The organism is Actinoplanes flavus, from assembly GCF_017592555.1.
Classification (GTDB): Bacteria; Actinomycetota; Actinomycetes; order Mycobacteriales; family Micromonosporaceae; genus Actinoplanes; species Actinoplanes flavus.
Window position 1 is genome coordinate 1 of sequence record NZ_JAGFNS010000046.1, and the last position, 57,671, is coordinate 57,671.

The 57,671-nt window shown below is 71.2% G+C and carries 48 protein-coding genes and 1 pseudogene (1 of these 49 running past the window's edge); 23 read left to right on the forward strand and 26 right to left on the reverse strand.

Annotated elements, in window-relative coordinates:
• A partial coding sequence (locus J5X75_RS40595; RefSeq protein WP_274383829.1) for a glycoside hydrolase family 26 protein occupies nt 1-775 on the forward strand: 775 nt, incomplete at its 5' end.
• Nucleotides 776-836: 61 nt separating this feature from the next.
• Here the strand turns inward: J5X75_RS40595 and J5X75_RS40600 are convergent.
• The 3 genes from J5X75_RS40600 to J5X75_RS40610 form a co-directional block, all read right to left on the reverse strand.
• Nucleotides 837-2,906, reverse strand: coding sequence for a methyl-accepting chemotaxis protein (locus J5X75_RS40600; protein ID WP_208473052.1), 2,070 nt, complete (start codon nt 2,904-2,906; stop codon nt 837-839).
• A gap of 73 nt (nt 2,907-2,979) precedes the next feature.
• Entirely contained in the window at nt 2,980-8,586 is a 5,607-nt protein-coding gene (locus J5X75_RS40605; protein ID WP_208473053.1) for a CLIPPER-2 domain-containing protein, read from the reverse strand.
• 184 nt (nt 8,587-8,770) lie between these two features.
• Nucleotides 8,771-9,136 (reverse strand): ArsR/SmtB family transcription factor, encoded by a 366-nt coding sequence (locus J5X75_RS40610; RefSeq protein WP_208473054.1) that lies wholly within the window; start codon nt 9,134-9,136, stop codon nt 8,771-8,773.
• Nucleotides 9,137-9,434: 298 nt separating this feature from the next.
• Here J5X75_RS40610 and J5X75_RS40615 point away from each other — a divergent pair, with 298 nt between their 5' ends.
• A complete protein-coding gene (locus J5X75_RS40615; protein ID WP_307798598.1) occupies nt 9,435-10,640 on the forward strand; it encodes an MFS transporter in 1,206 nt (401 codons plus the stop codon).
• 112 nt (nt 10,641-10,752) lie between these two features.
• Here the strand turns inward: J5X75_RS40615 and J5X75_RS40620 are convergent, their stop codons facing one another.
• Together J5X75_RS40620 and J5X75_RS40625 are read right to left on the reverse strand one after the other, a co-directional pair.
• Entirely contained in the window at nt 10,753-11,055 is a 303-nt protein-coding gene (locus tag J5X75_RS40620) for a hypothetical protein (RefSeq protein WP_208473056.1), read from the reverse strand.
• A 53-nt stretch (nt 11,056-11,108) separates the two neighbouring features.
• Entirely contained in the window at nt 11,109-12,008 is a 900-nt protein-coding gene (locus tag J5X75_RS40625; protein WP_504739694.1) for an ADP-ribosylglycohydrolase family protein, read from the reverse strand.
• A 59-nt stretch (nt 12,009-12,067) separates the two neighbouring features.
• On the opposite strand from J5X75_RS40625, the gene J5X75_RS40630 reads away from it, so the two are divergent.
• Both J5X75_RS40630 and J5X75_RS40635 read left to right on the forward strand, forming a co-directional pair.
• A complete protein-coding gene (locus J5X75_RS40630; RefSeq protein ID WP_307798600.1) occupies nt 12,068-12,466 on the forward strand; it encodes a VOC family protein in 399 nt (132 codons plus the stop codon).
• An 84-nt stretch (nt 12,467-12,550) separates the two neighbouring features.
• Nucleotides 12,551-12,955, forward strand: coding sequence for a PPOX class F420-dependent oxidoreductase (locus tag J5X75_RS40635; RefSeq protein WP_208473059.1), 405 nt, complete (start codon nt 12,551-12,553; stop codon nt 12,953-12,955).
• Here J5X75_RS40635 and J5X75_RS40640 read toward each other — a convergent pair.
• On the reverse strand, nt 12,920-15,397 hold the full coding sequence (locus J5X75_RS40640; RefSeq protein WP_208473060.1) for a DUF4132 domain-containing protein: 2,478 nt from the start codon (nt 15,395-15,397) through the stop codon (nt 12,920-12,922). The genes J5X75_RS40635 and J5X75_RS40640 overlap by 36 nt on opposite strands.
• 10 nt (nt 15,398-15,407) lie before the next feature.
• Nucleotides 15,408-16,082 carry a TetR/AcrR family transcriptional regulator gene (locus J5X75_RS40645; RefSeq protein WP_307798602.1) on the reverse strand — a complete coding sequence of 225 codons (675 nt, stop codon included), beginning with the start codon at nt 16,080-16,082 and terminating at the stop codon, nt 15,408-15,410.
• A 53-nt stretch (nt 16,083-16,135) separates the two neighbouring features.
• Here J5X75_RS40645 and J5X75_RS40650 point away from each other — a divergent pair, with 53 nt between their 5' ends.
• The 5 genes from J5X75_RS40650 (at nt 16,136) to J5X75_RS40670 (ending at nt 22,961) form a co-directional block, all read left to right on the forward strand.
• The gene (locus J5X75_RS40650; protein ID WP_208473062.1) at nt 16,136-17,554 is read left to right on the forward strand and encodes an MFS transporter; all 1,419 of its coding nucleotides are present in this window, start codon (nt 16,136-16,138) and stop codon (nt 17,552-17,554) included.
• A gap of 887 nt (nt 17,555-18,441) precedes the next feature.
• Nucleotides 18,442-19,512: an ABC transporter substrate-binding protein gene (locus tag J5X75_RS40655; RefSeq protein WP_238490856.1), complete on the forward strand. Its 1,071-nt coding sequence runs from the start codon at nt 18,442-18,444 to the stop codon at nt 19,510-19,512.
• 28 nt (nt 19,513-19,540) lie between these two features.
• Nucleotides 19,541-21,052: a sugar ABC transporter ATP-binding protein gene (locus tag J5X75_RS40660; RefSeq protein WP_208473064.1), complete on the forward strand. Its 1,512-nt coding sequence runs from the start codon at nt 19,541-19,543 to the stop codon at nt 21,050-21,052.
• On the forward strand, nt 21,049-21,999 hold the full coding sequence (locus J5X75_RS40665; protein ID WP_208473065.1) for an ABC transporter permease: 951 nt from the start codon (nt 21,049-21,051) through the stop codon (nt 21,997-21,999). Before J5X75_RS40660 ends, J5X75_RS40665 begins: the two co-directional genes overlap by 4 nt.
• Nucleotides 21,996-22,961 carry an ABC transporter permease gene (locus J5X75_RS40670; protein WP_208473066.1) on the forward strand — a complete coding sequence of 322 codons (966 nt, stop codon included), beginning with the start codon at nt 21,996-21,998 and terminating at the stop codon, nt 22,959-22,961. Before J5X75_RS40665 ends, J5X75_RS40670 begins: the two co-directional genes overlap by 4 nt.
• On the opposite strand, the gene J5X75_RS40675 is transcribed toward J5X75_RS40670, so the two are convergent.
• From J5X75_RS40675 to J5X75_RS40685, 3 genes are all read right to left on the reverse strand, one after another.
• Nucleotides 22,934-23,203, reverse strand: a complete 270-nt coding sequence (locus J5X75_RS40675) for a hypothetical protein (RefSeq protein WP_208473067.1) — start codon at nt 23,201-23,203, stop codon at nt 22,934-22,936. The genes J5X75_RS40670 and J5X75_RS40675 overlap by 28 nt on opposite strands.
• A gap of 196 nt (nt 23,204-23,399) precedes the next feature.
• Nucleotides 23,400-24,959 carry a PH domain-containing protein gene (locus J5X75_RS40680; RefSeq protein WP_208473068.1) on the reverse strand — a complete coding sequence of 520 codons (1,560 nt, stop codon included), beginning with the start codon at nt 24,957-24,959 and terminating at the stop codon, nt 23,400-23,402.
• Nucleotides 24,956-25,450 (reverse strand): PH domain-containing protein, encoded by a 495-nt coding sequence (locus J5X75_RS40685; RefSeq protein ID WP_208473069.1) that lies wholly within the window; start codon nt 25,448-25,450, stop codon nt 24,956-24,958. Before J5X75_RS40685 ends, J5X75_RS40680 begins: the two co-directional genes overlap by 4 nt.
• Nucleotides 25,451-25,890: 440 nt before the next feature.
• Here J5X75_RS40685 and J5X75_RS40690 point away from each other — a divergent pair, with 440 nt between their 5' ends.
• Nucleotides 25,891-27,153, forward strand: a complete 1,263-nt coding sequence (locus J5X75_RS40690) for a M20 metallopeptidase family protein (protein WP_307798604.1) — start codon at nt 25,891-25,893, stop codon at nt 27,151-27,153.
• Nucleotides 27,154-27,239: 86 nt separating this feature from the next.
• Here J5X75_RS40690 and J5X75_RS40695 read toward each other — a convergent pair whose 3' ends face one another.
• The 5 genes from J5X75_RS40695 to J5X75_RS40715 form a co-directional block, all read right to left on the reverse strand.
• The gene (locus tag J5X75_RS40695; RefSeq protein WP_208473070.1) at nt 27,240-27,992 is read right to left on the reverse strand and encodes a helix-turn-helix domain-containing protein; all 753 of its coding nucleotides are present in this window, start codon (nt 27,990-27,992) and stop codon (nt 27,240-27,242) included.
• Nucleotides 27,993-27,994: 2 nt separating this feature from the next.
• Nucleotides 27,995-28,297: a putative quinol monooxygenase gene (locus J5X75_RS40700; protein WP_208473071.1), complete on the reverse strand. Its 303-nt coding sequence runs from the start codon at nt 28,295-28,297 to the stop codon at nt 27,995-27,997.
• A gap of 71 nt (nt 28,298-28,368) precedes the next feature.
• Entirely contained in the window at nt 28,369-29,568 is a 1,200-nt protein-coding gene (locus tag J5X75_RS40705; protein WP_274383832.1) for an RNA polymerase sigma factor, read from the reverse strand.
• A 15-nt stretch (nt 29,569-29,583) separates the two neighbouring features.
• Entirely contained in the window at nt 29,584-29,919 is a 336-nt protein-coding gene (locus J5X75_RS40710) for a YciI family protein (protein WP_208473073.1), read from the reverse strand.
• A complete protein-coding gene (locus J5X75_RS40715; protein WP_208473074.1) occupies nt 29,916-30,380 on the reverse strand; it encodes an SRPBCC family protein in 465 nt (154 codons plus the stop codon). The genes J5X75_RS40710 and J5X75_RS40715 overlap by 4 nt, the downstream gene beginning before the upstream one ends.
• A gap of 116 nt (nt 30,381-30,496) precedes the next feature.
• Here J5X75_RS40715 and J5X75_RS40720 point away from each other — a divergent pair, with 116 nt between their 5' ends.
• The 4 genes and pseudogenes from J5X75_RS40720 (at nt 30,497) to J5X75_RS40730 (ending at nt 32,233) form a co-directional block, all read left to right on the forward strand.
• Nucleotides 30,497-31,132, forward strand: a complete 636-nt coding sequence (locus tag J5X75_RS40720) for a class I SAM-dependent methyltransferase (RefSeq protein ID WP_208473075.1) — start codon at nt 30,497-30,499, stop codon at nt 31,130-31,132.
• Between the two features lie 35 nt (nt 31,133-31,167).
• A pseudogene (locus tag J5X75_RS45125) lies at nt 31,168-31,371 on the forward strand (alpha/beta fold hydrolase); the annotation flags it as partial.
• Between the two features lie 122 nt (nt 31,372-31,493).
• Nucleotides 31,494-31,637: a hypothetical protein gene (locus tag J5X75_RS45130; protein ID WP_238490857.1), complete on the forward strand. Its 144-nt coding sequence runs from the start codon at nt 31,494-31,496 to the stop codon at nt 31,635-31,637.
• Nucleotides 31,634-32,233 (forward strand): DinB family protein, encoded by a 600-nt coding sequence (locus J5X75_RS40730; protein ID WP_208473076.1) that lies wholly within the window; start codon nt 31,634-31,636, stop codon nt 32,231-32,233. Before J5X75_RS45130 ends, J5X75_RS40730 begins: the two co-directional genes overlap by 4 nt.
• Before the next feature lie 79 nt (nt 32,234-32,312).
• Here the strand turns inward: J5X75_RS40730 and J5X75_RS40735 are convergent, their stop codons facing one another.
• Nucleotides 32,313-34,118, reverse strand: coding sequence for an NACHT domain-containing protein (locus J5X75_RS40735; protein ID WP_208473077.1), 1,806 nt, complete (start codon nt 34,116-34,118; stop codon nt 32,313-32,315).
• 599 nt (nt 34,119-34,717) lie between these two features.
• Between J5X75_RS40735 and J5X75_RS40740 the strand changes: the two genes are divergently transcribed.
• The 3 genes from J5X75_RS40740 to J5X75_RS40750 are packed head-to-tail and all read left to right on the forward strand — an operon-like array spanning nt 34,718 to nt 37,328.
• Nucleotides 34,718-35,554: a CPBP family intramembrane glutamic endopeptidase gene (locus tag J5X75_RS40740; RefSeq protein WP_208473078.1), complete on the forward strand. Its 837-nt coding sequence runs from the start codon at nt 34,718-34,720 to the stop codon at nt 35,552-35,554.
• Nucleotides 35,551-36,681: a sensor histidine kinase gene (locus J5X75_RS40745; protein ID WP_208473079.1), complete on the forward strand. Its 1,131-nt coding sequence runs from the start codon at nt 35,551-35,553 to the stop codon at nt 36,679-36,681. The genes J5X75_RS40740 and J5X75_RS40745 overlap by 4 nt, the downstream gene beginning before the upstream one ends.
• Nucleotides 36,678-37,328: a response regulator gene (locus tag J5X75_RS40750; RefSeq protein ID WP_208473080.1), complete on the forward strand. Its 651-nt coding sequence runs from the start codon at nt 36,678-36,680 to the stop codon at nt 37,326-37,328. The genes J5X75_RS40745 and J5X75_RS40750 overlap by 4 nt, the downstream gene beginning before the upstream one ends.
• Here the strand turns inward: J5X75_RS40750 and J5X75_RS40755 are convergent.
• Complete coding sequence (locus J5X75_RS40755; RefSeq protein WP_208473081.1) at nt 37,321-37,908, reverse strand: TetR/AcrR family transcriptional regulator; 588 nt, start codon at nt 37,906-37,908, stop codon at nt 37,321-37,323. The two genes, J5X75_RS40750 and J5X75_RS40755, sit on opposite strands and share 8 nt — an antisense overlap.
• A gap of 81 nt (nt 37,909-37,989) precedes the next feature.
• On the opposite strand from J5X75_RS40755, the gene J5X75_RS40760 reads away from it, so the two are divergent.
• Nucleotides 37,990-39,159: an FAD-dependent oxidoreductase gene (locus tag J5X75_RS40760; protein WP_208473082.1), complete on the forward strand. Its 1,170-nt coding sequence runs from the start codon at nt 37,990-37,992 to the stop codon at nt 39,157-39,159.
• On the opposite strand, the gene J5X75_RS40765 is transcribed toward J5X75_RS40760, so the two are convergent.
• The 7 genes from J5X75_RS40765 to J5X75_RS40795 form a co-directional block, all read right to left on the reverse strand.
• The gene (locus tag J5X75_RS40765; protein ID WP_208473083.1) at nt 39,152-39,904 is read right to left on the reverse strand and encodes a class I SAM-dependent methyltransferase; all 753 of its coding nucleotides are present in this window, start codon (nt 39,902-39,904) and stop codon (nt 39,152-39,154) included. The two genes, J5X75_RS40760 and J5X75_RS40765, sit on opposite strands and share 8 nt — an antisense overlap.
• Before the next feature lie 28 nt (nt 39,905-39,932).
• A complete protein-coding gene (locus J5X75_RS40770) occupies nt 39,933-40,421 on the reverse strand; it encodes a hypothetical protein (RefSeq protein WP_208473084.1) in 489 nt (162 codons plus the stop codon).
• Nucleotides 40,422-40,489: 68 nt separating this feature from the next.
• Nucleotides 40,490-42,175, reverse strand: coding sequence for a carbohydrate-binding protein (locus J5X75_RS40775; RefSeq protein WP_208473085.1), 1,686 nt, complete (start codon nt 42,173-42,175; stop codon nt 40,490-40,492).
• Between the two features lie 33 nt (nt 42,176-42,208).
• Nucleotides 42,209-44,128, reverse strand: coding sequence for a glycoside hydrolase family 127 protein (locus tag J5X75_RS40780; protein ID WP_208473086.1), 1,920 nt, complete (start codon nt 44,126-44,128; stop codon nt 42,209-42,211).
• A gap of 8 nt (nt 44,129-44,136) precedes the next feature.
• On the reverse strand, nt 44,137-44,949 hold the full coding sequence (locus J5X75_RS40785) for a carbohydrate ABC transporter permease (protein WP_208473087.1): 813 nt from the start codon (nt 44,947-44,949) through the stop codon (nt 44,137-44,139).
• The gene (locus tag J5X75_RS40790; RefSeq protein ID WP_208473088.1) at nt 44,946-45,896 is read right to left on the reverse strand and encodes a carbohydrate ABC transporter permease; all 951 of its coding nucleotides are present in this window, start codon (nt 45,894-45,896) and stop codon (nt 44,946-44,948) included. The genes J5X75_RS40785 and J5X75_RS40790 overlap by 4 nt, the downstream gene beginning before the upstream one ends.
• Nucleotides 45,897-45,898: 2 nt before the next feature.
• Complete coding sequence (locus tag J5X75_RS40795) at nt 45,899-47,143, reverse strand: sugar ABC transporter substrate-binding protein (RefSeq protein ID WP_208473089.1); 1,245 nt, start codon at nt 47,141-47,143, stop codon at nt 45,899-45,901.
• 153 nt (nt 47,144-47,296) lie between these two features.
• On the opposite strand from J5X75_RS40795, the gene J5X75_RS40800 reads away from it, so the two are divergent.
• Nucleotides 47,297-48,295: a LacI family DNA-binding transcriptional regulator gene (locus J5X75_RS40800; protein ID WP_208473090.1), complete on the forward strand. Its 999-nt coding sequence runs from the start codon at nt 47,297-47,299 to the stop codon at nt 48,293-48,295.
• Between the two features lie 165 nt (nt 48,296-48,460).
• Nucleotides 48,461-52,024, forward strand: coding sequence for a LamG-like jellyroll fold domain-containing protein (locus J5X75_RS40805; RefSeq protein ID WP_208473091.1), 3,564 nt, complete (start codon nt 48,461-48,463; stop codon nt 52,022-52,024).
• A gap of 1 nt (nt 52,025) precedes the next feature.
• Here J5X75_RS40805 and J5X75_RS40810 read toward each other — a convergent pair whose 3' ends face one another.
• Complete coding sequence (locus J5X75_RS40810; protein WP_208473092.1) at nt 52,026-52,943, reverse strand: LLM class flavin-dependent oxidoreductase; 918 nt, start codon at nt 52,941-52,943, stop codon at nt 52,026-52,028.
• An 85-nt stretch (nt 52,944-53,028) separates the two neighbouring features.
• Between J5X75_RS40810 and J5X75_RS40815 the strand changes: the two genes are divergently transcribed.
• The 3 genes from J5X75_RS40815 (at nt 53,029) to J5X75_RS40825 (ending at nt 56,406) form a co-directional block, all read left to right on the forward strand.
• Nucleotides 53,029-53,481, forward strand: a complete 453-nt coding sequence (locus J5X75_RS40815) for a MarR family winged helix-turn-helix transcriptional regulator (protein WP_208473093.1) — start codon at nt 53,029-53,031, stop codon at nt 53,479-53,481.
• Between the two features lie 152 nt (nt 53,482-53,633).
• Nucleotides 53,634-54,299: a nucleoside/nucleotide kinase family protein gene (locus tag J5X75_RS40820; RefSeq protein ID WP_238490858.1), complete on the forward strand. Its 666-nt coding sequence runs from the start codon at nt 53,634-53,636 to the stop codon at nt 54,297-54,299.
• A gap of 103 nt (nt 54,300-54,402) precedes the next feature.
• Entirely contained in the window at nt 54,403-56,406 is a 2,004-nt protein-coding gene (locus tag J5X75_RS40825) for a tetratricopeptide repeat protein (RefSeq protein WP_208473094.1), read from the forward strand.
• A gap of 415 nt (nt 56,407-56,821) precedes the next feature.
• Here J5X75_RS40825 and J5X75_RS40830 read toward each other — a convergent pair whose 3' ends face one another.
• Nucleotides 56,822-57,671 carry the 3' portion of a CHAT domain-containing protein gene (locus tag J5X75_RS40830; RefSeq protein ID WP_208473095.1) on the reverse strand. Its footprint extends 389 nt past the window's final position, so 850 of the gene's 1,239 nt are visible here — the last part of the coding sequence; its start codon lies beyond the right edge, outside the window — the gene reads right to left on this strand; the stop codon is at nt 56,822-56,824.

Consider the following 57,671-nt stretch of genomic DNA (forward strand, 5'->3'; position numbering starts at 1 on the left):
AGCGTTCCCCACCAAGGCCGAGATCGCCATGACCCAGGACCCGGCCAACCCGCGGGTGCTGCTGCTCAACTGGAAGATCGCCTACGGCTCCTCGTGGGCGAAGGTCGCCAAGGGTGAGCAGGACGCTCGGATCGACGCGTTCGCCAAGCGGATCAAGGCGTACGACAAGCAGGTGTTCCTGGTGCTCAACCACGAGCCGGAGAACGACGTCAAGCCCAAGCGCGGGTCGGGCTGGGAGGCCAAGGACTTCGCCGCCATGTACCGGCACACCATCCAGCGCCTCGAAGCGCAGGGCGTCGACAACGTCGTGAACGTGATGGCGTACATGGGTAACGAGAAGTGGATGGCCCAGTCCTGGTGGAAGGACCTGTACCCGGGCGACGACGTGGTGGACTGGATCGGCCTGGACTCCTACGTCAGTGTGGAGAAGGGCTACTACCACTACGGCACGTTCGCCGACCTGCTCGACCGTAAGCCCAAGAACGGCGGCCCCGGTTTCTACCAGTGGGCGACGACCAAGCACAAGAACAAGCCGCTGATGATCGCCGAGTGGGGCGGCTACCACCGGATCGGTAAGAAGACCGACAAGTCCGCGGTCTACAACAGTGTCCTGCCGGAGCTGAAGAAGCGGCCCGCGATCAAGGCCATCGTGCACTTCGACACCAAGGCCGACGACCAGGGCAACCGCGACATCAGCATCAACAGCACCCCGGCCAGCCTCGCCTCCTTCCGCAAGCTCGCCGCCAACCCCATCTTCAACGTCAAGCTCGCCTGAGCCGACACAGCGGGCCGCCACCCCACCCCGGGGGTGGCGGCTCACTGCCATGTCCAGGTCGTCAGACGGCGGCGGCGTCGATCAGGCGGTCGGCGAAGGTGGCCAGCGACCGGGCCTGAGCATCGTCGCTGACCAGGAACTGCAGGCCGAGTTCCTGCCCGTTCTGGTGCTCCGAGGTATTGACCACCCGAGCCTGCGCGGTCAGCTCGTGGTCGCCGCTGCGCAGGTCGACGTCGAGGCTCGTGCCCTCGGCGAGCCGCTGATCCTCCGGGGCGACGCATCGCAGGCCGCCCGCGCTGACGTTGATCAGCAGCGCCTCGATCGCCGGTCGGCCGGCGGGACGCAACGTCACCTGGCCGGCGGTGGCGATCCGGTCGTGCTCGCGGCGTTCCAGATGGCTGGCCAGGTTGGCCATCTCCTCCACCCGGCCCAGCGTGGCGGTCATCTGCGCGGTCAGGCCGGCCATCAGGGTGGCCTGCTCCGCCGCCACCTCCCGCAGCGAGGTGGCGGCCTCACCCACCCCGCTGATGCCCTCGATCATCGTGGTGATGGTCTGGGACATGGCGGTGGTGTCGCGTTCCAGGTCGTGGATGGTCTGGGTGATCTGGTCGGTCGACTCGGCGGTGTTGGTGGCGAGCTGTTTCACCTCGTCGGCGACGACGGTGAAGCCGTACCCGAGATCACCGGCCCGGGCCGCTTCGATGGTCGCGTTGAGCGCCAGCAGGCGGGTCTGACCGGCGATCCCGTTGACCAGGTTCACCATCGAGGCCGCCCGGCGCAGGCTCACCTCCAGTGAGGTGATCACGTGTTCCGCCTCGCGGGCCTGGTCGACGATCGCGTTCGCGGCATGGTTGGCCACCGTGATCCGGTCGTCGATCACCTCGGAGGAGCCTTTGACTTCGCCCACCTTCTCGGTGACCTGGCGCAATTCCTCGGCGATCACCCCGGTGGACTCGTCGATGATCTCCTGGGTGCGGCGGCGGAACTGCGTCTCGGCCTGCCGCTGATGCTGGAAGCCGGCCCGCAGCTGCTGTTCCCGGGCGGTCTCCGCAGTGACCAGGGCGGCTTCCTGGTCGGCGAGCCGGTTGCGCGCCACGACCAGCGCCCGCCCGATGTCGCCCATCTCGTCGCGTCCCTCCGGCAGCGGCCGCGGGGACAGGTCGGCTCCGGCGATCGCGGTCACCGCGTCCACCGTCTGCCGTACGTCATGGTTGGTCCGCCAGAGCACCGCGACGGCACACCAGAGAGCGAGCCCGAACCCGCCGATCGAGATGCCCAGCACCACCGCGCCCTGGATCTTGTAGGTGCTGATGCGCTGGTCGATGAGCCTGCTCAGCGCGTCGTTCAGCGGTAGCACCGCGGCGGACGCCGCCTCGGCCACCCGTCCCGTGTCGGCCGGCCCTGGCTCGGCGAGTGTCGCGGTGAGCTGCTTGGACAGCTCGTCGAGCCGGTCGGCGAGAACCTGGACCGGCTCGGTGATCAGGCCGGCCAACTCGGTGTCCTCGGTGTTCGCGGTGGCGGTCGCGACGTCATTGCGGAAGATGGTGGCGCTCGTCGCCAGACGTCCGGCCAGGACCGCCTGATTGGCCACCGCGGTCAGACGGGCGGCGCCGGCGGGGACCGGCGCCTCCGTCTGGAGCGTCGTCAGCATGGTCACCGGCAACTGCACCGCCTGGGCGTGCATCACGTAGAACGAGTCCAGGTCGGGGTCGAGGGCCAGGTTCGACTCGTTGCTGATCTCGGTGACCAGTTTTGCCAGGGCGGTCGCGGTGGCGATCCGCTCGGGGAGCGAGTTGCCGCCCACCTCGGGTACGGCCGCCGCGGTCTCGGAGACTTCCAGATCCGGATGGGCGTCCGCGGCGGCGCGGACGGCGGCCAGATCGGGCTCACGGCCGGCGGCCGTGTCGGTGAGCGCCACCAGCACCGGGCGCAGCACCTCGGAACCATCCCGTTCCCGGGTGCTGAACAGGATGCTGGACGAGTTCACCGCCGTGTACATGCCGGTGGCCAGGGCGCCGGGCACCAGCAGGGCGAGAACGACGACACCCAGCCGGGTCGCTGTCCGGATCCGGTCGGTGATCCGCAGCATCGGCCGCAGCATCACGGGTGGTTTTCCGGCGTCCCCCGCCATGCTGTGTCCACCTTTCCCGACATGTCCAGCTACCACCCGTTTATACGGCAGCTGCGATTACCTGTCCGGCGTTTCACCTGCTCCCGGGCCGTTGCCGCACGGCGTGCGGAGTGCACCGGCGCTGCCGGGCGGCGGCGGTGAGCGCCAGCCCGAGGGCGGTCAGCGTCAGCGCGGCAAGGGCCGTCGCGGTCGCGGGCGCGCCGGTGACGGGCAGGCCGGGCGTGGCCGCGGTCACGGCTCGTGATCGGTTGGTCTGTTGCTGGTCGCCGGAGGGCGAGGTGCCGGTGGCGGTGGCGACGTTGACGACCTTCCGTGCCGCCACGTCGCCGTCGGTCACCCGGTAGGTCGCGGCGCACACGGTGGAGCGGCCGGGCGCCAGCCGGCCGGCCGGGCAGGTGACGGACCGAACCCGGGAGTCCGTGACGGTCACGTCGGTCAGCGTGACGTTCCCGGTGTTCGTGACCCGGAACGTGTACCGGATTCGTTCACCGGTGTTGGCCAGCCGGTCGGTGTTGGCATCGACCAGGTGCGCCTCCTTGGCGATGGTCATGGCCGGCGCCCGCGTGGTGGGTAGGGTGGTCTGCGCGGGCTGGCTGCGCACCGTGCGGCCGGCCGCCGCGGTGCCCCGCGCGACGGCGGTGTTGTAGACGGCGCCGGCGTCGATATCGCGCTGGCCGACGCGGTGAGTGGCGTGGCAGACGACGACGGCGCGCGGCGCGAGCACGGTGGCCGGGCAGACCACCGTACCGATCGGGTCGTCGATGAGGGCGATGCCGGTCAGGGTGACGTTGCCGCTGTTCGTGACGGTGTAGGTGTACCGGACGGTCTCGCCGGGTTCCGCGACGCCGGTGCGGTTCGCGTCCCGCAGATCGCCGGTCTTGGCCAGGTCGATCGACGGTGTCGCCGCCACGGTCTCGATGTCGTGCCGCGCGAGTGGGCTGTGGATGTCCGGCCCGGCCATGGGCGTACCCCTGGCGAACGCCTCGTTGTGCACGGCTCCGGCGTCGACGTCGGCCTGGGTCACCGTGTAGCTCGCGGTGCAGGTCATCGTCGCGCCCGGGGCGAGCGAGCCGCCCGGGCAGTCGACCACGCTGATCCGGGAGTCGTCGACGGTGACGCCGGTGACCGTGACCTCACCGTTGTTGGTGACGACGAAGGTGTAGTCGACGGTGCGGCCCACGTCGGCGAGTTCGGCGACGGCATCGGGGCCGGGCGGGCCGAGCACGTGCTTCTTGCTCAGCACGAGCCCCTGCGGCGGGATGTCGGCGAGGATGTCGTGCACGGCACGGTGGCTGGCCGTCGTACCGGTGGGGGTGTTCGCCCGGGCGGTCGCCTCGTTGTGGACGACACCGGCGAGTACGTCGGCAGCGGTGACCGTGTACCTGGCGGTGCACCGGCGGGAGGTCGCCGGCGGGAGGGGGCCGGGCGGGCAGGTGATCGGGGCCGCCTGGGGATCGTCCACGGTGAGGCCGGTGAGCGTCGTGCCACCGCGGTTGGTCACGGTGTAGATGTAGTCCACGGTCTCGCCCTCGTCGGCCACCCCGTCGCCGTCCGCGTCGTCGAGCACGCCGGACTTGTCGAGGCCGAGGCCGGACGGGCGCGGCGCGGTGTCGACGTCCACGGTCGCGGTGTTGCTGGTGACCGTGCCGGGCAGTACGGACGTCGCCGTGGCGTGCGCCGTGTTGCGTACCACGCCGGCGTTCACATCGGCCTGGGTGACCGGGTAGGGGGCGGCGGTGCAGGTCATCGACCGGCCCGGCAGCAGCGCCGCCGGTGGTGGGCACGTCACCGGCCCGGCCACCGGATCGGACACCGTGATGCCGTTGGCGGTGACGGTGCCGGTGTTGGTCACGGTGAACCGGTACGTGATGGTGCCGGCCGGGCCACCGCCGCTGTCGAGCGATCCGTTCTTCCGCAGCGCGAGGCCGGCCACGGGGGTGTTGGTGGCCACGTTCGCATCGACCGCGGGGCTGACCACGTCGCTGCCGTCGAACGGGTCGGTGCCGTGCGCGGTGGCGCTGTTGTGGATCTCATGTGCGGCGATGTCGGCGGAGATGACCAGGTGGTCGCCGGTGCAGGTGGCGCTCGCCCCGGGAGCGAGGGAGGCGGCACAGGTGATCGTGCCGAGCCGCGAGTCGTCGACCGTGACGTTGCCGATGGTGACCGTGCCCCGGTTGGTGACGGTGAAGGTGTAGCGGATCGTCTCGCCGACGTCGGCCAGCGCGTTCGGGGTGGCGTTCTCCCGCAGGGTGGCCGTCTTGGTCAGCGCGAGGGCGCTGCTGTGGTTGGCCTGCAACTCGGCGGTGGCGGTGTGTGACACCGGTGCGTTGCCGGGGTCCAGCGCCTGGACCGTGGCGGTGTTCCGGGCCTTCGCGCCGACCCGGTCCACGTCGGCCTGGGTGACCACGTGGGGTGCGGCGGTGCAGGTCATGGTGTTGGGCGCGGCCGGGCTCAGCGTGGTCGACGGGCAGGTGACCGTTCCGAGCTTCGGGTCGGTGACCTTGATGGCGTGCAGGGTGGTGTTGCCGGCGTTGGTGACCTCGAAGGCGAAGGTGATCCGTTCGCCGACGTCGGCCAGGCCGTTGTCGTCGGTGTCGCCGAGCGTGGGCCGTTTGACGAGCACGATCGCGGCGGCGTTCTTCGGCGTCGGAACGTCCGTGCTCGCCGTGCTGGTCACGTCGGGTCCGGCCGGTGGGGTGCCGCGGGCCGTGGCCTCGTTGTGCGCGGCGTCGAGGTCGACATCCGCCTGGACCACGGTGTAGGTCCGGGAGCCGCAGATCATCTGCGCGTTCGGTGCCAGCGTGCTGGCCGGGCAGGTGACCGTCCCCACCTTGGTGTCGATGACCTGTACGCCGGTCAGCGGCGCGTTGCCGGTGTTGCGGACCCCGAACGCGTAGACGATCCGTTCGCCGAGGTCGGCGACGGCGTCGCCGTCGGTGTCGGTGAGGGTCGCCGTCTTCTTGATCAGGATCGAGGGTGCGTACACCGGGGTGGGCACGTTCGCCGTGGCCGGCTGGCTGCTGACCGCCGGTCCGGTGGGCGGCGAGGCGGTGGCCGTGGCCTGGTTGTGTACCGCGTCGGCGACCACGTCGGCGACGGTCACCGTGTAGGCGGCCGAGCAGACTGCTGTGGCGCCCGGCGGCAGTGCCGCGGTGGGGCAGGTCACCGGCCCCACCTTGGGGTCCGAGACGGCGACGGAGGTCAGCGTGACGTTGCCGGCGTTGTGGACCCGGAACTGGTAGGCGATCCGCTCGCCGGCGTCCGCGAGGCCGTCGCCGTCGGTGTCGGTGAGCGTCGCCGTCTTGGTCAGTGCCAGCGCCGGCCGGCGGGCCGGGGTCGGGGTGTCGGTCGTCGCCGGTGCGCTGACGGTGACCGGCCCGCTCGACGGCGTACCCCTGGCGGTCGCGCTGTTGTGGAGCACGCCCGCGTCGATGTCCGACTGGCGGACGGTGTACTGCCGGGTGCAGGTCACCGCGGCGCCCGGGGCGAGGGTGGTGGCCGGGCAGGTCACCGGGCCGACCTTGGGGTCGGTCACGCCGACCGCGGTGAGGCCGGTGTTCCCGGTGTTGGTCAGGGTGAAGGTGTACGTGACGGTCTCGCCGGTGTCGGCGAGACCGTTGCCGTTGGCATCGGTCAGGGTGGCGGTCTTCCCGAGACCGATGCCCGGTGCGTACACCGGGGTCGGGGTGCGGGTCTCGGCCGGCACGCTCGTGACGACCGTGCCGGAGGGCGCGGTGCCGGCGGCGGTGGCGACGTTGTGCACGTCATCGGCGGCGACATCGGCGTCCCGGACGGTGTAGCTGGCGGTGCACCGGACCTGGGCGGCCGGGGCGAGCGTGGTCACGGGGCAGGCGACGGTGCCGGTCTTCGGGTCGGTGACGGCGACCGCGGTCAGGGTGACGTTGCCGGTGTTGCGGACCGTGAAGGTGTAGTCGATCCGTTCGCCGAGGTCGGCGAGCGCGTTCGCGTTGCCGTCCACCAGCGCGGCCGTCTTGGCCAGGGTGAGCGAGACCGCCGGCGCCGGGGTGGGGGTGTCGGTGGTCGCCGGGGCGCTGACGACGGCGCCACCGGCGGGTGGGGTGCCGCGTGCGGTGGCCGAGTTGTGGACGACCCCGGTGTCCGCGTCGGCCTGGGTGACGGTGTACGCCACCGTGCAGGTGGTCGGCGCGCCCGGGGCCAGGGTCGTGGCCGCGCAGGTGACCGTGCCGGTCTTCGGGTCGGTGACCCCGACGCCGGTGAGCGGGACGTTGCCGGTGTTGGTCACCCGGAAGGTGTAGTCGATGCGCTCACCCGGCTGGGCCAGCCCGTCGCCACTGGTGTCCGCCAGCGCCGCGGTCTTGGTCAGGGTCAGCGACGGGGTGGCGGTGATCGGGACGGTCACGGTCGACGGGCCCGAGCTGACGCCGCCGTCGGCGGTGGCGGTCGCCGTGTTGCGGTAGGTGGGGCTCAGGGCCTCCGCCGCGGTGATGACGTGGCTGCCCGTGCAGACCATCTGGCTGTTCGGGTCGCCGGCCGCGGTCAGCGTGGTGCGCGGGCAGGTGATGCCGCTGACTCCCGGGTCGGTGACCTGGACGCCGGTCAGCTGCGCGACGCTGGTGTTGACCACCACGAACTCGTAGGGCACCCGGTCGCCGGGGCCGTAGGAGGCCGGTTGGGTGATGCTCCGGTCGACCTGCTTCGTCAGGCTCAGCGCGCCGAGCGGCACGACACTGTTGATCACCATGTCGCGGATCAGGTGCACGTCGGTCGCTCCGCCGGTGCTCGCGGCGAAACCGAACTTGTAGGTCGAGGGCGCGTCCCTGGTCGCCGTGCGGGACAGTACGGTACGGAAACCCGCGCCGTCGTTGAAATCGACTTCGACGGTCAGGGTGGGCCGCAGGCCGGGGCTGACCGTGATCCGTACCGGCCGGGCCGCCGCCGCGGGCCCGGACGCGCTGCGCAGGGACGCGGGCAGGGTCGAGGCGTTGCCCGCCGTGCTGCTCGTCACGTAGCAGTAACCGGTGGTTCCCTCGCCCGGCCCGCGGAGGGTCACCGTGTTGGGGATGCGGCCGAACGGGGACGGGCTGGCGCATCCGGCGCCCTTGCCGAAGTTGTCGGCGACGAAGTTGCCGTGGGCGTCGAACCCCACGCCGAAATAGGCTCCGTGCACGCCCGGGGCCCCGTGCTGCTGCGCGTATCCCAGCGACCCGCCGGGCGCGCCCACACTGGTCAGTTCGGTGGATCCGTCGGTGAGGAAGAACGCGATGCCGTCCGCCGCGCTGCCCGCGTACTGGTATTGGGTGAAGGTGACGACCAGGCCGCCGCTGGCGGGCAGCGGACGGTTGTAGACGATGCCGCCCGCGCGGTTGTTCGTGGTGTCGGTCAGTTGCAGGTAGCCGGGCAGCGTTCCGGTCTGCGGGGCGCGGTTGGTCAGGGCGCAGCGGGCCAGCCCGGATCGGCCCGCCGGTGCGCTCGGGGACGACGCGCCGGTCAGGCAGGCGTCGTTGAGCGGCAGAACGCCCGGATCGGCGACCGACGCGCCCCGGAAGCTCTCGTCGAACAGTCGCGAACCGGTCGCCGCCTGCGCCGGCGTGACCCGCACGACCAGACCGGCCGCCACCGTCACGGCCAGCAGCAGAGTCGCCCCCGACGCCGCCCCGAGCCGTCGGCACACCGGCACCGTGTGCTCACGCCATCCCACCAAGGCCCCCGCGGAATAGAACGCTTATTCTGCGTGAATACGACCGAAGCATATGTAACGGGGAATCTTCCGACTCGGGATATCGAAAACCGGCATCCGTACCCGACCGTGCCCGGTCTTACCGCCGTGGAGATCAGCTTCGGTCGACCAGCCCTCGGGCTGAACGGGAAATCGGCGCTTCCCGTCAGGTGGTGACGTCGTCGACGGCGAGCAGTGCCGACAGTTGCCGCATCAGTTCGGGCCGGGCGCGGTAGTAGACCCAGCTCGCACGTCGTTCGCCGTTGATCAGGCCGGCTTCGCGCAGCACTTTGAGGTGGTGCGAGATGGTCGTACCGGAAATGGTGAACGCCGGGGTGAGATCGCAGACGCAGATCTCGCCACCCGGGGCCGACGCGATCATCGACATCAGCTGGAGCCGGATCGGGTCGCCGAGTGCCTTGAACGCCACCGAGAGGGTGGCGGCCGCGGGGGCGGGGATGCGCTGTTGCGCCATCGGCGCGCAGCAGGGCGCCTGCGGGTCGGGGGATGACGCGACCGATGGGTTCGACATTCGTCGAGGTTGACAGATATCGAAGCCGCGTGCAAGCGTGGCTTCGACGGGCATCGGATTCGAAGACTATCGAATCAGGCTCGGCTCGATCTCGACCACGACGAGGAGTGCCCGCGATGAGCAGTGACCCTTCGACCGCTGTTCTGGCCGATGCCGGGCAGGATCCGGGCTGCGGCACCACCGAGCAGGCCGCCGCGGCCGGCGGCTGTCGCGCGTGACCCTACCCTCCCCGCCGCCGACGCCCGCCGGCCTCCGCGTCGATGGGCGCCGGACGGCACCGCCGAACACTCGTACGCTGGTGGCCGTCCTGGCGATCACCCAGACCGTCGGCTACGGGGTCCTCTACTACGCCTTCGCCGTCCTGCTCACCCCCACCGCCGCCGACCTGGACACCTCCGCCACCGCCGTCACCGGCGCGCACACCGCCTCGATCCTCGTGGCCGCGGCGCTGGCCGTACCGATCGGCCGCCGCCTCGACCGGTACGGTGGCCGCGCCCTCATGACGTGCGGCTCCCTGCTCGGGACCGTGCTGCTGCTGGCGTGGTCCCGCGTCGACCAGGTGTGGCAGCTGTACCTCGTGCAGATCGGCATCGGCATCGCCTCGGCGGCCAGCCTCTACGAGGCGGCATTCGCGGTGATCATCGCCTGCCACCGGCCGGAACGGCGGTCGGGGGCACTGTTGGCGCTCACCGTGGTGGCCGGATTCGCCGGAACCATCTTCCTGCCCCTCACCGGCTGGCTGGTCGACCGGCACGGCTGGCGCACCGCTCTACTGATCCTCGCCGCCGTCCACGCCGTCACCGCACCGCTGCACGCCGCCGTCGTCCGCCGGCCACCGAACACCAGCCACCACCCCGCCCACCAGCCCGACGACCCAGGCATTCCACCGGCCGCCGCCCGCTCACCGGTCCGCGCCGCCCTGGCCGACCGCGGGTTCTGGCTGCTCGCCGCGGGATTCACCGCTCACACCGCCGCGATCAGCGCCTACACCGTCCTGCTGATCGCCGCCCTCATCGCCTGGGGGCACCCGCCCGCCTTCGCCGCCGCCATCGCCGGACTGACCGGCGTGCTGTCCGTCACCGGACGGCTCATCACCACCGGCCTGCGACGGCGGTACCGCACCACCACGATCACCGCCGTCGTCTTCGCCGTCCAGGCGGTCGCGGCGCTGGCGCTTCCCCTCACCGCGACCGGCATCGGCGGTGCGATCGTGGCCGTCGTCGGGTTCGGCCTCGGCTTCGGCGTCGCCACCATCGCCAAACCCGTCATCCTCGCCGAACGCTACGACATCCGCCGCTACGCCACCCTTGCCGGTGTGCTCGTCGCCCCGACGACCCTCGCCAAAGCCTGCGCCCCACTGGCCGCCGCCACGCTGCACGCCGCCACCGGCTCGTACACGCCCGTACTCGTGGCCGTCGCCGTCTGCTGTGGCATCGCCGCGACAGCGATCGCGGCCTGCTCGGGAAAAGCGCCACCGGCACGCGCCCGGCGACTGTCCGAATAGCTGCCGATCTTGTCCCGCTGGCCGTCAGCGCTCCGCTGTCGGCCGTACCGGTGGCGGGCGATTTCGCCGTGCCGCCCGCCACCGGGCCGGCGTGCCCGGAACCGGTCGCCGCTCAGAACTGGTCGGTGGTGTCCAGCTTGCGGTAGAAGGAGATCTCCGGCGGGCCCTGGACGCCGGCCGCCTGCATGATCCGTGGGATGTCCGGCTGATTGTCGAAGAACTCCTGGAACGTGGCCTCGTCCGGCCACTCGTCGATCACCAGGACCTCACCGTCACGGCCGGCGAAGGTGTGCCGGACGGCGCCGGCCTCCCTACCCAGCCGGGCGATCTCGTTCAACGTGTCGGCGTGGGTCCTGGCGGTCTCCTCGACGGCGGCCGGGTCGGCCTTGAGACGAAGGATCATGATGACGGGCATGTACTGACCTCCGGATTCTTCGCGGTAGGTCAGATATATCGGATCGCGGCCGGTTACTGACCGGGGTTCATCACCAGGGGTGACGGGAGCGGCTCGCAGGCGGTCAGCCACGCTTCGGGCACCCCGGCCAGACCGGTACGGGCCGCCACGATCCCGCCGACGATGGCGCACGTGGTGTCGACGTCACCGCCGGCCAGCGCGGTCGCCCACAGCGCCTCGGTCAGGTCACCGGAGTGGGCGGCGGCGCACCAGATCGCGTACGGAACGGTGTCCGCGGCCGAGATCAGCGACCCGCACCCGACCGTCCCGGCCACATGGCGCGGATCGGCCGACAGCGCGAACCGGGACGCCCGCCGCAGCCGCGACGCCACCTCACCGTCCGGCACCCGGGCGGCGACCGCCTCGATCAGCTCCTCGCCCGGGACGCCGCGCACGGTCAGCGCCGCCGCGACCGCGACCGCCACGGCACCGGCCGTCGCCTCCGGATGCGCGTGGGTCACCTCCGCCGACCGGGCCGCCTCGGCCACCACCGTGTCCAGATCGTCGGCGAACCAGGCGCCGAGCGGCGCCACCCGCATCGCCGCGCCGTTGCCCCACGAGCCCATCCCGTCGAACTGGCGCCGCGTCACCACGGACCACGGCTCACCGTCGCCGATCGCCCGCAACACGTCGTGCATCGAGGCCCCGTAACACCGGTACGGGTCGGCCGCGTACGCCCCGGCGAACTCGGCGGCCAGCGCGTCCTGGTCGACGCGGCCGTGCCGGTCCAGGATCCGCAGCAGCGACAACGCCATCGCGGTGTCGTCGGTCCACAACCACGGACCGTCCTTGAGCTGCCGCTCCAGCAGCGCGGTCTCCAGCGTCCCGGCGGGACGGAAGAACCACGTCTCGCCGAACGCGTCACCCAGCGTGAGCCCGCGCATCGATGCCACTGCCGCCGTCCTATTTGCCACGCCGACATCGTTCCCGGCACCGTGCGCGATGCCAACCGAGATTCGCCTACGCTGCCCGGGTGCAGATCGATCTCGTCGCCCTGATCGTGGACGAGTACGACCCGGCGATCGCCTTCTTCACCGGAGTGCTCGGGTTCGACCTCGTCGAGGACTCACCGTCGCTCACCAACGACGGCCGGCCGAAACGGTGGGTGGTGGTCCGCCCGCCCGGCGCGCAGACCGGTCTGCTGCTGGCACGCGCCGACGGGGAGCGGCAGAGCGCGGCCGTCGGCGACCAGGCGGCCGGGCGGGTCGGATTCTTCCTGCGGACCGACGACTTCGACGCCACCTACCGGCGGATGGTCGACGCCGGTGTCACCTTCGTGCGGGAGCCGCGCACCGAGGCGTACGGGAAGGTCGCGGTCTTCCTCGACATCGCCGGCAACCGGTGGGACCTGCTGAGCGGGCCTCCGCGGTGAAAGGGAGACTTCTCGTGCACCTATCGGAATACGGTGGTTGACGCCGCTGTTGGCCAGCGGCGGAACAACCACAAAGGAGAACAGATGACCACCGCAGCCGCCATCATCCCCGACGAGCTTCGCGACCTGCTGGAACGGCCGCTCTTCGCCGACCTGGCGACCGTCCGGGAAGACGGCACCCCCCAGAACAACCCCATGTGGTACGCCTGGGACGGCGAGTTCATCCGCTTCACCCACACGAACTTCCGCCGCAAGTTCAAGAACATCACCGCGAACCCGGCGGTGGCGATCTCGATCATCGACCCGGAGAACCCGTACCGCTACATCGAGGTCCGTGGCGTGGTCGAGCGGGTCGACCCGGACCCGACCGGCGGCTTCTTCGTGGAGCTGGCCAAGCGCTACAACGCCCCCTTCGGCACCGACGCCCCGAAGGACGCGCCGAACCGGGTCGTCCTAGTCGTCCGCCCCACCTTCGTCGGCGGGCACTGACACCCCCAGCGCGCTGAGCTGCGCCAGGATCGACGGGTCGGTGATCTTCTCGTCCTCGGCCAGCAGCAGGATCTTGCTGAGGATCACGCTGGTCATCCGGTCCTCGTCGGCGAACGGCAGGAACAGCCGCCGATGAGCGGTCGCGCCGAACCGGGCCGGCACCACACACAGGTAGCCGCCCGGTTCGACGTGAATACTGCCGCTGGTGAGATGCACCCGGTAGGTGGCCCGGCCGCCGCGCACCACGGCCGACGAACCCTCCACGGTGACCCGGGACAGTCTCAGGGCGGCGATCAGCGTGGTCAGGATCTGCGCCCGGCTCGCGGCCTGCGGCGCCGACTCCCACGGGACCGTGCCGGCGACCGACACCACCAGGTCCAGGTCGCGCATGACCTCGGAGAACACGACGGCGGGCACCTCGTCGAGCGGCACCGGCTTGCCGTCGGCGAGGAACCGGACACCGTCCACCAGGACGTCGCCCATGCCGAAGTAGCCGTGGAACTCCGCGGTCAGCGCGGCGGTGAAGGCTCCCGCCGGCCGGGTGGCCTGATGGTCGGCGTACTGACTGTCGACGCTCCAGCCCCGCCCGGACAGCAACTGGGCGGCGACCCGGCCCTCCACGGTCTGGCCCGCGAAACGCCACGACACGTCACCCGACTCGCGTTCGGCCGGCGTCAGCGCGTACACCTCCCGGAAAACCTGTTTGACCGGCTGCTGAAGCCGCCGTCGCATGATCTCCGCCTGCCAGGCCGCGAGGGTCCCGTCCGTGAGCAGCTCGACCGGGTGGACCGCGGTCACCGGGCCGCCGGCATCGACGTCGTCGAGCAGGCCGACCGTGCCGGTGGCGTCGCGCCAGAGCAGGGACGGCAGCATCGCGGCGCCGGCCGGCAGGCTCCGCAGCCGGGCCAGCTCGTCCGGCTGGAGCGTCCGCCCGGCCGCGACGAGCCGCTCCACCAGCCCGGCGCGCATCCGCCGGGCCTGATCCCGCAGCAGCTCCTGATGCTCGCGCAACTCCTGATAGCCCGGATCGGCGCGGACCGTGGCCGGCACCGACTTGAGCGGCTTCCCGGCCCGGCTCACCGCCAGCACCGGATCGGCCCCGTCGAAGCGAAGGTCCACGCGGTACTCCCCGCAGTCCACCCCGGACGGCGCCCGCGATGCCAGGGCCGCCTCGCAGTCCCACTCCAGCAGGGCCGGCTCCGGCACACCGGCCACCTGCGCCAGATGGTCGAGGGCGATCGCGATCGCGGCGGCGTGACTGTGCCGCCTGTTCGGCCCCAGCTTGACGCCCTTCTTCGCGGACGCGCGCAGCGCCAGATAGCGGTCGAGGACCGTCTCGCCGGGAGCGAGCGGCAGCATCCCGAACGCGGCGATGCCCTGCAACGCGTTGTGCTTCACCCGCTTCTCGATGGCGGCCCGGTTGTCGCCGAGCACCGCCGACACCATTTCGCTGGGCTGCAACTCCAGCAGGCGCCGCGCGTTCTCCGCTCCCGCCTCGTCGATCGCGGCCAGCAACACGGCCCGGTCGTGCCGCACCGCCTCGTGCTCGGGTGTCGCCAGGATCAGGCGCAGCAGAGGAGCGGCGCTCGCCAGCCCGAACAGCGTGAGCAGCCGCTCGTCCTTCCGCCAGCCCCACACCCGGCGCCGGTCCTCGACCGGCCGTTCTTTCAGCAGGGCGACGAGCGTCACCGTCTCGTCGGCGGTCAGCTCGGCGGCGCCGAGGTGAGCGGCGATCCGGGGGTCGCCCGTCCAGTCCAGCGCCGCCCGCACGAACCGCAGCCCCCGTGGCGGGATCCCCTTGGGCAGATCGTCCCAGTCCGGTGGCCCGGGCGCCGAGATCAGCTCCCAGACCAGCGCGTCCACGCGGTCGAGCACCGTGCCGGCGCACGCCGCCCGGGGTGGGCCGGCCACGGCGCGGTCCAGGTAGAGGTCGTCGGCGATGGCCCGGTCGACGACGGGCAGGTCCAGCCGGCCGGCCTCGTGGAGGGCGTCGAGCACCCGCACCGTCGGCGGCCGGGACAGGTCACCGAGCGGGCTGAGCACGAGCAGCCGCAGCAGGGCCGGGTCGGAGGTGTCCGGGACGAGCTGGTCGAAATACATCCGGTGGCGTGGGTCGCGGCCGAGCAGCGTCGCGAGCAGGGCGTGGCGGTGCGGGGTCGGCCACGGCCCGGACAGCAGCGACGCCAGGTCGGCGGTGGCGTCGACCGGGAACGCGGCGTCGTAGATCTCGTCCAGCTCGGTGACGATGTCGTCCAGGAACCGTCGCAGGTTGCCGATGGTGTGACGCTCGCCGCGTTTCAACCGCAGCCGGATCTCCTCGGCCAGCTCGCGCAGCACGGTTGGGTCCGTGGTGTGCCGTGCCCGCTCGGTGAGGCGGGACAGCACCTCACGCTCGGCGCGGACGATGTCCGCATACTCCTCGGGGACGAGCCACTGAACCATGGCCGGGAGATTAGCCCTCGGGTACGACAAAACCGTTGAGCAGCCCGTCGACCAGCGCCCGCAGTCCGGTCCGGTAGGTGTCCTGCGCGGCGAGGGCCCGCCACCGGTCGCCGATGGCCGCCAGCGTCGGGGTGCGGGCCGGGTCGAATCCGGTGAAGTCGACATCCCGCAGCGCCGTCCGCCCGCCCGCCGAGTGGATCCGCACCAGCAGTTCGCCGACCGTGTAGTACCAGACGCTGCGGAACACGTGGACGGCCTGCTCGCGGGTGCAGCCGCAGTCCACGGCGCCGGCCACGATGGTCTCCACCATGCCGGTCAGCGGCTCGCCGACCAGCCCGAGCAGACCGTCGGTGGTGACCACCTCGGCGGCCCACGGCCAGGCGGCGAGCGCGTCGTGCATGGTGGCCGCGGTGACGATCATCCGTTCCCGTGGGTCGTCCGGCAGGTCGGGGCGGGGGATCTGGGCCGCGTACTCGCTCAGCATCAGCAGCAGCAGGTCCTGCTTGTCGCGGACGTGGTGGTAGAGGGTCGTCGTCCCGATGCCGAGCTCGGCGGCGAGCCGCCGGACGGTGAGCCGCTCCCAGCCGTCCTGGTCGATGAGGCGGGCGGCGGCGGCCATGATCTGCGCGCGGGAGGTCACCGGAGGGCGGCCGGTGCGGCCGGTCGATGCGTCGGTTCGGGGCACGGACCCATCTTCGGCCATTCCCTGCGACGGGGGTTCACTGCTACTTTCGGAACATGTTCCGAAAATCGCCTCTCGCCGCTGTCGCCGTCGTGCAGTTCATGGTGTCGCTGGATCTGTCGGTGGTTAACGTCGGACTTCCGCGCATCGCCGACGGGCTCGGATTCAGCCCGCTCGGCCTGACCTGGGTCATCCACGCCTACGCCCTCACCTTCGGCGGGCTCCTGCTGCTCGGCGGTAAAGCCGCCGACCGCTACGGCCGGAAACGGGTGCTGCTGGCCGGTCTCGCCGGCTTCGCCCTCGCCTGCCTCGCCGGCGGCCTCGCCCAGAGCCCCGGCCAGCTCGTCGCCGCCCGCGCCGCCCAGGGCATCGGCGCCGCGGCCGTCGCCCCGGCCGCGCTGGCCCTGCTCACCGCCGCCTTCCCGGCCGGGCGGCCGCGGGTCCGCGCGTTCGGCGTGTGGAGCGCCATGAACGCGGCCGGCGGCGCCCTCGGCGTCCTCGTCGGCGGCGTCCTCACCGAGTACGCCGGATGGCGCTGGACCATGTTCATCAGCGTCCCGATGGCCGCCGTCGCCTACGCCCTGGCCTGGCGCGTCGACACCGACCGGCCGCCCGCGCCCGGCACCCGTCCCGACGTGCTCGGCGCGATCCTGGCGACCGCCGGGATGACGCTGCTCGTATTCGGCGTCGTCCGGACCGACCGGCACGGCTGGACCTCGGCGGTCACCCTGACCACGCTGGCCGTCGCGGTCGCGCTGCTGGCCGCGTTCGTGGCCGTCGAACGGACCACCACCCGCGACCCGCTGATCCGGTTCGAGCTGCTCGCCAACCGGTCGGTGGCCGGGGCGAACGGCTACAACCTGTTGGTCGGCGCGGCGATGGCCGCCGCCTTCTACTTCGCGTCGCTCTACCTGCAACGGGTTCTGGACATCGGGCCCGCCCTGGCCGGGGCCATGTTCCTGCCGTTCTCACTCGGCGTGGTGGCCGGATCGGTGCTCGCCGTCAAACTCGGTTACCGGGTCGCGCCGCGCGCCCTGCTCGTCGCCGGCGGGTTGCTGACTGCCGCCGGCTTCGCCTGGTTCAGCCGGATCAGCCCGGACGGGGCCTTCACCACCGACGTCCTCGGGCCGTCGATCGTCGCCAGCGTCGGCTTCGGACTCTGCCTCGCCCCGGTCGTCTCCACCGCGACCGCCGGAGTTCCGCCGGAGCAGGCCGGGACGGCGTCCGGGCTGCTCAACAGCTCCCGCCAGATCGGCGCGTCGCTCGGCCTCGCCGCCCTCGGCACGGCGGCCCAGCACCGCACGGGTGACGTCGACACCGCGGCGGCGCTCACCGACGGGTACGCCCTGGCATTCACCATCAGCGCCACCCTGCTGCTCACCGCGGTCTTCGTCGCGGTCACCGTCCTGCCCCGGAATCCCGCCACCGGCAACCCGATGCGCTCACCGACGAAACGAACCGAGCCGGCCAGGTAGCACGCGGCACACGCCACATCCGCCGAAGGACGTCTGATCTACCCACGACGTGGCCGTCCGCCCGGACTCATCCGTCCGCGACGTGACTGCCCGCCCGGACTCATCCGCGGTCATTCTGGCCAGAGCCGAGGGTGCCGCGCGTTGTCTGGATCAGCCCTGTCATGGCCGTTCTGGCTAGAGACTTTTCCGGTCAGGGTGGGATGTTGCGTGTCCCGCACTCGCTAGAGGCCGCGATCTTGGGTGCTTTGCTACCGGATGCGGTGGTGGATCGTTCAGGATCGGCTCGTTGACGGGTGCGGGTGGTGCCGCTCGCTGGCTCTCTGTCCGCGCTGGCTCATGTGTCCGGCGCCGGCTCATGTGCCCCGCACCGGCTCAGGTGCCCGGCCGTTGCGCATGAAAGTTTCGGCTGGCGGTGGGGCTGTTTGAAACGAGTTCGAACAGCCCCACCGCCAGCCGGACCGTGTCCACGAGGCCGGTGGGCGCGCTACGGCCGGGGCAGGGCCCGGGCTCGCGAGCCCTGCCGGGCTGCTCGGTCGGATGGAACGGACCTGCGTGGCGAGGTTCAGCTTCTGATGAGCGAGGCCCAGATGCGGCCACCGGCGGGGAGGCCGCCGCCCTGACGATCAACGGGGTTCGAAATTTGGTGTTGGTTTGCGATTGTTCGCGTTCACTATTGGTGCGCCGGGTTGCCGGTAAGGGCCAGGAAAACCGGTGGGTAGAGCGTGTCCAGAACGCGCTGACCAGCAGCGCAGCGGCGGCACCGAAGGGCCGGTTCCGGAATCTGAATGTATTGACAAGGTTACTAACTGGTGCCTAGATATGTTCATCTGTGATTGAAAACGTCTCAGCGCTCACGCTTAGCTGTTCAGTTTTGGGGAGTCATGTTGATGAAGTCTGCCCACCGCCGGGTGGCGGTCGCCGCCCTCGCCGCCACCTGCGTCCTGTCCGGCTGCGCCAAGTCGGAGGAGGAGCCGGCCACCACCGGCGCCGGCGCGGCACCGGCCGCCTCGCAGGTCGTGCAGTCGGCCGCCCCGGGCGCCGCCACCTGCACGATCGATCAGCACGGCGGCGAGAAGATCGATCTCAAGACGGCGAAGGTCGGCTTCTCGCAGTCGGAGAAGGAGGCGAACCCGTTCCGGATCGCCGAAACCCAGTCGATCAAGGACGAGGCCGCCAAGCTCGGCATCACCCAGTTGACGACGGCCAATGCGAATTCGCAGTTCAACAAGCAGATCAGTGACGTCGAGCAGATGATCGACGCGGGCGTGCAGCTGCTGATCATCGCGCCGCTGAACTCCGATGGCTGGGATTCGGTGTTCGCCAAGGCTTCGGCCAAGAAGATCCCGATCGTGACCATCGACCGGAAGATCAACGCGGCCGCCTGCAAGGACTACCTGACCTTCATCGGCTCCGATTTCGCCGAGCAGGGCAAGCGCGCCGCCGACGAGATGGCCAAGGCGCTCGGCAACAAGGGCGAGGTGGCGATCCTGCTGGGTGCGCCCGGCAACAACGTGACCACGCTGCGGACCAGCGGTTTCAAGGACCAGATGGCGAAGATCGCCCCGGACATCAAGATCACCTTCGAGCAGACCGGCAACTTCTCCCGCGAGGAGGGCCAGAAGGTCGCCGAGCAGCTGCTCCAGTCCAAGCCGAACATCAACGGCATCTATGGCGAGAACGACGAGATGGCTCTCGGCGCGGTCACCGCGCTCAAGGGCGCCGGCAAGAAGCCCGGCGACGTCAAGATCGTGTCGATCGACGGCACCAAGGGCGCGGTCCAGGGCATCGTCGACGGCTGGATCTCGGCGGTCATCGAATCGAACCCGCGGTTCGGCCCGCTCGCCTTCTCCACGGCGGGCGACTTCTTCGGCGGCAAGCCGGTCGGCCAGGACATCATCATCGCCGACCGCTCCTACGACGAGAGCAACGCCAAGTCCGACCTGGCCAGCGCTTACTGATCCCGATCAGAACCAAGGAGAGGTACGCGTGACGCTGCTCGAAGTGGCCGGCGTGTCCAAGGTCTTCCCCGGGGTGCGGGCGCTCGACGACGTGTCGTTCGCGCTGCGGCCCGGGGAGGTCCACGCGCTGGTCGGTGAGAACGGCGCCGGCAAATCCACCCTGATCAAGGTGCTCACCGGCGTCTACCGTCCGGACGCCGGTGAGCTCCGCTACCAGGGAGAGCCGGTGTCCTTCGCGACGCCGATGGACGCCCAGCGGGCCGGCATCTCGACCATCTACCAGGAGGTCAACCTCATCCCGCTGATGAGCGTGGCCCAGAACCTGTTCCTCGGCCGCGAGCCGCGCACCACCCTCGGCCTGGTCGACCGTGCCCGGATGGACCGCGAGGCCCGCGACATCCTGGCCGGATACGGGGTCACCACCGATGTTCGCGCCAGACTCGGCTCGCTGCCGCTCGGCGCCCAGCAGATGGTGGCCCTGGCCTGCGCCGTCATGATCGACGCCAAGGTCGTCGTCATGGACGAGCCCACCTCGTCACTGGAGCCCCGCGAGGTGGAGACCCTCTTCGGCGTCATCCAGGACCTGCACGAACGCGGCATCGGGATTATCTACGTCTCGCACCGGATGGACGAGCTCTACCGGATCTGCGACACCGTCACCATCCTGCGCGACGGAAAACTGGTGCACACCGGCAGACTCGCCGACCTGGAACGGGTCCGCCTGGTCGCGCTGATGCTCGGCCGCGAGGTCTCCGACGTACGCCGGGAAGGGTTCACCGTGTTCAGCGGCGACCATGCGGCGGCCGACGACACCCCGGTCCTGCGCGTGTCCGGGCTCAGCAGCCGCAACCGGCTGCACGACATCAGCTTCGGCGTGCGCCCCGGCGAGGTCGTCGGGCTCGGTGGCCTGCTCGGCGCCGGCCGCAGCGAGACCATCAAGGCGATCGCCGGCGCCTACCCGGTCGACAGGGGCGAGATCGAGGTGGACGGCGCGCCGCTACGCCACCCGACCACGGTCAAGGCGGTCGCCGCCGGCATCGCGGTGCAACCCGAGGACCGCAAGGCCGAGGGCATCATCCCCGGTCTGTCCATCCGGGAGAACATCGCGCTGTCCATCCTGCCCCGGATGTCGACCTTCGGCCTGGTCTCGGACGCGAAGATCGACGAGGTCGTGGACCGGTTCATGAAGCGGCTCCGGATCAAGGCGGCCGGCCCGCACCAGCGGGTCGGCGACCTGTCCGGCGGCAACCAGCAGAAGGTGCTGCTCGCCCGGCTTCTCGCCACCGGCCCCAAGGTGCTGCTGCTGGACGAACCCACCCGCGGCATCGACGTCGGCGCCAAGGCCGAGGTGCAGGCGCTCATCGACGAACTCGCCGCCGAAGGACTCGGCGTCGTGCTCGTCTCCTCCGACGCCGAGGAACTCGTCGAAGGCTCCGGCCGGGTCGTCGTCCTCCGCGACGGCGCCGTCGTCGGCGTCCTGACCGGCGACGACGTCACCACCGAGAGCCTGCTCGCCACGATCGCGGAGGCCGGCGCATGACCACGCTCACCCTCACCACACCCCGTCGCGCCGACTGGTTGCCGAAGTACGGCGTCTATCTCGCCATCGCCGCGCTGATCGTCTACAACGCGGCCTTCACCCCGTACTTCCTCACCGTCAGCAACCTGCGCATCCAGCTCATCCAGGTCGCCCCGATCATCATCGTGGCGCTCGGCATGGCGCTGGTGATCGGCACCGAGGGCATCGACCTCTCGGTCGGCGCGGTGATGGCCCTGGTGGCGGCTCTCATACCCCTCTATCTGGGGTACGGGGTGATCGCGGCCGTCATCGTCTCGCTGCTCGCCGGCGTGGCGGTCGGCCTGATCAACGGCGCCCTGGTCGCGAAGGTGGGCCTGCAACCGATCGTCGCCACCCTCGCCCTCTTCGTCGGCGGCCGCGGCCTGGCCGTGGTCATCTCCGACGGGCAGCTCAAGGACATCCGCAACGCCGACCTCATCTACCTGGGCTCCGGCGACCTGCTCGGCATCCCGGTGCTGGTGTGGACCGCCGCCCTGGCCATCCTGGTCGTGGCGTTCACCGTCCGGCGAACCGTCTTCGGCCGCCGCCTTCTCGCCATCGGCGGCAACCGGCCCGCCGCCGAACTCGCCGGGCTCCCGGTCCAGCGTGTCCTGATCACCGTCTACGTGCTGTGCGCGGTTCTCGCCGCGATCGCCGGACTGCTGTCGGTCGGCCGGATCCAGTCGAGCGACGCCTCCTCGATCGGCCTGCTCATCGAACTGTCCGCGATCACCGCGGTGGTCGTCGGCGGCACCCCGTTGACCGGCGGGCGGGTACGGGTGCTCGGCACGGTCGCCGGCGCCGTCCTGATGCAGCTCGTGATCGCCACCATGATCAAGAACAACCTGCCGCCGTCCACCACCGAGATGGTGCAGGCGGCCATCATCCTCGTCGCCGTCTACGCGGCCCGGGAAAGGAAGACCAGGTGACCGTACTGGCCGTCGCCCAACGCCGGGCCGGGCACGCCTTCCAGCGGCAGGGCGCCCTCGCGGTGCTGGCCGTCGTGGTGCTGATCGCGCTCGCCGCGTTCCCGAACTTCCGCAGCCCCGACAACGCCGCCACCATCCTGGTCGCGGCCGCCCCACCGATGCTGATCGCGCTCGGCATGACCTTCGTGATCATCACGGGCGGTATCGACCTGTCGGTCGGGTCACTCTACGTGCTCGGCGGGGTCCTCGCCTCCTGGGCCTCCCAGTACGGTTTCGTCGCCGCGATCGCCGTGCCGCTCGCCGTCTGCGGGGCGATCGGGCTGCTCAACGGGGCGCTGATCGCGTACACCGGAATGGCGCCGTTCATCGTCACGCTGGCCGCCCTGCTCGGCGCCCGCGGGCTGATGCGCGCGGTCAGTGACGAGGGCTCCACCACCTACATCGTCCAGAACGACGCCTTCCACACCCTCGGCACCGGCTCCCTGCTCGGCATCGGCAACCAGGTGTGGCTGGTCGCGATCATCGTGCTCCTCGGCATGGTGGTGCTGTCCCGCACACGGTTCGGCAACGCCGTGTACGCGGTGGGCGGCAGCGAGGACGCCGCCGCGCTCATGGGCGTCGCGGTACGGCGTACCAGAATCGGGGTCTATGTCTTGTCGGGGTTGCTGGCCGGACTGGCCGGAACCATCAACGCCGCCAAACTCGGGTCAGGAGTCACCGTCCTGGGAGCGGGCATGGAACTCGACGCCATCGCCGCCGTCGTGATCGGCGGGACGCTGCTCACCGGCGGTGCGGGCACCATCGCCGGAACCGTGGCCGGAGTGCTGCTGCTCGGCGTCATCCAGAACCTGATCAACCAGGTCGGCGACCTGAACAGCAACTGGCAGCAGGTGATCAGCGGCGCGTTCCTGGCGCTGGTCGTCGTCGCCCAGACCTATCTGGTACGCCTGCGCCGCACGTAGCGGGACAGGTTCCGCTCCATGATCGACAGAGTCGAGCACCGCGCGCGCGGATGAGCGCCCTCGTCACCCACGCTCTCCGGCTCCACCAGCCGCATCCGGACGAGGCGGCCCACCGCTCGCATGTGCCGGGGCCGGGCGACCGCAGTCTCGAGGGTGCCGACGTGGCCGAGATCCTCGACCGGCACCTCCATGAGCCCGGCACGCTGGCCGGTGCGTTTCACGGCGTCTACGTCCCCATCCATCCCCACGAGCACATCGGCGCGGCAGCGGCCCGGGCCGATCCAAAACGGGTGCGCCGCACCGGCCGATGGCTGGTGCGGCACGGCACCGACCGCTGTGCCGTCACGGTGGGCCTGGCCCTGCTGGCGGCCGGCGACCACCCCGGGCGACATCCCGCTGATCCAGACCATCGGGCTGCTGTCCGAGCGGTTCGGGCCACTACGAATGGTTCGCCGAGACCGTGGCCGCGCGGTCGGGGCTGCCGGACTTCTCCGCGTAGTCGTCGAGGACGAAGGCGGCGGCCAGGTCCGGTGTCGCCTTCGTGATGAATGTCAGGGCCTGCTCCTCGCTCATGTCCGGGGACTCGTAGTGCCGTTCCCCGGCCGCCGTCGCCACACCCACCGTCATCCGGCCACCCCAGCGCTGGAAGATCGACTGTTGCACCGTCCAGCCGATCACCGCCCGCCGCTGCAACGCGACCGTGCGGCGGTGGCGGATTCCACGGCGTACCACCAGATAAGCGCCGTCGACCGCGTGACCCAGGGAGCGATAGGCCACCACGGCGAGGGGGATCGCCGCCGGGATCAGCGCCAGCGGCAGCAGCCACCACCATCCGGGCAGCACCCCGGTCAGGGTGAACACCAGCATCGCCGCGGACACCAGCGCCGGACCGTAGACCGCCGCGCCGAGCCGCCGGGTCAGCGCGCCCCGCGGATGCCGGGTCAGCGCGGCCTCCAGCGGGCGGGCCCCGTCCGGAAGGATCCGCGCCGCCAGACGATGGGCCTCGGCCAGGCGGATCCGTGGCAGGATGTCGCCGCCGGTGGCCTCGCCGGCCGCCGCGCCCAGACCCGACGACAGCACCTTCGTCCGGGCCAGCCGCAGCCAGCGCCACACCAGCGGCTCGTCCACGGCGATGCCGCGCATCCGGGAGTCGGTGCGCTGCACGGTCCGGGTGTTGAGCAGCCCGCGCCGGGTCACCAGTGCCGTGTCCGGGGCGGTTCCGGTGCGGGCCAGCTGGAAGTTGCCGTTCTCCAGCAGGAACGCGACGGTCGTCGCGATCACCCCGAGCGGGTACGCGATGAGCAGCACCAGGGCGATGTTGGCCACCGGCCCGCGACCGTCCCAGCCGATCAGGTCACGGCCCAGTTCGGGCAGGTCGACGCCGAGCGCCCGCAGCAGCCAGTTCAGGCCGAACAGCGGCCCGGCGATGGCGAAGACGGCCCACACCGACACCACGTTCAGCGGGATCCAGGAGCGGTGGAACCGGGCGATGACGGTCTCCGCCGGGCGCTCCGGCGCCGGGGCGGCGCCGTCCGCATCCGGTGCCGCCCCGGCGATGACGGCCGAGGACGAGCCGGGCATCAGCTCGTGCTGGACCAGGGTGGCGTGCCGGTGGTCGAGGGCGTCCAGCTTGAACGACGACTCCGTCTCGCCCGATCCGATGTGCACGGTCCGCAGCCCGAGCAGCCGCTGGAGCAGCCGCGCGGAACTGTCCACGCTGCGGATCCGGTCCCGGCCGACGGTACGGTGCTTGCGGGACAGCCAGCCGGTGCGCATCTCCACCCGCTCCGGCGTGATCCGGTAGCGGGTGGTCTGCCAGCGCCGCAGATCCAGCAGCGCGGTCAGCAGGCCACCGCAGGCGCCGGCCACCAGCGCCCACACCGGCTCATCGCTCACCACGATGCCCAGATAGCCGGTGGCCAACGAGATCACGACACGGATCAGATCGAGCCAGACGACCCGTACGCTGAGCCGCCGCCAACCCTCCTCAGCGGTCACGTGGCGTCACCGGGGGTCATGCCGGTCACCTCACGCAACCGGTCGACGGTCTCCTCGGCGACCTTCGCGTCCACGCCCTCGATCGTGATCGTGCCCTCGGACGAGGCGGTGGTCACGGTGATCGAGGCGAGGCCCAGCCAGCGCTGCAACGGCCCGATCTCGGTGTCGATGCTCTGGATCCGGGAGATCGGCACCACCTTCCACTCCCTGGTCAGCCAGCCGGACAGCGCGTAAACGGCGTCCTCGGTGGCCTCCCAGCGATGCGTGCGGTAACGGGCGTACGGCATCACCGTGATGTTCACCGCGTAGGTCACGGCGACGGCCAGGATCACCGGTCCCAGATAGGGGCGGGTGATCTCGGCGTACCCCCAGACGGCACCGAGCGTGCCCAGCACGCCGATGGACCAGACGACGGCCTGGAGTGTCCGCCAGGTGATGAACCGGCGATCCAGCCGGTGCCGCGGCGGGCGCAGGGTGAGTGAGGCCTCCATGCGCCCATGGTGACGGGTTCCGGCCACCCGGCCGTCCGCCCGCTTCTCGCCGGGCCGGAACCCGGTGGTCGGCGCCCCCCCCCCGCCCCCCCCCCGGGGGGGGGGGGCCCCCCCCCCGCGGCGCCCCCGCCCGGGGGGGCCGCGCGGCTCCCCCGGGGGATCTCGGCGACCTCGTCGACCCGGGCCAGGAGCCGGGCTCTGTCCTCGTCCGTGGCGGGGGAGCGCACCTCCGCCCGGTACGTGATGCCGTCGGACGTCCAGTTCGCCGTGTCGTATCCGCCGGAGGCGCTCACGCGGACCCCGTCGAACGCCCGTCGCATCCGCTGGGGGTGAGGTCCGCTGGGTGGGGTCAGCACCACCATGGAGCGGGAGCCTGCCCCATCGTGCCCGGGCGCGGATCGCGAAAGGCTGAACCACGTCGGACCAGGCGGGGAGGAACAGTGCGCAGCTCAGAGAGGCAAGTGGTCAGCCGGCGGGCCGTGCTCGGCGGGGCGGTCGCGGCGGCGGCCGGGGCGTGGCTGACGTCGACCGAGGCGGCCTCGGCGACCGACCGGGTGGCCCTGGCCGTGGAGGCGGAGGCCGCCCGGATCGACGGCGCGCTGATCGACTTGCGGCGTGACCTGCACACCCATCCGGAGGTTTCCGGCCAGGAACAGCGGACCGCGGGGGTGGTCGCGGCGCGGCTGCGGGCGGCCGGGCTCGACGTCACCACCGATGTCGGTGGGCACGGGGTCGTCGGCGTCCTGACCGGGCGCCGGCCGGGGCGGACGGTGGCGTACCGGGCGGACATGGACGCGGTCGGCCCCCAGGATCAGATCGGTGGCGGCCCCGGCCCGGCGCATCTGTGCGGCCACGACATCCACACCACGGTCGGGGTGGGCATCGCCGAGGTGCTGGCCCGGCTGCGGGAGCGGGTCGCCGGGCGGGTGGTGTTCCTGTTCCAGCCGGCCGAGGAGAGCCTGTCCGGCGCCGCCGCGATGATCGCCGACGGCGTCCTCACGGCGACCCGGCCCACCGAGATCCACGCGCTGCACTGCGGGCCGTTCCCGGTCGGCCGGTTCGCGACGATCGCCGGTTTCGGGATGCCCGGCCAGGACCGCGGCCTGATCACCCTGACCGGCGACGATGCCGCGGCGCGCGCTCAGCGGTTGGCCACGAGCATCAACAGCATCGGTACGGTGCGGCGCCCGTCCACCCCCGCCGACCTGGAGCAGCTGGTGGCCGACCTGCAGACCCCGGGCGGCCCGCTGGCCAGATTCGTGTTCGTCCAGGCCCGGGCCGCCGGCGCGACCGTCCAGGTGGCGTCCCGGTGCTGGCCGGAACACCGCTATCCGGAGGTTCGTGCCGAGATCCGCCGCCGCGCCCGGGCGCAGGGGCCGGCCACCGTGGACTTCCCGAACGATCCGTTCCCGGCGATGGTCACCCCACCGCGGGTGGGGCAGGCCCTGGACCGGCATCTTCGGCGCACGCTGGGCACGGAGCGGGTGATGCCGTTGCACGCCGCGATTCCGTTCAGCGGTGAGGACTACGCCCTGTTCCTGGACCGTCTTCCGGGCACCTACACGTTCCTCGGCGTCCGGGCCCCGGGCGCCGGCGTCGAGACCAGTTACCCCCACTTCGCCACGTTCCAGCCGGACGAGAGCGCGATCGGCCACGGCGTCCGGGCCATGTCCGGCTGGCTGCTGGCCCGTACCCGGGCTTGAAAGATCTCTCGCGGTCCGCCGGCCGGACCGCGCGATCCAGGCCGGCCGGGCGCCATGCCGCACCCGGGCGAGCGGCGCAGGCGGGGTCAGGGGCGGAAGCTGGCGCGGTACGCGGTGGGGCTGCGGGTGGTCAGCTCGCGGAAGGCGGCGTTGAAGGCGGACAGGGAGGTGTAGCCGACGGCGTAGGCGATCTTCGTGATCGGGGTGTCGCCGGCGGCCAGTTCCTCGATGGCGCGCAGGATCCGCATCCGGCGCAGGGTGGCCCGCCACGTCATGCCGCACTCGTCCTCGAAACGGCGGGCCAGCGAGCGCGGGGCCAGGCCGACCTCGGCGGCCAGTTCCTCGAAGGTGAGCTGCTCGGCCAGGCGCTGTTCGGTCAGGTGCAGGGCCCGGCGCAGTTCGGGGGAGCGGCCGGTGGGCACGACCACGGGGCTGGGCTGTTCGGCGAGTTTCCAGGTGACGGCGGCGAGTGCGTCGAGGACGCTTTCGGCGTACCGGGACGGGGGTTGATCCTCGGTGGCGCAGAGGCCGCACTCGGCGACCAGCGCGCGGGCCAGCGGGGTCAGGTCGAAGACCGTCAGCGGCGCCGGAGGCGGCGGGACGAAGTCCACGTCGAACAGGACCGACGAGGTGGTGACCGGTTGCGGGATGCTGATCCGGATCGGGCGCCCGGCCGTGATGAGGGCGGCGCGGGCCGGTGGCAGCAGCCAGGTGGCGCCCTCCGCCTCGAGGCGGAGGGCGCCGGTCGAGGCGCACAGCAGATAGTGCCGGTCGACCTGGAAGTCGTTCGCCGGGGTGGCGGGAAACGACCGGACGAAGCTGTACGCCGGACGGTGCATGATCAGGCCACGTTTTCCAGGAGGTCGGCGCGGAATCGGCGGCTCACCGGGGTTCCGGTCATGAGCGGGCGGATCACCCGGCCGGAGCGGGCGAACGAGTCCGACCGCTGGTAGTCGGCGAAGGACTGCTCGTCGGCCCACTCGTGTACCAGGGTGACGGCGGTGTCGTCGTGCCGGGACGGGAAGACCCGGTAGGCGAGATTGCCGGGCATGGCCCGGATCTCGTCGTATTCGCTGTCGAGCTGTTGGAGGGCCGCGGCCCGGTCGGCGGCGGCGGTGGTGAAATCGAGAATGACGATGACCATGAGTGAATCCTTCCGCCGGGAGCGGGGTGCCGGCTCCCGCCGGCCGGACGTGTTCACGCTTCCAACGGACATCAGGGCAGGCGCGCGGCCAGGAAGCGGCGTTCCGCCTCGGTGGGGGCGAGCGCCAGGGCCCGGCGGTAGCTCTCCACGGCCTCGGCGTGGCGGCCGGTGCGGCGCAGCAGGTCGGCGAGGGTCGCGTGCAGCAGGTGATAGTCGTCGAGGCGACCGGTTTCGGACAGCGCGACCACCAAGGGGAGAGCCTCCGCGGGACCGGAGGCCATGCTGACCGCCACCGCCCGGTTCAGTTCGACGACCGGGCTCGGTTCGAGACGGGCCAGATGGTCGTAGAGGGCGACGATCTGCGCCCAGTCGGTCTCCGCGGCGGTCGGCGCGGTGGCGTGGCAGGCCGCGATCGCCGCCTGCACCTGGAACGGGCCGGCCCGGCCACGGCGCAGCGCCCGCTCGCACAGGGCGGCGCCCTCGTCGATGGACGGCCGGTCCCAGAGGGTGCGGTCCTGATCGGTGAGGGTGACCGGGTCGCCGGCCGGATCCCGGCGGGCCGCCCGCCGAGCGTCATGCAGCACCATCAGCGCGAGCAGGCCGAGCGCCTCCGGCTCGTCCGGCATCAGCGCGGCCAGCACCCGCGCCACCCGGATCGCCTCGGCGCACAGCCGCGCCTTCGCCGGATCGGTGTAACCCTCGTTGAACAGCAGGTACAGCACGTGCAGCACGGCCGGCAGGCGCTCCGGCAACAGATGGACGGGCGGCACCCGGAACGGGATCCCGGCGTTGCGGATCCGCTGTTTGGCCCGGAACAGCCGCTGCCCCATGGTCTTCTCCGGCAGCAGGAACGCCCGCGCGATCTCGGCGGTGCTCAAGCCGGCGAGGCAGCGCAGGATCAGCGCGACCTGCGCCTCCAGGTTCAGCGCCGGATGGCAGCAGGTGAACATGAGTTCCAGCCGCTCGTCCGGGATGTCGCCGTCGTCCGGGTAGGGCGCCGGCTCCGTCATGGCCACCTCCGGCAGCTTCGCCGCCTCCAGCGCTTCGCGGCGGATCAGGTCGATCGCCCGGCGGCGCGCCGTCGTGGTCAGCCAGGCGAGAGGCTGATCCGGTACGCCGTCCGCCGGCCACTTGCGCAGCGCCTGGGCGAAGGCGTCCTGCGCGCACTCCTCGGCCAGATTCCAGTCACCGCCGGTGAACCGGATCATCGTGGCGACGATCCGGCTCCACCCGTCGGCGTAGATTCCGGCGATACGGTCCTGGATGGTCAGGGCTCAGTCCTCGTCTCAGTCCTGGTCGAACGGCCAGAACGGCCGCAGTTCGATGACCCCGTGGTGGGCCATCGGGTGCTGGGACGCGATCGCGACGGCCTCGTCCAGGTCCGCGCAGTCGATCACGTCGAAGCCGGCCATCAGATCCTTGGTCTCCGCGTACGGGCCGTCGGTGAGCAGCACCTGCCGGTCCCGGACCCGGACCGTGGTGGCGTCGGCGCCCGGCCGGGTGCGGCTGCCGATCACGTGGTTCTCCTTGACCCGGGCGAACCACTCGTCGATCGTCGGCGCCCCGTCATCGTCGGCCGGCACGTGGTCGGGGTCGACGCAGACCAGCATCAGGTATTTCATCGGGTGGCTCCGATCGAGTCGAGGGTCATCGCGGTGATCGTGGAGGTCATGGCACGGCAGAGGGTGACGAGCCGGTCGTTGACGCTGCCGGTGTCGGCGGGGACCCCGGTACGGCCGGGGCCGTGCACGAAGCTGTGGCGCACCACCGTGGTGCCCGGCTCGGCGCCGTCACGCAGCTCGTACCGCCAGTGGGAACCGGGCCGGCCAGCGTCGTCGAGGACGTCCCAGGCGAACGCCCGCGGCGCCGTCGACTCGGTGATCACGCACGTGACCGTACTCTCGAATCCGTCCGGAAAGCGGTTGTGGCCGATGAATCGCCGGGGTCCGTCCCAGGTCGCGCCGACCGTCTCCGGGCTCCATTCGCCGATCCGGTCGACCGCGGTGACCAGCTCCCACATCTTCTCGCGCGGCAGCGGCACGATCACCGTCACCGTCACCTCCGCGCCGGTCTTCACGTCCATGACGTGTCCCTTTCTCGTCGTTCACTGCGATGCCGTTCACTCCGATGACGAACGGGATCGGGCCTCTACTACCGGCCGGGCGAATATTTTTTGCCGGGCCGGGCGACACTGGTCTCATGGGCGAGTCAGGCGGGACCGTCAAGGCGCGCCGGATCTGGGATCGGGTGGCGCCCTCCTACGACCGGCAGATGGCGTTCCTGGAGCGGCACATGTTCGGCGACGGCCGGGTGTGGCTGGTCCCGCGCGCGGCGGGCCGGGTCCTGGACGTCGGTGTCGGCACCGGCCAGAATCTGGCGCACTACCCGGATGACGTCACGATCACCGGCCTGGATCTGAGCCCGGCGATGCTGGCCCTGGCCCGGCGGCGGGCGGCGGATCTGGGCCGTGCGATCGATCTGCACGAGGGTGACGCGGGGCGGCTGCCGTTCGCCGACGGTTCGTTCGACACGGTGGTCTGCGCGCTGTCGCTGTGCACCGTTCCGGATCCGGTCGCCGTGATCGCCGAGGCCCGGCGGGTGCTGGCGCCGGGCGGGCGGCTGCTGCTGCTCGATCACGTGGTGAGCACGTGGCCGCCGGTTCACTGGTTCCAGTGGGTGTTCGAGCGGTTCACCATCCCGGCGGCCGGCGAGCACTTCACCCGCCGCCAGGTGCCGCTGGTGCGCGCGGCCGGGTTCACGATCGTGGCGACCCGGCGGACGAGGGCCGGAACGGTGGAGTGCGTGGACGCGATCAGGCCCTCGGATCCCGGGTAAGCAGACGGTCCATGTTCGAGGGCTTCGTGGACGAGATGGTCGACGTCGGTGCGGTGGCGCTGCGGGTGCGGCACGGTGGGGACGGGCCGCCGGTGCTGTTGATCCACGGGCATCCGCGTACCGGGTCGACCTGGCATCGGGTGGCGCCCATGCTGGTCGAACGGGGCCTCGGCGTGGTCTGCCCGGACATGCGCGGCTACGGACGGTCCGGCCGCGCGCCGATCCGGCCGGACCATTCCCAGCAGTCCAAACGGGCCGTCGCCGGTGACATGCTCGCCCTCATGCGGGCGCTCGGGCACACCGCGGGCCGGCCGCCTCGTGGACTGCCCCAACCCTCTTCCTGTGGTCCACCCACGACGACATGGAGAAGCTGTACGGCGACCCCACCGCCATCTGGCGATCCTGGGCGCGGGAGGTGCACGGCGTACCCATCGAATCCGGTCACCACATGGCGGAGGAGAACCCGGCGGCCGTGGCCGCCGCTCTGGCATCCTTTGTGGCATGACCGCCTTCGACCCCAAGGCCGAACTGCGCCACTACCTCGGCGAGGCCCGCCAGGCCCTGCTGTGGAAACTGGACGGCACGACCGAGTACGACGCCCGCCGCCCCCTCACCCCGACCGGCACCAACCTGCTGGGCCTGGTGAAACACGCTGCCGGGGTCGAGGGTGGCTACTTCGGCGAGACGTTCGGCCGGCCGTGCCCGGAGCCGATGCCGTGGATGGCCGAGGACGCCGAATCGAACGCCGACATGTGGGCCACCGCCGACGAGCCGCGTGAGGCGATCGTCGCCTGCTACCGCCGGGTGTGGGCACATTCGGACGCCACCATCGAAGCCTTGGACCTGGACGCTCCCGGACAGGTGCCGTGGTGGCCGTCGGAGAGGCGGCAGGTCACTCTGCACCGCGTCCTGATCCACGTGACCGCCGAGACGAACCGGCACGCCGGCCACGCCGACATCGTCCGCGAGCTGGTCGACGGTTCGGCGGGGCTGCGGGCCGCCAACAGCAACCTGCCACCCGGCGACCGGTCCTGGTGGGCCGGCTACCACGACCGCCTGGAGGAGACGGCGCGGCGCTTCCGTACGCCCCTCGACCGATAGCGAAACCCGGGCAGAACCGCTGGTGCTCGCCGTTCCCAGCCGCGGCGGCGACGGCGCCTACCGGACGGCAACCGTCGCGTCATCCCCGCGGCGACAGCTCGTCGAGCTTCTGCTGGTCCGCAACGAACTGGACCGGGATCAGGTGGCCCGGGAGGTTGCCGTCCCGGCCGTGGCTCGACAGCCCGGCGAAGAAGTCCTGCATGTCGCGGTGAACGAACTGGTAGTCGTCGCCGATCCGGCGCAGGATGTCGATGCGTGCGGCGTGTTCCAGCAGTCCTGCCGCCGGGAACGGGAAGTCGCCCTGGCGTCGGAGGTGGAGCCGGGTGGCGAGCTGCCCCAGCGTCGCATAGCCGCCGAAAGTGAAAAGGGCGAAGGCGAGAGCCGCCAGGCCGACGAGCGTACCGAGCCGGTCGCCGTCCACCGGGGATCCGGCCCATCGCACCGCGAGCGCCGGCACCGACGCTGCCACGGCCGCGATGGGCACGGCCACGAGTACTCCGGCCCGGAGGATCGCTCGCAGGGTGGGGCTCGGGAAGTCCGAGCTCCGCATCCGGGGCTGGAGCTCGTAGAGGGGCTCTACATATGACGCGGACGCCACGGCCGTGAGTACCGCGGCCACGGCGGTCGAAGCGCCGTAGATCAGCGCGTCCACCGGGTCCGGCAGTCCCAGCGCCGCGGCGATGCCGCCGCAGCACAGCGCCGTAGCGATCACCTTCGTCCAGTTCGGCAACCCGAGCGGGCCCAGGAACAACGGTTCGATCAGGAGCGTGATCTTCTCGCCCACGGATTGGGGCGAACTTTCGAGCGGGTCGTCGTCCGACAACATGCCATCGACGCGGAGGAACGTGGGCGCGCCGACAAGAAGCCCACAGACGGCAGCGGCCATGGCCCAGTCCGGTCCGGCCAGCCAGATTGCCGTTGCCGCCAGCCCGATGGCGACCAGCAGGCGGCACAGCACTGCGCGGATGACGATGACGCTCAGGGCCACGTCCCTGTTTTCGTCGTCGACCAGGTCGGTGGTGAAGACCGTCCGGTCTCTGGTGTTCAGGACGTGCGCGATGAAGGCTAGGCCGCGCAGGGTGCCTGCCGGGGTGTGCCGGGGTGACGGATGACGGCTGAGCATGGTCCGGACGTAGGCACCGAACAGCCGGTTCCGGCCGGTGTCACCCGATCCGCTGGGCGCGACCATACCGGCCGGGTCGTGGGCGAAGGTTTGGGCTGCGATGGTCACCATGAGTGGGTTGTCGAGAAGACCCCATACCGACGGGTCGGCCCGCAGCGCGGCCGGGATGCCCCGGTCCGACGAGAGGATTCGCACGGCCTGGTGGTGGTTCAGCGGCAGCAGCTCGACCGTGCCGAAGGAGCGCACTGCCAGCGCGAGGTCGCGGTAGACGTGCGACCGGCACGACACGATCACACTGGCCGTGCCGTGCCGGGCGCGGAACTCGTTGATCTTCCGGATGCACGCCTCCCGGTGCTCCGCCGCCACCTCGTCCAGGCCGTCCAGCAGCAGTACCAGCTGATCGTCGTCGAGCCACGATTGGACGTGCCGTGCCGGGATGTCATGGCGTTCCGCGATCTCCCGGATGATCCAGGAGGCCAGGTCCTGCCTGCGCTCAGCCCAGGTGTCCAGTTTCAGCATCACCGGAATCGGTTCCTCGGCATCGGCTGCGGCCAGCGCGAGCAGTTCCTCCAGCAGCATCAGCATGGCCGTGGTCTTGCCGCTGCCGGGCGCCCCGAGCAGGGTCATCGCCCGCCCGAGGCTGTCGAAGGCGGACCGGACGGACCCGCTGCCGAAGGTCCGCCCCGCGGTCCGCGGGAGACCGTGACCGTACGGCGCCGGCTGGGCGACGACAGCGACAGTGAATCCCACGTCGAGTCGCATTCCGCGATGCAGGGACTGCCGGAGAAGACCGGTGATCCAGTACAGGCGGGTTCGCTTGAGGAAGAGGCGGCGTGCGTGGCCGGCCCGCCCGCTCGCCGTGATGCCGCCTGTGCGCCGGAGCTCGATGCCGATCGCCGTGGCGACCAGGACTCCAGTAACCGGCCAGGCCAGCCACAGATACGGTTTCCACCCATCGGGAAGCACCGAAGAGGCGACGTTCGTCGAGACTCCCAAGGCGGCGGAACACACCGCGGCAGTGATGACGGCTTGGAGTTCCAGGCGGCGCATTCCCTGTCTCTATCACGCTGTTTCAGCGGATGTTCTCGGTTTGTCCCACGCGTCCGGGTGACGGATTCGTCCTGGAAAGACAGTCGGGTGTGCACGGTTGCCAGGACGATCGGGCGTCCCGACCACCGCCTTCGCACGGTCCGGTGTTCGCGATACCGCCGATGGTGCCGTGGCGGCGGGCGCCTCCGGGCGTGTAGCTCGGGCGAGCTACACGCAAGTGTCCGTTGAGGGGTGACGTTTTCTCTCCTGACGATCCGTAGTTTTTCTCGCAGTCGCGGTGGTCCTGCCGCGCATTCTGCGAAGGGTGTGTCATGCGGTTCCTTCTCCAGTTCGTCGCGGTGGTCGCGGCGTCGTTCGTGGCCGGTCTGGCGGTCCGGTCGGTGGACGGCAACGTCTGGCTCCAGCTGGCCGTGGGCGTGGGCGCAGCGGTCCTCACGATGGCCGTCTACTACGGCGTGGTCCGGGCCACCGAGAAGCGTGAGGTGACCGAGCTGTCCGGCCGGGCGGCCGCATCCGGGCTGATCAGGGGCACCCTGCTGGGTGTCTCGATCTTCGCGGCGGTGATCGGCGTGATCGCGGCCGGCGGCGGCTACCGGATCATCGGGATCGGCGACGATCCGGCCAACGCGGTAGGCCTGATCGGGTTCATGGCGGCGGCCGTGACGAGCGAAGAAGTGATCTTCCGGGGTGTGCTGTTCCGGCATCTGGAGAAGCTCACCGGCACGTGGCCGGCGCTGGCGGTGTCCGCGCTGGTGTTCGGCGGCATGCACCTGCTCAACAAGGACGCCACGTTGTGGGGCGCGCTCTGTATCGCGATCTCCGGTGGCGGCATGCTGACGTCCGCGTACGTCGCCACCCGAAGCCTGTGGCTGCCGATCGGCCTGCATTTCGGCTGGAACTACGCACAGTCCGCGATCTTCGGGTCCGCCGTCTCCGGGAACGGCGCACAGCAGGCGGTCCTGGATTCGGAGTCGACCGGGAACGCGCTCGTCAGCGGTGGGCAGTTCGGCCCGGAGGCGAGCGTTTTCACGGTGGTCGCCGGCGTTCTGGTCACGGCGGCGTTCATGTGGCTGGCCCACCGCCGCGGCAACCTGAGGCCGAGGCGCCGCAACGCCGAGCCCGCGCTCGCCTCTAAACTCGACCGGTGAGCCGCGTCGCCGAACTGAGGGAGCGGTGGCGCCGCCTCGACGTCACCGTCCAGGACCTGCCGGTCGCGCTCCTGCTCACCGCGCTGGCCCTGGTCCCGGCCTGGCACCGGCACGGCACCCAGCTCGCCGACCTGGTGCCGGCCCGGCCGTTCGGCGTCTGGGGCGTGCTGGCGATCACCGTCGAGTGCCTGCCGCTGGCGATCCGCCGCAGACTGCCGACGACCAGCCTGGCCCTGGTGTTCACCGGGTTCGCGGCCGACCAGCTCTGCGGCTGGAACACGCTGGGCGGCAGCGCTCTGTCGATCGCGCTGATCAGCGCGGGCATCCACGTGGCGCGCCACCGCCGGGCGACGGTGATCGTGGCGTCCGCCGGGTTCCTCGCGCTGGCCGCGGTGCTGGCCCGCCTGGGACAGCTCGGCTTCGACGCGGTGATGCTGTTCTACGCGGTGCTGGCCGCGATGTGGGCGATCGGAGCCGGGATGCGGCGCAACCGGCTGGCCGAGCGGGAGAACCGCCGGCACGCGGAGGAGGCGGCGCGGGTCGCCGAACGCACCCGGATCGCCCGGGAGCTGCACGACGTGGTGACCCACCACGTGACCGCGATGGTGGTGCAGGCCGAGGCCGCGCGGTACCTGACCGCGGCCCCCGAGCGGCTCGACGGCGCGCTGACCGCGGTGTCGGACACCGGGCGGCACGCGATCACCGACCTGCGGCACCTGCTCGACCTGCTCAACCCGGCGCACGGCGGTGAGCTGCGGGTGCTGGTCGAACAGACCCGGCGGGCCGGGCAGCCGGTGGAGCTGGTCGAGCAGGGCAGTTCGCCGGACACCCCGGGCGGTGCGGGCGCCACCGTCTACCGCGTCGCGCAGGAGGCGCTGACCAACGCCCTCAAGTACGACCACGGCGCGCGAACCAGCGTCACGGTGCGCTACGGGGTGGGCGAGATCGACGTGCGCATCAGCACGGACGGGTCGGGGTCGAGCACGGCGTCACCCGGTGGCAGCGGCCGCGGCCTGGCCGGGCTGCGCGAGCGTGTCGGCACGCTGGGCGGCGACTTCACCGCGGGCCCGCGCGCCGATGGCGGGTTTCTGGTCACCGCACGGATCCCGGTCGGGGTGGGCTCGTGATCCGGGTGCTGGTCTGTGACGATCAGCCGTTGATCCGGACCGGATTCGCCACGATCATCGGCGCGCAGCCGGACATGACGGTGGTCGGTGAATGCGGTGACGGCCACACCGCGGTCGCGCTGGCCCGCGACCTCGCGCCGGATGTGGTGGTGATGGACGTACGCATGCCCGGCCTGGACGGTATCGAGGCCACCGCCCGGCTGGCCGGCGCCGGCGTCCCACATCCGGTCAAGGTGCTGGTCGTGACGACGTTCAACCTCGACGAGTACGTCTACGAGTCGCTGCGGGCCGGTGCCAGCGGTTTCCTGCTCAAGGACGCCCCGCCGGCGCATCTGCTGCACGGCATCCGCACGGTGGCGGCCGGCGCCGCGCTGCTCGCCCCCGAGGTCACCCGGCAACTGGTCGGCCGGTACGCGGCCCGCATCCGCCCGGCGTCGGACACCCCCGGCGACGTGCCGCTGAGCGCGCGCGAGCTGGAGGTGCTGTGCCTGATCGCGAACGGCCTGTCCAACAGCGAGATCGCGGCGACCCTGGTGATCAGCCAGGAGACGGTCAAGACGTACGTCTCGCGGATCCTCACCAAACTGGACGTGCGTGACCGGGTCCAGGCGGTGGTCTACGCCTACCGGCGCGGCCTGGTCACCTGACCGCGCCCGGTGGCGTCCAGCCACGCGTGAGGATGTCGAAGATCGCCTCGATGGCGGCGTGGGCGTCCGGCCGCCCGCGGACGAGGGCGGGGATCTCGAGGACGAACCGGGCCAGCGTCACGCAGGCGAGGTCGTCGTGGTCCACGCCGCACTCCTCGGCGATGGCGGCGCTGAGACTGTCGGTGTGCCTGGTCCACATGCGTTCGGCGTACGACCGCAGGGCCGGCGTGGTGTCGACCAGCGCGATGAACTCGGCCGCCCGGGGATGCCGCGCGATGGGCAGGTAGGCGCTCAGCACGTGCTCGCGCAGCGCGTCCACGATGCCCTGGCCGCCGGCTCGCTCCCGCACCGCGGCGACCAGGTGAGCGTCGTTGTCCTGCTCCTGGTCGAAGACCAGTGCCTCCTTGCCGGAGAAGTGTTTGAACAGTGTCGTGGTCGACACGTCGGCCGCGTCGGCGATCTCGCGCAGGCTCACCCGGTCGTAGCCGTGCTCGAGGAACAGGCGGAGGGCCGCGTCGGCGATCGCCTGCCGCGTGGCCGCCTTCTTGCGTTCCCGGCGGCCGACGGGGGTCTGGGTCATGGGCCGAGTATAGGGCCAAGGTGGCATCAGGCAAAAAGTTGAACGGTTGCACTTTTGGAATCGTTTTGCTTTCCTGGGTTCATGACACCACCCACGAGAAGCGCCCGGATCAGCATCATCGGCGCCGGGCCCGCCGGGCTCACCTGCGCCCGCATCCTGCAACGGCACGGCATCGCGGTCACCGTCCACGACCGCGACGCCGGCCGCACCGCCCGCGACCAGGGCGGCACCCTCGACCTGCATGCCGGCAACGGCCAGCTGGCCCTGCGCGAGGCCGGCCTGCTCGACGACTTCCTCCGGCTCGCCCGACCGGAGGGCCAGGAGATGCGCGTCCTGGGCCCCGACGGCGAACTGCGGGCCCACCTCGTCCCGGAGGAGGGCGACCTGTTCAAACCCGAGATCGACCGAGGTCAGCTACGCGACCTCCTGCTCGATTCGCTGTCGCCCGGCACGGTCCGGTGGGGCCGGGCGCTCACCCACGTCGGCGGGCCGGCCGACGGTCCCCGCACACTGCACTTCGCCGACGGCTCCGTCACCGAGACGGATCTGGTCATCGGCGCCGACGGCGCGTTCTCCCGCGTTCGCCCGGCCGTCTCACCGGCCGTCCCGCGATACACCGGTGTGAGTTTCACCGAGGCCTGGTTCCATGACGTCGCGGACCGGCACACCGGGCTGTCCGGGCTGGTCGGCCAGGGCAGCGCCACCGCAGCCGACGGCCGGCGCGCGCTGTGGGGCCAGCGCAACAGCGGTGACCACATCCGCGTCTACATCGTCCGCCGCGTCCCGGCCGACTGGATCACCGCCGCCGGCCTGCGGCCCGGCGACACCGCCGGGATCCGGGCCCACCTGCTCGGCGAGTTCGCCGACTGGTCCCCGCGCCTGCGGCGGATGATCAGCGACAACGACGGCCCCTACGTCGACCGGCCGATCTTCGCCCTGCCCGTCCCGCACACCTGGGACCACCAGCCCACCGTCACGCTGCTCGGCGACGCCGCCCACCTGATGCCCCCGCTCGGCGTCGGCGTGAATCTCGCCATGCTCGACGCCGCCGAACTCGCGCTCGCGCTCGCCGGCTCCTCGACCATCGGCGAGGCCCTTCGCGCCTACGAGAGCACCATGCTGCCGCGCTCCATCGAGACCGCCGAACTGCTCGACGGCCGCGCCGAGGACCTGCTCAGCGACGACCTGCCGCCCGAGTTCGGCGACGACCCGGCGCCCGGCCCGGACGGCGCGCCTCTGCCGGTCAGCTGACCGCGGCCTCCGGCGCGGGGCCCTTGGTGGCCAGAACCAGGGTGGTGCGCAGATCCAGGACCACCGTGCCGCCGAAGCCGTCGACCAGGCGGCCGAGCGCCGCGAGGCCCTGCCGCTGCACCTCGGGGGAGTGGCGCAGGAACGGACCGAAGGTCCGGACCAGGGCGAGATAGTCACTCTTGGCGAGGGGCAGGCTGGTGTTCAAGACCCGCTTCTGTACGCCGGTGAAGCGCCCGGACGCGAGAACGTCCGCGTGGAACCAGTCGATCGGCCGCTCCTGGACGGTCGGGTCGAGGGCGTTCAGCGCGTCCTGGACGGCGGCGCCCTGGTCCGGATCCTGGTAGCCGTAACGGTGGCCCAGAACGGCCAGCGTGCCACCGGGCGCGAGCGCGGCGTAGGCGAGATCGTTGCGGCGGCCCGGATCCAGCCAGTGCCACGCCATCGCGCAGGCGATCAGATCGACACCCCCGGCCGGCGGCGCCCACTCCTCGAAGGACCCCGCGTGGATGGTCGCGTGGGGGAACCGTTCGGCGAGCACGGCGGCCATCTGAGGATCGGGTTCGATACAGGTCAGCGGCGCGCCGACGGCGGCGAAGACCTCGGTGCCCTTGCCGGTGCCCGCGCCGATCTCGACCATCGAGGCCGGGACGCCACCGTGATGCTCCACGATCAGGCCGGCGACCTCCGGCGGATAACCCGGGCGGGCGGTGTCGTAGAGGCCGGCCACCGTTCCGAACACCATCATGGCGGTGACTCTAACGGCCTCGCCGGTGTCAGTCCGCGACCACCGGCGAACCGAGCAGCGGCACCCGTTTCAGGCCGGCGCCGTCGTGGTCGAGGTGGTACTCGAGATAGCCGTCGGCGCTCCAGCCGCCCGTGGCCGGAACCCGCAGCTCCACCTTCTCGCACGTGTAGTCGCCGGTCGCCGCTCCGTTGACGCGGGGCGCGAGGTCGCAGGTGCCGAGGGAGATGTTCTCGTCGTGCCGTTGCAGGTGGTAGTGCAGGGTGAGCGCGTCGAACCCGCGGCCCCCGTCGCCGGAGCCGTCCCGGGCCCAGGCGACGTGGGCGTAGGCGCCGCGGGTGGGTGTGCCGTGCAGCAGGCACAACCGTACGTCCATCCGGGTGTCGCGGCCCGGTGTGCCGACGACGACGTGCCGTGGTGCGCTGCACGTCGCGGCGGCGGCGCTGGCCGGAGCCGGCGCGCCGGCGAACAGTCCTGTCGCGAGCATCGTGATGGTGATCAGCCCATGAGTCCTCGTCATGACGGAATACCCCCGTGTGTGGATGTCTCATGATCGGAGTACCCATGGGCTGATCAGGAAAAACAGCGTCAGGCGAGGTGAATGTGGTCGAGTTCGGCGTAACCCGTGCCGGCCGTCAGGTTCGGTGCGCCCTTGGCCAGGCGGATCATGTTCCAGCCCGCCTTGAGCGTGACCGTGGTGCTCACCGTCGAACCGAACACACCCCACGCGGCGGTCGGCGGGTAGCTGATCGTCTGCCAGCCGCCACCGTTGTACGCCAGCCCGTGCGTGGCCGTCGCCCCGGTCGCGTTGGCGTACCCGATCGTCATCGTGTACGACCGGGCCGTCGGCACGTTGACCAGGAAGTCGACGAACGACTGGTTACGCGGGTTCGCCGAACCGTCGATCTGCCCGACGTACCCGCCGTTGGACGCCGAGCCGGACGAGAACCGGTTCGCGTTGACGACAGTGGCGTTCTCCGCCTCGTATCGCTGCTGCCATGTCGACGCACCGGACGACGGCGTGATCAACAGTTGATACGAATCCCATGCGTGCATGCCGTTCACCGGCACACTGATGCTGCCGTTCGACACCGTGTAGGTGGCCGACGACACGGCGATCGGCGCGCTCTGGTTGGTGAACCGGCCGGTCGTGCCGCTGCGCGACAGGGTGACCCGCACCTGCGAACCGAGCGCGCCCAGCCCGTTGACCCGGACCGTGTTGTCGCCGCTGTCCCCGCCCAGCACCACGTTCACGACCTTGCGGGTGCTGTCGTAGGCGGCGACACCCTCCAGCCACGATCCGGGGACCGTCTGCACGATGTTGCCGGCCATGTCGCCGTACCACTTGTAGGTCCAGTAGGACGACGTCGGCGCGTTGTTGTGCAGCAGGCCGTTGAGGGTGCCCGCCTCGTACCAGTAGGCGCGCTCCGCCGACCGGATGCCGTGCCGCTCGAAGACCGCCATGTAGTGCACGGCCACGCTCGGGATGTCCACCTGGGACGGGGAGGCGTACTCGTTGATGGAGATGGGCCGCGGAGAGATGCCCAGCGACGCCTCGATCGCCCGGTAGTCGGCGACGTGCGCCTGCACCTCGAGATACTTGTCGTTCTCCAGCTCGTGCCAGACGATCACGTCGGGCAGGGTGCCGGTGTCGCGGGCGTTGGTGAGGAAGCCGACCATCCAGTCGTGGTTGTAGACCGAATGGCTGGGCCCGACGATCGGGGTCACCGTGTCGAGCGTCCGGATCAATCGATGGGTACGGGTCCAGCCCGCGTTGAACGTCCCGGCGGCGCTGGTGTTCCAGGTCCAGTCGGGTTCGTTCCACAGCTCGTACCCGTCGACGTTGGTGGTGGTCGTGGCGTTGAGCCGGGTCTGCACCATGGTGCGGACCTTGGCCTCCCAGTCGGTCCAGCTCACCCACCTGTACGGGAAGTCCTTGTAGATGTCCGGGAGCCGCCAGAACTGCTGGGCGCCGGCGCTGGTGACCTTCCCGGCGACCAGCGCGCCGTCGCAGCAGGGGGTGGTGGCGCCGTTGCCGAGCTGCTGAACCCCGGGCGGCGGCTGGGTCAGGTGGTTGAGCCGGAGCGGGTACATCTGCTCCAGCGGCGGCTTGGATCCGGTGTCCACGGCGTACAGGCCGCCGGAGGCGACATGGGTGACCGGCCGGACGACGGTGCCGACGTTGACGGTGAGGGTGTTGCCGGCGGCCCGTGCCGGGCTGGGGACGGCCAGCCCGGCCAGGACCAGTAGGAGAACTGCGGGTCGGTAGCGCACGGTTCACCTCGGTGGATGGGGGAAGGGGACGGTTTACTCCTCCCGTGGCGCCAGCGGGATCCAGACCCGCATCGGGCCGGGTTCGCGGTTGGCCCACAGGAAGTAGGGGATGGCGGTGACCGTGGTGGCCGCCGCCGGGGGCGGGGCGGTCCGGTTCAGGTCCCGGTAGAGCGGGCCGCCGGCCGCCGCCCGGAGACGGACCCCGACCCGCAACGTGACCGGCGCCAGGCCGCCGTCGTGATAGGCGACCGCGGCCGGGGCCGCCGGGTCGAGTTCCAGATCCTCGAACAGGGCGCCGGCCAGCGGCCCGGACGTGGGCAGGTCGGCGTGTTCCAGGCAGTGCACGAGCGGGCCGCGGGTCAGGGCGGCCGCGCCGCGGACGGCGTCCACCCGCGGATGCGCGGCGACCAGGCGGACCGGCATGGCCAGGCGGAGCACGATCCGGTCGCCGGGATGCCAGATGCGGTGCAGGCGCAGGTAGCCGTCCTTGATCTGGTCACGGGACGGGGCCGGGGTGCCGTTGACGGCGAGGCGGGCGTCCGGGCACCAGGCCGGGATCCGCAGCGACAGCGTCCACGGCTCGTCCGCCGACGCGGTGACGGTGACGGTGATCTCCTCGTCCCACGGGTAACGGGTCTGGACGTTCACCGCGCGCCCACCGGCCGACACCGTGCCGTCGGCGTACAGGTGCAGTTGAAGACCGTTGTCGTCACCGGTCGCGGCGTAGGTGTGCAGCGACGCCATCAGCCGGGCCAGGTTCGGCGGGCAGCAGGCGCACTCGTACCAGTCCAGACGGTGGCCAGGGGCGTTCTCGCCGCCGCCGTCGTGGCCGGTGCGGCGCTGCAACGGGGTGGAGTAGAAGAACGCGGTCCCGTCGACGGCGGTGCTCGCGGCGATCGCGTTGTAGAGCACCCGCTCCATCTCGTCGGCGTACGTCACCTTCCCGGTGGCCAGCAGCAGCCGCCAGCCGAGCTGGAAACTCGCGATCGCGGCGCAGGTCTCGGCGTAGGCGCGGTCCGGCGGCAGCTCGTAGGCGTCGCCGTAGGCCTCGTCCCGGTGCCGGGAACCCTGCCCGCCGGTGATGTAGGTGCGGCTGTCCAGCGCCGAGTCCCACAGCCGTTCGGTGACCGTCAGCAGCTCCCGGTCGCCCGTCTCCACGGCCACGTCGACCGCGCCGGCCAGCAGGTAGAGCTGCCGGACCACGTGGCCGGTCACCTCGCCGGTCTCGCGCAGCGGTCGGTGGTCCTGGTAGTAGGCCGGCCCGAACCGGCCCGGCCCCAGCACCTGGTGGCCACGGTTGTCCAGGAAACGGGCGGCCAGATCGAGGTACGGCCGGTGCCCGGTCACCCGGTACAGCTCGGCCAGGGCGGTCTCGATCTCCGGATGGCCGTCGGTTTCGCGCGATTGCCCGTACCGTTGCACCAGAAGATCGGCGAACCGGCGCGCGACCGAGACGACCTGCTGGGCCACCGGATCGCCGGGCGCGGAACGCGCCGCGGCGACCGCCGCCTGGATCAGATGGCCGGCCGTGTACATCTCGTGGCTGAAGTGCAGCTCCGTCCACTGTCGCGCCCGGTGTTCCGGATCCTGGTAGTAGGAGTCCAGGTATCCGTCGGCGTCCTGGGCCTTCTCCAGCAGGGCGGCGGCCTCCTCCACGAAAGCCTGTTGGGTGCCCGCCCAGAAGGCCGCCTCGAGCGTCTTGTGCACGTCGGTGTCGGCGAACCAGAAACCCGTGAACGCGGCGTCGGAGTCCCCGGTGACCCGGCGCAGATTGTCCAGGTTGCCGTGGGTGGACAGCCGGGTGACGCAGTGCGGCAACGTGGACGCCGCGTTGCGTTCCTGCCAGGCGCCGAGCAGACCGTCCGGGGTGAGCCGCACCGCGTCCGCGGGCAGCGGCCGGAGCGCGGCGAGGGCATCGGGCGTGGGCACGACGGGGCCCTGGAGTGCAGACATGTGGTTCCTCAGTCCTTGACTGCGCCGGCGGTGACGCCGGCCGCGACGTAACGCTGGGCGATGATGAGCAGCAGCGTTGCGGGGATGGAGGCGACCACGGCGGTCGCCATGATCGCGTTCCACTGCTGGTTGTTGTTGCCGATGTACTGGTAGATGCCGAGGGTGATCGGCTGGGCGTCACCGCCGCCGTCGAGAGTGCTGGCGAAGACGAAGTCCGACCACGCCCACAGGAACGCGAAGAGTGACACCGTGACGATCGCGTTGCGTGACATCGGCAGGATCACCGACGCGAAGGTGCGCCACCGGCCCGCGCCGTCGATCAGTGCCGCGTTGATCAGCTCGTCGGGGATGCCGGACATGAACGCCGTGAAGATCAGCACGCCGAACGGGACCGCGATGGTGGAGTCGGCCAGGATCAGGCCGGGCACCGTGTTGAGCACGCCCATCCGCAAGTAGATGGCGTAGAAGCCCATCGCCATGATGATCCCGGGGATCATCTGGGCGATCAGCAGCACGAAACTGAGCGCGCCGCCGCCCTTCGGGCGCAGCTTCGCGCACGCGAATCCGGCGGGCGCGGACAGCACGAGGGTCAGGGCCACCGTGCCGAGACCCACGATCAAAGACGTTCCGAGGTACGGCATCTGCTGCTCGATGACGGCGCGGTAGCCCTCCAGCGTCCCGTCGACGGGGAACAGGTGCGGTGGGTCGGCCCGCATGTCGGTGTCCTTGGTGAGGGACACGTTGATCATCCAGTAGACCGGGAACAGCATGACCGCCGTGAAGAACAGGCCGAGCGCCGTCTTCGCGTGCTGCTTGATCATGAGCTCTGCCTCCTCTGGAAGCGGATGTAGAGCAGGCCGAAGAAGAGCGCCATGAGGATCAGCAGGTTGCCGACGGCGGCGCCGGGGCCGAACTCGGGCAGCAGGTTGCCGAAGCTGAGCCGGTAGGACCAGGTGGCGAAGGTGGTCGACGCGTCCGCCGGACCGCCCTTGGTCATGATCCAGATGATGTCGAAGACCTTGAGCGTGTAGACCAGCCCGAGCAGCAGCGTGATCGCCGAGACCGGTCGCAGCAGCGGAAACGTGATCCGCCAGAACCGTTGCCATCCGGTCGCGCCGTCGATGGCGGCCGCCTCGTACACGTCGGCCGGGATCGCCTGGAGGCCGCTGTACAGCACGACCAGGTTGAACGGGATGCCGATCCAGATGTTGGCGATGATGACGCTGGTCAGTGCCCAGTCCGGCGACGTCAACCAATTGACCGGATCAACATGGATCAACTCAAGTGCGGCGTTGACGATGCCGGAGTCACTGTTGAGCATCCACGTCCATGTCGACGCGCTGACGATCAACGGCAGCAGCCACGGGACCAGGAACAGCGCCCGCAACGTCGCCGACAACCTGAAGTTCTGCGCGAAGAACACCGCCAGCGCCAGTCCGATGGCGAACTGGAACGCGATGCTCACGAACGTGAACACCAGCGTGTGCAGCAACGCCGGCCCGAAGGCCGGATCGGCGAACACGGTCCGGTAGTTGTCCAGCCCGGAGAACGGGGCGTCACCCTGCACGAACGAGCGGACCGTGTAGTGACGCAGGCTCAGATCGAGGTTGCGGTACAGCGGGTAGGCGTAGAAGGCGACCAGGTAGACGACGACCGGCGCCAGGAACGCCCACGCCGTCCAGTGGCCACCCTTGCGCCGCCGCGGGGACCGCGCCCCCGCATCCGCCGGGGCGGGCGCGGGAACGCGGGTCATCACGTCGTGTGCCATCGTCACTTGGTGGCTGCGGCGGCCGTGGTCTGCGCCGTCTTGAGCGCGTCGGCGGGGGAGGCCGAGCCGCTCAGCGCCGCCTGGAAGGCGGTCCACATCGGCTGGGAGATCTTCGGGTACCGGGTGCCGAGGTCGTCACTGGTCCGGCCCTTGGCCGCCTGGACCGCGTCGACCCAGACCTTCAGCTCCTCGTTGGCGGCCACCTGCTTCTGCTGCACGGCCTCGGTCGCCGCGATGTAGGAGAGCGTGGTGTCCGTGGTGTAGGCGTTGTCCGCGCTGGTCAGGCAGCCGATCAGCTTCTCGGTCACGGCGTACCGGCCGGTCTCGGCCTGCACCGGGGCGGTGACGAACTCGCCGCCGGTCGGGGCGGGCGCGGTGCCGCCGGCCCGCGACGGGATCGGGATGATGCCGTACGCGAATCCGGTCTTCTTGGCGTTGGCCAGCTGCCAGGTGCCGTTCTCGCTGAACGCGAAGTCGCCGGTGGCGAACTCCTGCCAGCTGGTGGTCTGGGTGTTGTTGAGGACCGAGTTGGGCGCGTACCCGCTCTTCACCCAGCCGTTCCACAACTCCAGCGCGGCGATGCCCTGGGCCGAGTCGAGCTGGGTGAGGTTCGCGCCGGAACCCCAGAACCACGGCAGGAACTGGAAGCTGCCCTCCTCGGTGCCGATGGCGGAGAAGGTGATGCCCTTCTTGCCGGAGGCCTTCACCTTCTCCAGGGCCGCGGTCAGCGCCGCCCAGTCCTTGATCGCCGCCGGGTCGACGCCGGCGGAGTCCAGGACCGCCTTGTTGTAGTACAGGGCGAGGGTGTTGGCGCCGATCGGGATGCCGTAGGTCTTTCCCCCGATCTGGCCGGCCGCCAGCAGGTTCGGCTCGATCGCCGAGGTGTCCACCTTGAGCTCGTCCGTGGTGGTCAGCACCCCGGCGTCGGCCAGCGTGGAGACCACCGGGTTGTCGACGATCAGCACGTCCGGCGAGTTGCCCTGCTGGGCGGCGAGCAGCGCCTTGTTGGTCAGGTCGGTGGTGTCGTAACCGGTGCGCTCGACGGTGACGCCGGCGTCGGTGCCGCACCCGGTCAACAGCTTCACCCAGTCCGAGCCGCCGTCGAACTGCGGGTACGGGTCCCAGATGGTGTAGGTGCCACCGGCCTCGCCGCCGGTGCCGGAGGATTCGGAGGAGGACGAGCAACCCGCCACGAGGCAGGCTGTGATGGCGAACGCGGCCGCGGCGCGGCGGCGGAGCGTGGTCATATGAGTTCCCCTTGGACGCTTCTAGGCACTGTCAAGGAAATCGATTGCCTAGAAGCTAGGGAGCCACTTGTTCCGATGTCAAGAGCAAGTTACGGTCGGTTTACGCGTCGCACTGGCGTCGCCTGGGAAACTGGGGAGGAAACGCTGAGCACCATGGATCGCGCCGTCACCATCAGCCAGGTGGCCGCGCTCGCGGGGGTCTCCACGGGTACGGCGTCGAAGGCGCTCAACGGCCGTGGCGCGCTGCGCCCGGAGACCCGGTTACGTGTTCAGCAGGCCGCCGAGCAGCTCGGATTCGTCGCCAACGCGGCGGCCCGCAGCCTGCAGACCGGCCGCACCTACACGGTCGGGATGATCACCACCGACAGCATCGGCCGGTTCAGCATCCCGCTGCTCATCGGCGCCGAGGACGCGCTCGGGGCGGGCCAGATGTCGGTGTTCCTGTGCGATGCCCGCGACGACCCGATCCGTGAGCAGTACTACCTGCGTACCCTGCTCAGCCGCAAGGTCGACGGCATCATAGTGACCGGCCGGCGCACCCAGGCCCGCCAGCCGATCGGCCGTGACCTGCCGGTTCCCGTCGTCTACGCGTTCATCAGCTCGGCCGACGAGCGGGACTGCTCGGTCGTGCCGGACGAGGCCGACGGCGCCCGCCGTGCCATCCGGCACCTGCTCGCCGTCGGCCGCCGGCGGATCGCCCACGTCACCGGCCCGGAGCACCACCACTCGGCACAGGTCCGGGCGGCCGGCGCGGTCGACACCCTGGCCGCCGAGGGCCTCGGGCTGGCCACCCCGGTGCTGTACGGGGAGTGGAGCGAGGCGTGGGGCCGCCAAGCCGCCGGAATCCTGCTGTCCACCGGCGCCGATGTGGACGCGGTGTTCTGCGGCAGCGACCAGGTGGCCCGTGGGCTGGCCGAAGGGCTGCGCGACGCCGGCCGGGCGATCCCGGGGGACATCGCCCTGGTCGGCTTCGACAACTGGGACGTCATGGTGGACGGCTCCCGGCCGGCTCTGACCAGCGTGGACATGGATCTGGAGGGGATCGGCCGGAGCGCCGCCGAGATGCTGCTCGCGGCGATCAACGGTGAGCCGGTGCACGGTCACCAGGCGCGCCCGTGCCGCCTGGTCCCGCGAGCCTCCACCGCCGTCTGACCCCTTCGCCCCGGCTGCCAGGGCTGTCTCGGCCCTCAGCCGGGCGCTGTGGTCCGACCTGATGAGGCAATCGTTTTCCTGCAAGGCATTGACGTGTATCGCTGGCTCGCGTAGCTTGGCCGGAACGACTCCCTTGTTAACGCTCACATCAGCGTTGGAGAACGCATGCCCCGAAGGAGACACCTGTCCGCGGCGATCGCGGCCGGGCTGCTGACCACCACCCTGCCGGCGATCCCCGCGCTGGCAGCCGACGTACCCACCCCCGTCGTCGCCTACGAGTTCGACGCCGACGACCTCACCACCGGCGTCGTCACCGACACCTCCGGCAACGGCCTCGACGGCACCCTCGTCAACGGCGCCACCGCGGCACTGGTCGACGGGCGCGACGGCGGCCACGCCCTCCGGTTGCCCGGCGGCGCGCCGACCGCGAACGGCGCCTACGTCACCATTCCGCGCCAGGTGCTCGACGGGCGTACCGACCTGACCGTCTCCACCCGCGTCCGGTGGGACGGCACCACCGCGCCCTGGCAGTGGATCTACGCGCTCGGCAAGGACACCAGCCGCTACCTGTTCAGCACGCCGTACCACGGGGACGGCAAGCTGCGCACCGCCGTCACCAAGGACGGGGCCGGCGCCGAGGCGCAGGTCACCGGCTCGGCCGCGCTGCCCGCCGACGCCTGGAAGACGGTCACGGTCACCCTCGGTGGGGGACGGCTCACCACGTACCTCGACGGGGTCCCGGTCGCCGAGGCGACGACCACCGCGACCGGGGCCGACCTGATCGACGCCGGCACCGCGAGCGCCGGTTTCATCGGCCGCTCCTTCTACCCGGACCCGCTGTTCGACGGCGCGGTCGACGACTTCCGCGTCTACGGCTCGGCACTCACTCCCGCGCAGGTCGCCGACGAGTTCGGCGCCGAGGTCCCCACGGTGACCGCGCTGTCGCGGACGGCGTTCGAGGTCCGCACCACCATCGGCGCCGCGCCCGCGCTGCCCGCGTCGGTGACCGCCGGTTTCACCGACGGCTACGACCGGCAGGTGCCGGTCACCTGGGATCCGGTCGACCCGGCGAGGTACGCCCAGCGCGGCACCTTCACCGTGGCCGGAACCGCGGCGGGCACCCCGGTCTCCGCCACCGTCACCGTGATCCGTGCGGGCGAGCTGACCATCGACCTGGCCGCCACCACCGGCGACTTCCACGGCGGCGCCTCCGGAACCCTCTACGGCCTGTACGCCGACGGTGTCCCCAGCGACAACCTGATCGAGGGCATGCGCCTGCGCACCGTCTCGACCAAGGCGCAGGACGGCCCCCAGCACCCCGGCGCCGACGCCCTCGAGGTGGTGAAGCCGCTCGCCGACAGCACCGACGGCGACGTGTACATCTACATGACTGACATCCACCGTGGCTTCCCCTACCAGTGGCCGGGCGGTACACCCGAGGAGAAGCTCGCCACCTACCGCGAGAAGATCGCTCAACAGGTGGATCAAGTGCTCAAGCTTGACGAGGTGTATCAAGACAACATCGTCTTCGTGCCGTTCAACGAGCCCGAGGGCAACATGTTCGGCACCGGCGAGTGGAGCTACAACGGGGTCAGCTGGCTCAGCGACCCCGGCGACTACTTCGCCGCCTGGGACGACTTCTACCGCCTCATCAAGCGGAAGATGCCGTCCGCGCGGATCGCCGGCCCCAACACCAGCATCCTGTTCGAGCAGGTCAAGGGCTTCCTGGAGCACACCGTGGCGGCCGGCACCGTACCGGACGTGATCACCTGGCACGAGCTGAGCCACCCGGAGGCGGTCCGTGACAGCGTCGCGAAGTACCGCGCCTGGGAGAAGGAGATCCTCCCCGGCCGGGAACTCCCGATCAACATCAACGAGTACGCGTTCAACTACCACACCAGCGTGCCCGGCCAGATGATCCAGTGGATCTCGGCGATCGAGGAGTCCAAGGTCGACGCCGACATCGCCTACTGGAACATCGACGGCAACCTGTCCGACTCGGCGGTGCAGGCCAACCGCGGCAACGGGCAGTGGTGGCTGTACAACGCCTACGGCGGCATGACCGGCCAGACCGTCAAGGTCACACCGCCCTACCCCGGGCAGAACTACACGCTCCAGGGTCTGGCCGGCCTCGACAAGGCGAAGAAGCAGGCTCGCGTCATCTTCGGCGGGGCCACCGGTGCCGGCTACATCCGGTTCGACAACGTGCCGAAGTACTTCGGGAAGACCGTGCACGCCTGGATCTCCGAGATCCCGTGGACCGGGCAGGTCGGCGACTCGGCCCAGCCCCGGCTGCTCGCCGAGAAGGACGTGACGGTCGCCGACGGCGCGATCGCGTTCGAGTTCGACCAGCTCAGCGAAGCTTCCGCGTACGAGATCGTGGTCAGCCCCGCAGGGGAGAGTGACCGGACCGCGGCCGCGCCCACCACCTGGCGGGGTTCGTTCGAGGCCGAGGCGGCCACCTACACCGGCGGCGGCTACAGCAGGAACGGGCCGGAGGGCTCGCCGCGTGACGTCTCCAAGTTCTACACGTCCGGCGCCTACAACGTCGGCGGCCTGCGCACCGGCGGCGACGGCGTGCTGGACTTCACCGTCACCGTGCCCAGCGACGGTCTCTACGACTTGAGCGTGTTCGCCAATTCACTCAACACGTTCGACCTGGTCAAGGATCAGGGGCCGACCAACGTGTTCCTGCGTGTCGACGGCGCCGCCGAACAGGAGCTGTTCCTGCCGCTCGGCTACAAGTGGGTGGTCTGGGATCACGCCGACACGACGGTGCGGCTGACCGCCGGCGAACACACCATCTCCCTGGCCGCGCGCAGTCTGGACGGCGCGAAGGCCACCAAGGGCGACGCGATCATCGACCGGATCACCCTGGAACTACCGAATCCGGCCGCCGCCACCGACGTGTACGAGGCGGAGCTGGCCTCCCTCTCCGGTGGCGCGAAACCGGTCTACGCGGGCCGCAAGACCTCCGGATCGGGCGTCGCCGACCTGGGCCGCGGCGGCGCCGCGACCTTCTGGGTGTACTCGGAGGCCGACGCCGCGGCCGTCCTCGACGCCGGCGTCACCGCGGGCTCCGTGGAGATCGAGGTCAACGGCATCGGGGTCGGCGGGTCCCGGTCGACGGCGGTCTCGCTCTCCGGCGGCATCAACAAGGTCAGCATCAAGGGCAGGGCGAGGGGTACGGCGATCGACCGCCTCTCCGTCCGATCCTCGACAGCCCTGCCCGCGACCGTCGCGGAGGCCGAAGCCGCGCACCTCGCCGGCACCGCCACGATCACCGCGAAGTCCCTGGCCAGCGGCGGTTCAGCGGTCACCGGCGTCGGCGGCGAACCGGGCAACGCCAACACCCTCACCTTCACCGTGAACGCCGCGAAACCCGGCACCTACGCCATGCGCGTCCGCTACGCCAACCCGGAGCAGGCGGTCGCCACCCACTACAACCCCGACCCGCTCGCCCGGCCCGCCGACATCTCGGTCAACGGCGGACCGGCGAAACGAACACTGTTCCCGCACAGCTTCCACGACAACAACTTCTGGGAGCTGACCATCCCGGTCGTCCTCGAACGCGGCGCGAACACGATCGCGTTCTCGTCCGAGGAACTGCCCGACTTCGACGGCACGACCTACGCCTCCGACACCTGGCCGGATGTGCTGCTGCGCTCGCGTCACGCCCCGGTGATCGACCGGATCGCCGTGGCCCCGTTCAGCGCACCCGTCCACTGAGTCACCGGTGGGCCGGCACCTGCCGGCCCACCGCCGCCCGGACGGATGGCGCGATCTCGTTGGCCCAGCGCCCCAGCGTCACACTGTCCGGCGTGCCACCGGTGGGGGAGAAGAGCATGAAACCGGCCGCCCCGTGCTCGACGACCGCGCCGGTCAGCTCCTCCACCCACTGCGCGGGCGAGCCGCCGAGCCAGCGGCCGTCACCGTCGCGGGTGGCCGGCAGCGGGCGCTCGGTGATCCGGCCGGGCAGGTTGTAGATCGTGGCGACCTCGGACGGGTCCCGGCCCACCGCCGCCGCGGCCTCGTCGATGACCAGCCGTGACTCCCGGTAGCGGGCGCTCAGCCAGTCGGCGGCGTGACCCGGGATCCAGCCGTCCGCGACCCGCCCGGTGGCGGCCAGCGACTTCCGGCCCACCGACCCGGTCCACACCGGCGGCGCCTCGACCGGCGCCGGCTCCAGATCGGTCACCCGGTAGTGCCTGCCCTCGAAGGTGACCGGGCCGCCACCGCCGGACAGCAGCCGGATCAGCACGATCGCCTCCTCGAACGCCTCCACCGCCTCGCCCGCCGACAGCCGCGGCACACCCATGTCGGCGATCCGGTCCCACCGGCCGCCCGCGCCCATGCCGAGCACGACCCGGCCGCCGGAGAGGGCGGAGAGCGTCCCGACCGTGCGGGCCAGCATCGCCGGCGGCCGGGTCGGCAGATTGGTGACGTTCGCGAACCCGGCGATCCGCTCGGTGCGGCCCAGGACCAGGCCGATCGCGGCGTACGCGTCCAGCCGCCCGCCGAGATACGGATGGTCGGACAGCGAGAACAGGTCCAGCCCGTCCCGGTCGGCCTGCGCGGTGAGACGAAGCCACTCCGGGCCGTCGGTGATCCCGTCGTGTGCACCGAATCCGAAGACGACGTTGCGCATGGTCACTCCCCACGGTTCGTAGTTCGTACTCCGAACTATGCATAGTTCGTAGCACGAACTGTGAGGGTTGCGCTAGGCTTTCCCGGTGGCCAAGCCGGAGGATCAGATCGGGGTCGTCGCCGCGCTCGTGCGCACGGCGTTCCTGGTCAATGCTGTCTACTCGGAGTCGGCCCGGGAGTTCGGCCTGACTCAGCAACAGGGCCAGCTGCTCTGCGTGCTGATGCCGCAGGCCTATGCGATGGGCGAATTGAGCACCATTCTCGGGCTCGCCAAATCCAGCCTCACCGGCCTCGTCGACCGCACCGAACGTAACGGCCTGGTCCGCCGCGACCCCGATCCGCGCGACCCGCGAGGCATCCGCGTGACCCTCACCCCCGCCGGCGCCGACCTCGCCGACCGCTTCTACACCGAGACCTGCCGCCGGGTCGCCGAGCTGCCCGCCACCCTGAGCGATCAGGAACGCGACACGGTGGCCGGCCTCCTCGGCCGGGTGATCCACGACAACCGGGTGCCCGTCGTCTTCAGCGAAACCCCTTGACGGGTACGGCGTCCGCCGCCCCCGCTACCTCCACCCCGTCCCGCCGGTTCCACGCGACGCGCCGCACCGCGAGCCCGCGCCGCGCCCGCCGGGCTGAGCTCGGTGGCGACGTTCGGTGCGCTCGCCGGGATCGGTTCCCGCAGACTGGCGGGATGACCGCACCCGATGAGCGCCTCGCCATCCTCCGGCACGTCGCCGGCCGCATCACCGAACGCGACGACGGCGGCGGGCTCCGCATCGGGGTCGACGGCGTGGACGGGGCGGGCAAGACCGTCTTCGCCGATGAGCTGGCCACCGAGGTGCGGGGGCGCGGACGGCCCGTCGTGCGGGTGTCGATCGACGACTTCCACCACGTACGGGCTGTTCGCCATCGGCAGGGCCGTGACTCGCCACGGGGCTTCTGGGAGGACTCCTACAACTACGAGCGCTTCCGGCGTGACGTCCTGGAACCCTTCGGCCCGGACGGATCCCGGCTCTACCGGGCGGCGGCTCACGACCTGGCAACCGATGAGGTCCTCGACGGCGAGCCGTGCGCCGCGGACCCCGGCACGGTGCTCATCGTGGACGGGCTGTTCCTGCACCGCGACGAACTCGTACCGGTGTGGGATCTGTCGATCTTCCTCGACGTCCCGTTCGAGGAGACGGCCCGGCGGATGGCCGGCCGGGACGGCACCAGCCCCGACCCGGACCACCCCGGCATGCGGCGCTACGTCGAGGGCCAGCGGCTCTACTTCGCGGCGTGCGCACCCCGGGATCGCGCCACGATCCTGATCGACAACCGCGACTTCGCCGCTCCCCGGATCGTCCACGAACGGTGAGCCTGCCTCTGAGCGCTGACTCGACGCCCGTGAGACAGCGCTCAGAGCCGGCCGGAAGCCCTACGCTGTGCTGGTCAGCGGGCGGTCGCGCGGTGAGGTGAGCATGGGGTGGCGGCACGGATCCGGCGAGGCCGAGCGGCTGCAACGGGACGCCGCCAGGGAACTCACCCGGGCGATGGAGGACGACGACCCGGCGGCCTACGAGCGGGCCACCGACCTGCTCGAACAGGTGCTGCGGATGTTCGGGCCGGGCGTTCCACAGTGGGCGCCACTGCACGCCGCCTGTGGGAACGCGCTGCTGCGCCGGTTCCAGCTGACCGGGGACATCGCCCTGCTCCGCGAATCGGCACGGTGCAGTCAGGTGGCCGTCGACGCGGCCGGAGCCGTGGACGCGGAGATCCGGGCGGTCCTGCATCACCAGCTCGCGGTGGCGCTGCGGCACCTGTTCGAGGCCCGGGGCAACCCGGACGACCTGGAAGCGGCGCTGCTCAGTGCCCGTCACTCGATCGCCGTACCGATACCCGACCCCGACTTCCTGGCCGCCTGTCAGGCGCAACTCGGGGTCCTTCTGCGGCTGCGGCACCTGATCAGCGGGTCGGTCGCCGACATCGACGAGGCCGTGACGGTGTGCCGGCAGGCGGTGGCCGCGGCGCCGGAGCCGGGTGCGGACCGGGCGTCCCATCTGAACAATCTGGCGTCCGCGCTGTGGGCCCGTTTCGACCAGGACGGCGGCATGCGCGACCTGGAGGACGCGGCACGGGCCGCCGAACAGGCGCTGGACGCCTCCCCGGACGGGCACCCGGAACAGCCACTGATCATGGGAACGCTCGGGACGGTCCTGCGCTGCCGCGGCGAGCGCACCGGATCGGCCGAGGACCTCGACACCGCCCTCGACCTGCTGGATCGGGCGGTCGCCGCCACCGATCGGTCGTCGCCACGATGGCCGCTGTACATCGCCAACCGGGCCGCCGTGTTCCGCGCCCGGTTCGATCTGTCCGGCGCCGACGAGGACCTCGACCGGGCCGTCACCGAGACCGCGGACGCCCTGCTACAGCCCGATCTGGTCGGCGCCGAGTACCCGGGCGTGCTGATCAACCTGGCGACCGCCCGGGCGGTACGGTTCGCGCGACGGGGCGCGGCCGCGGATCTCCGGGACGCCGTGGCGGCACTGCGGAAGGCGCGGGCGCTGCTGTCCGGCGACGACCCGCGGCGGGCCGTGGTCACCGCCGAACTGGGTTCCTGCCTGCTCGGCCGTCACGACCGCACCGGATCCGCGGAGGATCTGGACGAGGCGGTCCGCCTTCTCGAGGAGGCGGCGACCGCTGAACGCCGGGAGCAGTCCGCGGGCTGGCTGGTCAATCTGAGCCATGTGCTGCGGCGCCGCTGGCAGGAACGCGGCGATCCCGCTGATCTGGACGCGGCGGTCCGGCACGCCGCCGCGGCGGCACAGCGGTTCGCCGCCCTGGAACCCCGGCGGGTCGCCGCGCTGACCGCGGAGGGCGTCGCGCGGTACGACCGGTTCCAGGACCGGGGCGACCCCACCGATCTGGCGGCCGGTATCGCGGTGCTCGGCGAGGCCCTGGACCGCGCCGGCGGGCGGCGTCCCGGGCATGGCCTGCTGCTCAGCGCCTACGGAGCGGCGCTCGCCGCCCGAGCCCAGCGGACCGGTCGGTCCGGTGATCTACGCGGCGCCGTCTCCTACTGGCGGGAGGCGTCCGCGACCGGCGCCGCGCACGTCACCGACCGGCTCGACGCGGCCGTCCGCTGGGGTCAGGCGGCGGCCGCGTCCGGCGATCAACGGTCGGCGGCCGAGGGATACCGGACCGCGGTGGCGCTGGTGAACCTGCTCGCCTGGCGCGGACTGGACGGCGCCGACCAGCGGCACCGGCTCGCCGCCTGGCCGGGGCTCGCCGCCGACGCCGCGGCCTGCGAGGTGAGCGCCGACCCGGCCGGCGCGATCGGCGGCCTGGAAGCCGGCCGGTCGGTGCTCTGGTCCCAACTGCTCGACCTCCGTGCCGACGTCCGGGACCGCTATCCGAACCTGCCGTCCGATCTGGCCACCCGGCTCGATCGGGTCCGCGAGGCCCTCGACCAGCCCACGACCTGAAAGGACGTCCGCGTTTCACTTCCTTTCCGGTACGCCCGGAGCGCCTTCACCAGCACGACCTCCGCCCCCGCCGGCCTCTGCCACTCAAGGCCGTAGCGCCCGCATCCGGCCACGTGCCCGCTCACCCGGCCCACCGCCCACCTTCCACCAACGAGGCCGGCCCCGGCCCACCACCCGCCTTCCACAAACGAGGCCTGACGTGGGTCGATCTCGCCCAGCTGGCCGCCATCGCTGTCTTGAAGCTTTCGAGACAGCCGTCACGGCCGGCCGGAGTCGATCGAGTGGTTCAGAAGATGGACCACCGAACTCAGCCCGGCGGGCGCGGCACAGGCGGGAGTGGGCAGCGGCTCGCGGCGGCGCCACGGGGCGATCAGGATTCGTCGGAGGCGGCCTTTGCCCGTACCGGAAAAGGGTCTTATGGGCCCGTGTGGGCGAAAGGGGTCCAGACGCTCGGCCGGTCGGGGTGTTCGCGGCGGAGTTCGCGGACCGCGTGGTGCAGGGCCTCGGCGGCGCGGTCGGCGTCGAGGACGCCGTCGTGGGCGAGGCGTTCGTAGACGCGTTGGGCCACCTGCGCGGCTTCGGCGTCCAGAACCGACCAGAGGGTGGCCACGACGTGGCGGAATCCGGTGTAGTGCAGGGCCGCTGCCAAGGTGATCGCCTCGTCCGGGAGGGTGACGCCGCCGACCGCGGTCTTGCAGCCGGACAGGTAGGCGAAGTCGCCGCGATGCTGCTGGGCGCTCAGATCGGTGACGGTGAGCATGCCGTCGTGCACCAGGACGCCGCCGTGGGACGGGTCGGTCAGGTTCTGTTCGCCGTGGCAGGCGAAGTGGGCCCAGCGGTGGCCGGGCATCTGGCGCAGCACCTCGTCGCGGGTGGCGTCGGGGCCGGTCAGTGGGGTGTAGTTCTTGTCGAACAGACGCTTGACCAGGCTTTCCTCGACGTGGACGTTCGGCAGGGAGGCTTGGCCCGGGGTTTCCGGCATGCCGACGAAGAGCATCCGCGCGGCGCCGGCCTCGGTGTCCGGTTGCGGCCGGCGGGCTTCGACGAGAGCGCGCAGCGTCGGCGTGTACGACGAGATCACCCGGTCGATGACGGCCGCTCCGGGGGTGGCGTGGTCACCGGCCGCGTGGATCGGCAGCAGGGTGAGCGGGCCGGTCGGGCACCACCAGACGCGTGGCCATTTCTCGTCGGCCGCCGGCGGCGCCATGTGGCCGAGATGGTCGAGCACGGGCCGGGCGAACGAGTCCCACATCCAGCGCAGGCAG

Excerpts from the sequence above, each read along its gene's own strand:
- J5X75_RS45130 (WP_238490857.1), top strand. The coding sequence starts at position 31,494 with ATGGAGAAGCTGTACGGCGACCCCACCGCCATCTGGCGATCCTGGGCG.
- J5X75_RS40665 (WP_208473065.1), top strand. The coding sequence starts at position 21,049 with ATGACCACGCTCACCCTCACCACACCCCGTCGCGCCGACTGGTTGCCG.
- J5X75_RS40825 (WP_208473094.1), top strand. The coding sequence starts at position 54,403 with ATGGGGTGGCGGCACGGATCCGGCGAGGCCGAGCGGCTGCAACGGGAC.
- J5X75_RS40810 (WP_208473092.1), bottom strand. The coding sequence starts at position 52,943 with ATGCGCAACGTCGTCTTCGGATTCGGTGCACACGACGGGATCACCGAC.
- J5X75_RS40610 (WP_208473054.1), bottom strand. The coding sequence starts at position 9,136 with ATGTCGAACCCATCGGTCGCGTCATCCCCCGACCCGCAGGCGCCCTGC.
- J5X75_RS40640 (WP_208473060.1), bottom strand. The coding sequence starts at position 15,397 with ATGGTTCAGTGGCTCGTCCCCGAGGAGTATGCGGACATCGTCCGCGCC.
- J5X75_RS40770 (WP_208473084.1), bottom strand. The coding sequence starts at position 40,421 with ATGACGAGGACTCATGGGCTGATCACCATCACGATGCTCGCGACAGGA.
- J5X75_RS40700 (WP_208473071.1), bottom strand. The coding sequence starts at position 28,297 with ATGGTCATCGTCATTCTCGATTTCACCACCGCCGCCGCCGACCGGGCC.
- J5X75_RS40685 (WP_208473069.1), bottom strand. The coding sequence starts at position 25,450 with ATGGAGGCCTCACTCACCCTGCGCCCGCCGCGGCACCGGCTGGATCGC.
- J5X75_RS40795 (WP_208473089.1), bottom strand. The coding sequence starts at position 47,143 with ATGACCACGCTCCGCCGCCGCGCCGCGGCCGCGTTCGCCATCACAGCC.
- J5X75_RS40790 (WP_208473088.1), bottom strand. The coding sequence starts at position 45,896 with ATGGCACACGACGTGATGACCCGCGTTCCCGCGCCCGCCCCGGCGGAT.
- J5X75_RS40780 (WP_208473086.1), bottom strand. The coding sequence starts at position 44,128 with ATGTCTGCACTCCAGGGCCCCGTCGTGCCCACGCCCGATGCCCTCGCC.
- J5X75_RS40635 (WP_208473059.1), top strand. The coding sequence starts at position 12,551 with ATGACCACCGCAGCCGCCATCATCCCCGACGAGCTTCGCGACCTGCTG.
- J5X75_RS40650 (WP_208473062.1), top strand. The coding sequence starts at position 16,136 with ATGTTCCGAAAATCGCCTCTCGCCGCTGTCGCCGTCGTGCAGTTCATG.
- J5X75_RS40710 (WP_208473073.1), bottom strand. The coding sequence starts at position 29,919 with ATGAAATACCTGATGCTGGTCTGCGTCGACCCCGACCACGTGCCGGCC.
- J5X75_RS40655 (WP_238490856.1), top strand. The coding sequence starts at position 18,442 with ATGAAGTCTGCCCACCGCCGGGTGGCGGTCGCCGCCCTCGCCGCCACC.
- J5X75_RS40735 (WP_208473077.1), bottom strand. The coding sequence starts at position 34,118 with ATGCGACTCGACGTGGGATTCACTGTCGCTGTCGTCGCCCAGCCGGCG.
- J5X75_RS40760 (WP_208473082.1), top strand. The coding sequence starts at position 37,990 with ATGACACCACCCACGAGAAGCGCCCGGATCAGCATCATCGGCGCCGGG.
- J5X75_RS40800 (WP_208473090.1), top strand. The coding sequence starts at position 47,297 with ATGGATCGCGCCGTCACCATCAGCCAGGTGGCCGCGCTCGCGGGGGTC.
- J5X75_RS40620 (WP_208473056.1), bottom strand. The coding sequence starts at position 11,055 with ATGCCCGTCATCATGATCCTTCGTCTCAAGGCCGACCCGGCCGCCGTC.
- J5X75_RS40600 (WP_208473052.1), bottom strand. The coding sequence starts at position 2,906 with ATGGCGGGGGACGCCGGAAAACCACCCGTGATGCTGCGGCCGATGCTG.
- J5X75_RS40720 (WP_208473075.1), top strand. The coding sequence starts at position 30,497 with ATGGGCGAGTCAGGCGGGACCGTCAAGGCGCGCCGGATCTGGGATCGG.
- J5X75_RS40785 (WP_208473087.1), bottom strand. The coding sequence starts at position 44,949 with ATGATCAAGCAGCACGCGAAGACGGCGCTCGGCCTGTTCTTCACGGCG.
- J5X75_RS40695 (WP_208473070.1), bottom strand. The coding sequence starts at position 27,992 with ATGCACCGTCCGGCGTACAGCTTCGTCCGGTCGTTTCCCGCCACCCCG.
- J5X75_RS40740 (WP_208473078.1), top strand. The coding sequence starts at position 34,718 with ATGCGGTTCCTTCTCCAGTTCGTCGCGGTGGTCGCGGCGTCGTTCGTG.
- J5X75_RS40805 (WP_208473091.1), top strand. The coding sequence starts at position 48,461 with ATGCCCCGAAGGAGACACCTGTCCGCGGCGATCGCGGCCGGGCTGCTG.
- J5X75_RS40765 (WP_208473083.1), bottom strand. The coding sequence starts at position 39,904 with ATGATGGTGTTCGGAACGGTGGCCGGCCTCTACGACACCGCCCGCCCG.
- J5X75_RS40820 (WP_238490858.1), top strand. The coding sequence starts at position 53,634 with ATGACCGCACCCGATGAGCGCCTCGCCATCCTCCGGCACGTCGCCGGC.
- J5X75_RS40675 (WP_208473067.1), bottom strand. The coding sequence starts at position 23,203 with ATGGATGGGGACGTAGACGCCGTGAAACGCACCGGCCAGCGTGCCGGG.
- J5X75_RS40755 (WP_208473081.1), bottom strand. The coding sequence starts at position 37,908 with ATGACCCAGACCCCCGTCGGCCGCCGGGAACGCAAGAAGGCGGCCACG.
- J5X75_RS40715 (WP_208473074.1), bottom strand. The coding sequence starts at position 30,380 with ATGGACGTGAAGACCGGCGCGGAGGTGACGGTGACGGTGATCGTGCCG.
- J5X75_RS40730 (WP_208473076.1), top strand. The coding sequence starts at position 31,634 with ATGACCGCCTTCGACCCCAAGGCCGAACTGCGCCACTACCTCGGCGAG.